Genomic DNA, 43,285 nt, shown 5'->3' with positions numbered 1-43,285 from the left:
TGTAAGCGTAGCGATACGTTGAGCTAACCCATACTAATTACCCGTGAGGCTTAACCATACAACACCCAAGAAGTGTTTCTGGCCTTGTAGCGAATGAGTGAACTACTTACAAATTCAGTGGTAATGACAAGCAACTAGCAAAGTCGTTATTCACGTCAGCTTTCTGGATTAAGATTTTGCCTGGCGGCAATAGCGCAGTGGAACCACCTGACCCCATGCCGAACTCAGAAGTGAAACGCTGTAGCGCCGATGGTAGTGTGGCATTCGCCATGCGAGAGTAGGACACTGCCAGGCACCCAATACAAGAAACCCCGCTCACTCGAGCGGGGTTTTTTATTGCCTGAAATTCAGCACTCACTGGAGGGCAAGCGGGCACTATGGTGCTGTTTCCCGCCGTGTTTTCTGATACTCGCATTCATCATCCCAGCTAATATCGACTTGTTTGTGGCCCGTCTCTGTTCAATATCTATTCGAAAGCCTGCATTCTGGATATAAAAAGCACAGAATGTGATGCTTCTACCTTTCTTGTCATGCCTGCTCTGGTTTAATTCCCGGGTCCACATCGATGGACCAAGGAATCACAATAATTTGAGGAATGGACACATGTTCAAAAGAACAGTAACGATGATGCTGGCGGCGGGAACCCTGGTATTAGGCGGTTGCGCATCCAATGGTGGTGCAGAGCAGGCGGCGGCGGACAACAGCGACTTCGGCGGCAAGTCCATCTACCTGCGTGGTGAGATGAACGACTGGATGGCCACCGACGAAAGCAAGGTCGTCAAGGTTGCCGACAAGCTCTACATGGCCAAGGGGACGCTCAAGAAAGAGTGGGCTCCTTACAAGTTCAAGTTTGCCGACTCCGGCTGGAGTTGTGGCACCAACTTCGGTTACAAGAGCCCGAGCGATGGCGTTGCCGTGCTCGGCGGGGAACCTGTACCGGTCAATCCGTGCTCCAAGTATGAGGACATGAAGTTCTCGCCCGAGGCGGATGGCGTCTATGAGTTCTATCTGAATATGGCGGGTGAGACACCGAGCGTATACGTCAAGAAACCCTGAGATAGTCTCTCGCTTTAAATCTCTCGGAAATTGAACCGGTTAAATGCCCTGGCCCAGAAATCTGCTGGCCGGGGCATTTTTTTAGGATAGAATCGGCGCCCTTACGACGGATGAATCACAACATATTGTGTTTTAAGTTCTTAAATTTACTACTGGTAGTGTTCTTGTCACGATATTGCCCCATTCACAGGAGGTTGATTGACCATGGCTAAATCCATTCCGGTACTGGAGGGCGTCACCGCCAGCCGCCAGATCCCTCTGCAGGAGACGTCTCTCGAGATCTGGGACAGTAAGTATCGTCTCAAGAGCAAGGATGGCGCCCCCATCGACGGCTCCATCGACGAGACCTACCAGCGTGTCGCTCGCGCGCTGGCTGCGCAGGAGCGCGAACCCGACACCTGGTATGAACCCTTCCTGTGGGCCCTGCGCAATGGTGCCATTCCGGCGGGCCGTATCACCTCCAACGCCGGGGCGTTTGAGCACAAGCCGGCGACCTCCACGATCAACTGCACCGTCTCCGGCACCATTGAGGATTCGATGGACGATATCCTCGGCAAGGTGCACGAGGCGGGGCTGACCCTGAAGGCGGGTTGCGGCATCGGTTACGACTTCTCGACCCTGCGACCGCGCGGAGCCTTCGTCTCGGGAGCGGGGGCCTATACCTCGGGGCCGCTCTCCTTCATGGATATCTACGACAAGATGTGCTTTACCGTCTCCTCTGCCGGTGGCCGTCGTGGCGCCCAGATGGGCACCATGGATATCCGTCACCCCGATGTCGTCGAGTTCATCCAGGCCAAGCGGGAGGATGGTCGCCTGCGTCAATTCAACCTCTCCCTGCTCATCACCGAAGAGTTCGTCAGTGCGGTGAAGGAGGATGCCCCCTGGCAACTGATCTTCCCCTACACCGCCAAGGAGGTGGAGCAGGATGGCATCGCGCTGGATGACCCTGCGAGGGTGGTCTGGGCGGACTGGCCCAACAAGGAGGGTGTGGTGATCAACGAGCTGGGCCAGGTGGCCTGCAAGGTCTACAAGACCCTGCCCGCGCGCAAGCTGTGGAACGTCATCATGACCTCTACCTACGACTATGCGGAGCCCGGTTTCATCCTGATCGACAAGGTGAACCAGATGAACAACAACTGGTTCTGCGAAGAGATCCGTGCCACCAACCCTTGCGGTGAACAGCCTCTGCCGCCCTATGGGGCCTGCCTGCTGGGCTCGGTCAACCTGACCACCTTCGTGCGCGATCCCTTCACCGAGCAGGCCGCCTTCGACTAGCCCGCGTTTCGCAAGGTGGTGGCCATCTTCACCCGCATGCTCGACAACGTGGTGGAGATAAACCAGCTGCCGCTGGCCAAGCAGCGCGAGGAGATCACCGCCAAGCGTCGCCACGGCATGGGCTTCCTGGGGCTGGGCTCGACCCTCACCATGCTGCGCATCAAGTACGGCTCTGCGGCCTCCGTCGCCTTCACCGAACAGGTCTCCCAGGAGCTGGCGATGACCGGCTGGCAGGAGTCTCTGCGTCTGGCGAAGGAGAAGGGGCCGGCCCCCATCATGGAGCAGGAGTTCGAAGTCACCGGCAAGATGCTGCGTCTGCGCCCCGAAATGGCGGCAGATGGCATCAAGCTCGGCGACAAGGTGAAGGGCAAGGTGTTGCATGCCCGCTACAGCCGCTACATGCAGCAGGTGGCCGAGGTGGATCCCGCTCTGGTGGCCGAGCTGGCTGAGGTGGGTGGACGCTTCACCCATCACAGCAGCATAGCGCCGACCGGTACCATCTCCCTGTCGCTCGCCAACAACGCCAGCAACGGCATCGAGCCGAGCTTTGCCCACCACTACAGCCGCAATGTCATCAAGCCGGGCAAGAAGAGCAAGGAGAGCGTGGATGTCTACTCCTTCGAGCTGCTGGCCTATCGCGAGCTGGTGAACCCGGCCGCCATGCCCTATGCCGAGGAGGAGGGTAGCCGCCTGCCGGATTACTTCATCACCGCGGACGACGTCACGCCGACCGGGCACGTGGATATCCAGGCGGCGGCCCAGCGCTGGATCGACTCCTCCATCTCCAAGACCGCCAACGTGCCGACCGATTTTCCGTTCGAGCAGTTCAAGGATATCTACCTCTATGCCTCGGACTCCGGCCTCAAGGGCTGTACCACCTTCCGCTTCAACCCGGCCGCCTTCCAGGGCGTGCTGGTGAAGGAGAAGGATCTGGAGAACACCAGTTACGAGTTCACCCTGGAAGATGGCACCGTCATCACGGCGAAGGGGAACGAGGAGATCGAATACGATGGCGAGCTGCACACCGCCGCCAACCTCTATGACGCCTTGAAAGAAGGCTATTACGGCAAGTTCTGAGGACGAGACATGGTCAAGAAAATCGACAGAAAAATCGTCGCCTACAAGGTAAAAACCCGGGATGAGCCGCAAGATGCGCCGACGCCCCAGGATGACGTGGTGCACATGCATGAAACCGTGTTGCGCCCGGAGCGGTTGATGGGCACCACCTACAAGCTGAAAACGCCGGAGCATGTCTCCGAGCACTCGCTGTTCATCACCATCAACGACATCATTCTCAACGAGGGCACGGTGCACGAGACCCGGCGCCCGTTCGAGATCTTCATCAACTCCAAGAGCCTGGAGCACTATCAGTGGATAGTGGCGCTGACCCGCATCATCTCGGCGGTGTTTCGCAAGGGAGGGGACGTCACCTTTCTGGTGGAGGAGTTGCGCTCCGTGTTCGATCCCAAGGGGGGGTACTGGAACAAGGGCAAGTACGTGCCCTCTCTCATCGCCGAAATTGGCAACGTGATCGAAACCCATCTCACCGAGATCGGCATGCTCAAGGTGCCCGGGCTGGACGAGCACCAGCAGGCGTTCCTGGCCGAGAAGCAGGCGCAATTGCAGGCACAGCAACAGGCAGAAGAGCAGCCGGCGGGCAGCGGTTTCCCACCCAGTGCCGCGCTCTGCTACAAGTGCCACACCAAGGCGCTGGTGCAAAAGGATGGCTGCATGACCTGTCTCAATTGCGGGGATTCCAAGTGCGGTTGAGGTGCTGATTGCCACCAAAGGCCGGCAACATGCCGGCCTTTTCGTTGCTGATTTTATGTTCGAACGACGCCCATGATGGCAGCGATTTGTTGCGCACCGGTAAATTCGGGCGTAGCGTTGGGGGTAATAAAACTGTCACGGCCGTGTGGTTTCAATGACATCTGAGATTCACACACGTGGCACCTTCAGTGCCAAGGAGGATGCTTATGGACAACACGGACCGAAAGCTGTTTATCCTGGATACCAACGTTCTGCTTCACGAACCCCTCGCCATCTACTCCTTCAAAGAGCACGACGTGCTCATCCCCATGACGGTGCTCGAAGAGCTCGACAACATCAAGGATCGCCAGAAGGACGTCAGCCGTGATGCCCGCATCGCCATCCGTGCCCTGGAAGATGTCTTCCGCGATGCGACTCCGGAGCAGATAGTGCAAGGAGTGGCACTGGCCGGCGAGGCGAGCGGCCGTATCTCCATCTTCAGCGATCACCATCTGCCCCAGGATGCCGAGGTGTTCACCGACAAGGAGGCGGACAACCGCATCATCAACGCCGCCCTCTACCTGCAAAAGCACGAGATGAAGCGTCAGGTGGTGCTGGTCACCAAAGACATCAACATGCGCCTCAAGGCCAAGGGAGCAGGTCTTGCCCATGTGGAGGATTACCGCAGCGACCAGCTCATCGACGACATCCGCCTGCTCGCCAAGGGCTTCCAGGTGGTGCCCGGCAGCTTCTGGGAGCGGGTCGGCGAGTGCGACAGCGAAACCCATGGCCGCGATACGGTCCACGTCATCGATGCCAACCTGCTGGAGGGAGTCCACGTCAACCAGTACCTGCTGGACGAGGAGAACTTCTTTGCCGCGCGGGTACTGAGCCACGACGGCAACAAGATCCGCCTGAAAGATCTCGGCCGCGAGCGGCTGATGTCCCGCAAGGCCTGGGGGGTGCATCCCAAGAACGTCTATCAGGGCATGGCGCTGGATGCCCTGCTGGATCCGCACATCGACCTGGTGATCCTGACCGGCCCGGCGGGCTGCGGCAAGACCCTGCTCGCCATGGCGGCGGCGCTGGAGCTGGTGATCGAGAAGGGGATCTACGAGAAGGTGATCGTCACCCGCAATACCCCGGAAATTGCCGAGAGCATCGGCTTCCTGCCCGGCACCGAGGAGGAGAAGATGATGCCCTGGCTGGCGGCGGTGACCGACACCCTGGAGGTGCTGCACAAGCAGGACGAGAACATGAGCGGGTCGCTCAGCTACATCATGGAGAAGGCCAATATCCAGTTCAAATCGGTCAACTTCATGCGCGGGCGCAGCATCCAGAACACCTTCGTGCTGCTGGACGAGTGCCAGAACCTGACCGCGTCCCAGATCAAGACCATCATCACCCGCTGCGGGGAGGGGACCAAGATCGTCTGCTCCGGCAACCTGGCTCAGATCGACTCCAACTACCTGAGCCCGGTGACCTCGGGTCTGACCTACATCGTCGAGCGGTTCAAGGACTTCGACGGCAGTGCCAACATCTTCCTGAACGGGGTGGTGCGCAGCAGGCTGGCTTCGTTCGCCGAGGAAAATCTCTGATTTGACGGGATCTCTGCATGAGAAAGGGGAAGTCGGACGGCTTCCCCTTTTTTGATCCCGCCTATCTCATGCCTCTCTCGGTCGGCCCAGGTAGCGCAGCAGCCCGGGGTGATCGCTGCTGTGCAGGATATCCGGCTTGCCCTGCAAGGCGATGCGCCCTGCGTCGATGAAAAGCACCTGATCGGCGATGAGCTGGGCATCCTCCGGGTTGTGAGAGACCATCAGCACGGTGATGCCCTGCTCGCAGGCGAGGCGGGCGACCTCCGCCAGCATCTCCCGGCGCAGGGCCGGATCGAGGGCCGAGAAGGGCTCGTCCAGCAGCAGCAGCGGCCTGCCCCGCACCAGGGCGCGGGCCAGCCCCACCCGCTGCTGCTGGCCGCCGGAGAGCTGCTCCGGCAGGCGCGTCAGCATCTCCCCCAGGCCCACCTTGTCAGCGGCCTCCTGCACCTGCCTTTTCTGGGCCGGATTCAAGCGCAGGCCGGGATGCAGGCCGATGGCGATGTTGTCGAACACCGACAGGTGCAGGAAGAGGTTGTGATCCTGGAACAGGGTGGTGACCGGGCGCTCGGCGGGGCCCAGTGACTGCAGATCCTGGCCGTCGAAGGTGAGGGTGCCCGACTCCACCGGCACGAAGCCCGCGATCATGCCGAGCAGGGTGGACTTGCCGGCGCCGCTCGGACCGATGAGGGCGGTGATCTCCCCCTTGGGCAAGGTCGCACTGAAGGTCACCTGCCAGTCGGGATAACTGGTGACCAGTTCCTCAATTACCAGCATGTTTGGCTCCTGAATGTCGTTTTATAGAACAACAAGTAAGAAAAATTGATGAAAGGCAGCGTGAGTGACTGCTCCAAGGGGCGCCCCAGGGGCGTGCCCGGCCGGATCCTGGGGGCAGGGAGGCGGCAATGCCGCCGGGGATCAGTGATCCACATGCCTGCCTCCCAGTCCCCGCTCCACCAGCCAGAATAGGGAGAAGCAGAGGGTGAGCAGCAGCAGGGCGGTGGCGGCCGCCTCGGTCAGCCGGTAGCTGCCGAGCTGCTGATAGAGCAGCCAGGGCAGGGTGGTGAGGGTCTGGCTGCCGAACATGGCGATGGCCCCGAGATCCCCGAGGGACAATATCATCGAGAGCGCCATGGCCAGGGCCAGCGGACGGCGCAGCAGGGGCCACTCCACCAGGCGCAGGCGATGCAGGCCGCGCACCCCCAGGCTGTCCGCCAGCCGATCGTACTGGCGCACCACCAGTTGCATGGGGGCCGAGAGGGTGCGCAGCACATAGGGCAGCGCCATCAGCGCGTTGACCAGCACCACCAGCCAGGGGCCCAGGGCAAAGACGTCGGTGAAAGGCATGAACAGGATGAAGAGGCCGGTGGAGAGCACCACCGCCGGGATCATCAGGATCATGGAGCCGCTGGCCTCCCACAGGGCGGCGGCCCGCCGTTTGCGATCCCGCACCCTCAGATGCCGGCTGGTGAGCAGCAGCCCGGCGCCGAGCAAAGTGGCCAGGGAGCCCGCCGCCAGGGCTATGCCCAGGGACTGCCCCCCTGCCTGCCACAGCCGGGGTGAGCCGAGCGCCGCCAGCAGACCGGGGTTGAACCCGGCGACCACGATGGCCAGCAGGGGCGGCAGGAAGATGGCGAGCCCCATGGTCAGGGCCAGGCCATCCACCAGAGTGCTGCCCTTCTGGTGTCTGTCGGGACGCAGGCAGGGGCGACGGCTGGTGAGGCGACTGGCCGGGGTGGTCTGCAGCTTGTGTTGCAGCAGGAGCAGGGCCAGGGTCAGCAGCAGTTGCACCAGGGCGAGCCCGCCAGCGGTGGCGAGATCGAAGTCGAAGCGCAGCGCCTGGTAGACAGCCACCTCCAGTGTGGTGGACTTGGGGCCGCCCCCGAGCGCCAGCACTGTGGTGAAGCTGGTGAAGCAGAGCATGAAGATGAGGCTGGCGAGCCCCGGCAAGATGCCGCGGATGAGCGGCCACTCCAGCAGCCGGAAGATGTGGGAGGAGCGCATGCCGAGCTGGCTGGCGAGGCGCCAGGAGGACTCGGGGATGCTCTCTATGCTCTGCAGGATGAGGCGGGCGGCCAGGGGCATGTTGAAGAAGACATGGGCCAGCAGGATGCCGAACAGGCCATAGAGGTAGTTGCCGGGATCCAGGCCCAGGCCGTGCAGCAGTTGCGGCAGCCAGCCCTGACGACCGTGCACCGCCACCATGCCGAAGATGGCGATGATGACCGGCAACACCAGGGAGAGGCCGAAGAGCTTGAGCAGCAGGCGGCGTCCGGTGAAACGGCGTCGCGCCAGGGCTCTGGCCACCGGGATGGCAAGCCCCAGGCTCAGCAGGGTGGAGAGCAGTGCCTGCCAGAGGCTGAAACCCAGCACGTGGCGCAGGTAGGGATCGCCTAGCAGGGCGCGGGGGGAGAGGGCCCCCGCCTGCCACAACAGGGCGACCAGCGGCCCAATGGAGAGCAGCAGGATGACCAGGGTGGCTGCACTGCCGGGCAGCCACCAGAGGGAACGACGACCTGAACTCACTGGGTGACGGCTTGCAGCCATTCGCGGATCCACCCCTTGCGGTTGGCGGCCACCTCGTCAGAGCTGAAGGTGAGTGGCTTCGCTACGCTGATCATCTGTTCGAACCCCTTGGGCAGCGCCACGTCTGTCACCGGATACATCCAGTTGCCGCCGGGGATCTCGTTCTGGAAGGCGGGGCTCACCATGAATTGCAGGAACTGGTCAGCCAGTTTGCCCTGTGTGGCGCCCTTGAGCTTGGCCGCCACTTCCACCTGGCGGTAGTGACCCTCCTCGAACGCGGCCGCCCGGTACTGGGGCTTGTTTTCGGCGATCAGGTGATAGGCGGGGGAGGTGGTGTAGGAGAGCACCATGTCCGCCTCGCCGTCGAGGAACATGCCGTAGGCCTCTGACCACCCCTTGGTGACGGTGACCGTCTTTTTGGCAAGCGTGGCCCAGGCGGCAGGGGCCTCATCACCGTAGACCGACTTCATCCAGAGCATCAGCCCCTGACCCGGGGTGGAGGTGCGGGGATCCTGATAGATCACCTTGATATCGGGGCGCGCCACCAGCTCCTTCAGGCTCTTGGGGGGCTGCTTGAGCTTGTTGCTGTCATAGACGAAGGCGAAGTAGCCGTAGTCATAGGGGACAAAGGTGTCATCCTGCCAGCCACCCGGCACCTTGAGGTCATCGAGCCTGGTGGAATGGGGGGCGAACAGGCCGCTCTGTTTGGCCTCGCTGATGAGGGCATCGTCCAGCCCCAGCACCATGTCGGCCTTGCTGTGCTGGCCTTCCAGCCGCAGCCGGTTGAGGATGGCGACGCCATCCTCGAGGGGCACCAGATTGAGGGTGCAGCCGCACTCCTTCTCGAAGGCCTGCTTGATCTTGGGGCCCGGCCCCCATTCGGCGGCGAAGGAGCCGTAGGTGTAGACGGTGAGGGTGTCGGCGGCAAACGCCTGGGCAGAGAGCAGGCTGGTGGCGATCAGCAGCAGGGTCTTCATCAATGGCACTCCTGTGGATATCGGGGTGCTCATCAATGGCACCTCGCGTGTGGTGAGCGCCGGCGGATGAGGGCACAAAAAACGCGCGCCATGCCTCAAATTCCTCCGCCAGCATTATCTGGATCAGGTTCACGGGTATAATCTCAGCGGTAAACCGCACCCCGTTTGAGCAACGCATCGCATTGTATTGGCGTTCCTGGGGGGAGGCCAGCACTATGTTTCACGGGCCGCATCGTGCGAGCCACCACCAAGGAGGAAGTCCCCAGTGATCACCAGCACCAAGGAAAGACGTGCCTTCCAGCGCATGGTCATCAATGCCCCCGTCACCCTGTTCCAGCATCAGCAGGTGCTGGAGGGGATCTGCCGGGATCTCAGCGCCAACGGCATGGGCGTCGAGGTGAACAAGCACGCGTTCGATCTGGCCCAGCCCATCCGGGTGAGCCTGGCGACCAGCAGCAATCTTCTGCCTCCCTTCGAGGCCCAGGCTCGCATCGTGCGGGTGCTGGAGGAAGAAGACGGTCTCCTGCTGGCGCTGGAGTTTCTCTCCCTCACCTGAGACCCGGGCGCCCGTCCTCCTCGAGACAGGCCAGCCATGGGCTGGCCTGTCTCATTTCCCCTCATCCTGCACCGGTTGCACGCTCAACTGGCCGCTGTCGACCAGCGTCTTGCTGGTGGGCGCGAGCTGGCCCATGGGCAGCTGGGCCGGGCCGGTCGGCTCCATCAGGAGGTAGGTCTCCCCCGCCCGGCTCAAGGTGGCCTCCCCCGGTTTGGCTGGCAGGGCCACCCCCAGCAGGACATGTCCCGGCACGAACACCATGGCCTGCTTGAGATCGGGATACCCCTGGGCCAGCAGGGCGGCCATCAGGGTCACCTTGCTGTCGCAATCCCCCCGGTTCTGCTCCAGCACCTGGCGCGGGCTCAGAAACCCCTTGCCAGAGCGGCCCGACTGGCTGTCGAGCAGTTGATAGGGGATGGCCTGGATGAAGTCGAGCATGTAGGCCACCGTCTTCTGGCGCGCCTCGGTCTCGGTGGCCCCTTCCTGCTTGAGCTGCTCCATCAACGGGGCCAGCTCGTCCCGACTCTCCAGGGCGATGCGCACATGATCCTGCTTGATGGCGGGAGCGCCGTCGGGGGCAGTGAAGGGCTGGAAGTAGTGCTGCGTGAGCCAGGCGGCCTCCAGTTTGGCCTGCTCGGGCTTGACCCATTGGGAGGCTTCCCGCGCCTTGTCGGCGTTGCGGCTCTTGATGCTGAGGCTCATGGCGGGGCGAACGAGGGAGAACTGCACCTCGGGGAACGCCAGGGGTGCCTGCTGCAGCAGGCTTTGCAGTACGTCTTCCTGCATCCTAGCTGGACGGTAAGCGATGAGAGGGGGCAGCTTGCCCGCCTCCAGCCGATAGCTGAGCTGCTGCGCCTTGCCCTCTCTGTCCTGCCAGCCGACATTGAGCTGACCGCCACTGTTGGTGAAAGAGGTCTGTCCGCCCAGGGCCGGGAGGCTGAGCAGCAGGCAGAGCAATGAAAGGGCGCCCCTTGCGGACATAGGTGTCTCCTGTCGGACATGCAGAGGTGGCGGGCTTTGTACAGCGACCCGACAATAAAACAGGGAGCCTCGGCTCCCTGTTGATTCTACTCGCTTTCTTGTCGCAGGCTCGTCAAATCCAGCTTGGCTGCTTCGCCTCGAAGGCGCTGATGGCGGCCTCGTGCTGCAGGGTCAGACCGATGGCATCCAGCCCGTTGAGCAGACAGTAGCGACGGAACTCGTCGATTTCGAAGCCGAACGTGAGGCTGCCTGCACGCACCTGGTTGGCCTCCAGATCCACTTCGATCTCGATGCCCGGCTGGGCGGCGACCAGCTGGAACAGGGCGTCGACCTCCTCCTCCTTCAGACGAACCGGCACCATGCCGTTGTTGATGGCGTTGCCGTAGAAGATGTCGGCAAAGCTCGGGGCGATCATGGTCTTGAAGCCGTAGTCCGCCAGCGCCCAGGGGGCGTGCTCGCGACTCGAGCCGCAGCCGAAGTTCTCGCGGGCCAACAGGATGCTGGCACCGGCGAATTGCGGTTTGTTCAGTACGAACTCCGGGTTGGGCTGCTCCCCTGCATCGTCCAGGAAGCGCCAGTCGTGGAACAGGTGCTTGCCAAAGCCGATGCGGTTCACCTTCTGCAGGAACTGCTTGGGAATGATGGCGTCGGTGTCGACGTTGGCGCTGTCGAGGGGAACGACGATCCCTTTATGCTGTTTGAAACCTGTCATCATGTTCTCCTTGTCGTTACAGCGCACGAATGTCGGCGAAGCGGCCGGTGACGGCGGCGGCGGCGGCCATGGCCGGGCTCACCAGGTGGGTGCGGCCGGCACGACCCTGACGCCCCTCGAAGTTGCGGTTGCTGGTGGAGGCGCAGCGCTCCCCCGGTTGCAGCCGGTCGTTGTTCATGGCCAGACACATGGAGCAGCCGGGCAAGCGCCACTCAAAGCCTGCCTCGATGAAGATCTTGTCCAGCCCCTCGGCCTCGGCCTGGGCCTTCACCTGCTCGGAGCCCGGCACCACCAGGGCCTGTACCCCTGCCGCGACCTTGCGACCGCGGGCGATGGCGGCGGCAGCGCGCAGATCCTCGATGCGGCTGTTGGTGCACGAACCGATGAACACCTTGTCGATGGCCACGTCGGAGAGCTTCTGGCCCGGTTGCAGGTCCATGTAGGCGAGGGCCTTGCGGGCGGACTGCTGCTCCACCGGATCGGCGAAGGATTCCGGTGCAGGGATGGGCTCATTGACGGCAATCACCTGGCCCGGGTTGGTGCCCCAGGTCACTTGCGGGGCGATGTCGGCGGCGTCGAGCACCACTTCGGCGTCGAAGTGGGCACCTTCGTCGCTCTTGAGGGTCAGCCAGTAGGCGATGGCCTGTTCCAGCGCCTCCCCCTTGGGAGCGAACTCCTTGCCACGGATGTAGTCGATGGTGGTCTGGTCGGGGGCAATCATGCCCGCTTTGGCGCCGAGCTCGATGGCCATGTTGCACACCGTCATGCGCCCTTCCATGGTGAGCCCCTCGATGGCTTCACCGGCGAACTCCACCACGTAGCCGGTCCCGCCTGCATGACCCACCTTGCCGATGATGGCGAGCACCACGTCTTTGGCGCTGATGCCTGCGGCCAGCTTGCCGTTGACAGAGATACGCATGGTCCTGGCACGGCCCTGTTTCAGGGTCTGGGTGGCCATCACGTGTTCCACTTCGGAGGTGCCGATACCGAATGCGAGCGACCCGAAGGCGCCGTGGGTGGCGGTGTGGGAGTCACCGCAGACGATGGTGGTGCCGGGCAATGTGATACCGAGCTCCGGGCCCATCACGTGGACGATGCCCTGGTACTTGTGGTTCAAGTCATAGAGACGAACCCCGAACGCCTTGCAGTTGGCGGCGAGCGTCTCCATCTGGATGCGTGCCATCTCACCGGAGGCGGCGATGTCCTTGGTGGTGGTGGAGACGTTGTGATCCATGGTGGCCCAGGTCAGATCCGGGCGACGCAGCTGGCGGTTCATGGCGCGCAGGCCGTCGAATGCCTGGGGGCTGGTCACTTCATGCACCAGATGACGGTCGATGTAGATGAGAGGGGTTTCCCCTTCCACTTCCCGCACCACGTGGGCGTCGAACACTTTCTGATAGAGGGTCTTGGACATTGCTCGGTTTCCTTGTTATCGATGCCGTGGGATCAGATGCGCGCGGCGATCTGGCTGCCCATGTCGGCCGTGCTCTGCACCGGGTGCGTGGCGCTGGCCTGATGCAGGTCGGCGGTGAAATAGCCTTCTGCCAGGGTCTGGGCCACGGCCTGCTCGATGGCCTGGGCGGCGGCTTCCTGGCCGAGACTGTAACGCAGCATCAGGGCGGCGGAGAGGATCTGGGCGATGGGATTCGCAATCCCCTTGCCGGCGATATCGGGGGCCGAGCCACCGGCCGGCTCGAACAGGCCGAAGCCGGATTCGTTAAGGCTGGCGGAGGGGAGCAGGCCCATGGAGCCAGTGATCATGGCGCACTCGTCGGAGAGGATGTCACCGAACAGGTTGGAGCAGAGCAGCACGTCGAACTGGGACGGATCCTTGATGAGCTGCATGGTGGCGTTGTCGATGTACATGTGGTTCACGGCTACGTCCGGGTAGGACTTGGCGACCTCGGTCACCACCTCGCGCCACAGGATGGAGGAGGCGAGCACGTTGGCCTTGTCGATGGAGGTGACCCTGGCCTTGCGCACCCGGGCCGATTCAAACGCTATCTTGGCGATGCGCTCGATCTCGAAGCGGTGGTACACCTCGGTGTCGAAGGCCTTCTCGGTGGCGCCTTCCCCTTCACGCCCCTTGGGCTGGCCGAAATAGATGCCGCCGGTCAGCTCGCGCACGCAGGCGATGTCGAAGCCGCGATCGGAGATGTCGGCACGCAGCGGGGAGAACTGCTCCAGACCGGTGTAGATGCGGGCCGGGCGCAGGTTGCAGAACAGTTTGAAGTGGGCACGCAGGGGCAGCAGGGCACCGCGCTCCGGCTGATCGTTGGGCGGCAGGTGCTCCCACTTGGGGCCACCCACCGATCCGAACAGCACCGCATCGGCCGCTTCGCAGCCTTTGATCGTGCTCTGGGGCAGCGGTGTGCCGTGGTTGTCGATGGCGATGCCGCCGACGTCGTGACGGTCATAGTCGAGGGAGAAGCCGAATTTGGTCTGCACCTTTTCCAGTACCTTGATGGCCTCAGCCATCACTTCCGGGCCAATGCCGTCACCCGGCAATACTGCGATCCGATAACTGCTCATACTCTCTCCGTCTTGATAGTGTGATTCCGTTTCATCCGGGAGGCCGGTCCGGGCCACTGCCCTGGCCCCGGTCCTCCCCATGTCATGCTGTCATCTTGTCCGGCGGCGGGCTCAGACGGTTTCCGATTTGATGGTGTGGTTGCGCTCCATCTGCTCGGCCACCTGGTCCGCGCGCCAGATGCTGTTGATCACGTGGACCAGGGCCTGGGCCGAGGATTCGATGATGTCGGTGGCCAGCCCCATGCCGTGGAACTTGCGCCCCTTGTACTCGGCGACGATGTCCACCTGGCCGAGGGCGTTCTTGCCCTCGCCCTTGCCCTTGAGTTCGTATTTATCGATGCGGATCTCGTAGCCGGTGATGCGGTTGATGCACTGGTAGACCGCATCCACCGGGCCGTTGCCGGTGGCGGCCTCGCACACCAGATCCTGGCCTACCTTGAGCTTGACTGAGGCGGTGGCGAGCACCGAGCTGCCGCTCTGCACGCCAAGGTACTCCAGCTTGAAGTGCTCGGGTTCCTCATGGATCTGGCTGAAGAAGGCGAGGGCCTCCAGGTCGTAGTCGAACACCTGGCCCTTCTTGTCGGCCAGGGTGAGGAACTTGGCGTAGAGATCGTCGAGGTCGTAGCTGCTCTCGGCGTAGCCCATGGACTCCATCCGGTGCTTGATGACGTGGCGGCCGGAGCGGGAGGTCATGTTGAGGTTGTTCTGGGTGAGACCGATGCTCTCTGGGGTGATGATTTCATAGGTGTTCTTCGCCTTGAGCACGCCATCCTGATGGATGCCTGAGCTGTGGGAGAAGGCGTTGGCGCCGACGATGGCCTTGTTGGGCTGCACCGGCATGTTGCAGATTTGACTGACGAGGGTGCTGGTGCGGTGGATCTCGCAGTGGCGGATGTTGGTGTGTACCCCGAGCAGGTCGGCGCGGGTCTTCAGGATCATCGCGACCTCTTCCAGAGAGCAGTTGCCAGCACGCTCGCCGATGCCGTTGATGGTGCACTCGATCTGGCGGGCCCCCATCTGCACGGCACTGATGGAGTTGGCCACCGAGAGGCCCAGATCGTCGTGGCAGTGCACCGAGATGATGGCCTTGTCGATGTTGGGTACCCGGTTGAACAGGGTATGGATGATGCCGGAGAATTCGGTCGGCACCGTGTAGCCCACGGTGTCAGGAATGTTGATGGTGCGGGCGCCGGCCTTGATGGCGGCTTCCACCATGCGGCAGAGGTTGTCTATCGGGGTGCGGCCCGCATCTTCGCAGGAGAACTCCACGTCATCGGTGTAGCGTAAGGCGTGCTTGATGGCGCCGACCCCCATCTCCAGCACGTCTTCGAAGCTCTTTTTCAGCTTGCTCTCCACGTGGATGGAGGAAGTGGAGATGAAGGTATGGATGCGAAACGCCTCTGCCACTTTCAAGGCTTCGCCGGCGGCATCGATGTCTTTTTGCAGGGCGCGAGCCAGGGCGCAGACCCGGCTGTTCTTGATGTGGCGGGCGATGGTCTGAACCGATTGAAAATCGCCGGGAGAGGAGACGGGGAAACCCACTTCCATGATATCGACACCGAGCCGCTCCAGCGCCTGGGCGATCTGCAGCTTCTCCTTGACCGTCAAGCTGGCCGACAGCGCCTGCTCACCATCACGCAAGGTGGTGTCGAATATGATGACCCGATCTGACATGTGACTTCCCTCTTCCTAAGTTCGCTGCGTGCATCCTGCATGGCATAAAAAAACCCGTGCGGGGTGCACGGGTTTCTGTAAATTCCGGCTATGCCTTAGCCCGGCTACAAGGATCCCGCGCGAGGAGTCGCGATTAGGGAGAGCAGTAGTAGCGGAGCGGCAATACGCATGATGTCTCAATCCTTCCAGTCGATAACGCTACTACCAATAACGAGATTTTTATGCTGTGTCAACCGGAATGGACAGGTTCAATTCACTGGTTTATTTAATCGGATTGTAAAGGAGTGCAAATTCTCTTGTCCCATATTCGGTTCATGCCTGATTATCTGGTCATTCCTGCTGTACTCGATCACCCGCACAATCAGATCGACTTATCAGCCCTTGCTGAATTATCTGAGGTATTCCATGGAAAAACGCAGACCTGGCCGTCCAGTCGGACGTTCCGACATTCGTGACAAGCTGCTTGCCGCCGCACGCGAACGTTTTCTCAACACCCCCTACAGCAAGGTGACGACCCGCGAGATTGCCGAGCTGGCAGGCTCCAATCTGGCGATGATCCACTACTACTTCGGCAGCAAGGAAGGCCTCTACAAGGCGGTGCTGGGGGATGTGGCCGAGCCCCTTGAGCAAGCCTGGCACGACGAGAGCAGCAACCGCAGCCTGACCGATCTGCTCAATACCTACTATCAGGTGATGGCGCCCAACAGCGAGCTGACCTCCGCCATCTCCAGCGCATTGTCCACTGAAAAGAGCCCGGGGCGTGATTTTGTGCTGAGCCGCCTGCTGGATCGCCAACTTCCCCAGTTCGATGCCCTGCTCGAATCCATGCGCTCCAACGGCCAGCTGGCGGACAACCTGGACCCCGAGATGCTGAAGATCTCCTTCCTCAGCATGATGTGGCAGCCGTTCGTGATGAAGGATCTCTACGAGCAGGTGTTTGGTCTGACGGTGGACGAGCACTTCATGAGCCGCCTCGCGGCCCACAACTGCCGCCTGATGGAAAACGGCCTGCGCGGTGCCCTGAACTGACTTTTTCGGGATGACGGATGAAAAAGGGCCCCTGGGCCCTTTTTTTCATCAATCTGTTATCTGGGCGTCAACGAAGTGTCATGCCGCCCTCCTAGTCTGCACTCAGGATGCAAGGGAGGGCCGTGATGAACAAGATCCAGCAATGGGACCTGCGGGTGTGCCGTGTCTGCCTGCTTCATCCCTACAACCAGCCGCAGGCCAGAATAAGCCGGCTTGTCTCCCGTACCGGTGACGGCCCCCTCTATGCCGTGGCGGCCTGCCTGCTCTGGTGGCAGGGGAGCGCCGGGCAGGAGGCGGTCAGGGTGGCGCTCTGGGCGTTTGCCCTCGAGTTGCCGCTCTACCTGCTGCTCAAGAATGCCCTCAAACGCCAGCGCCCGGCAGGGCTGCCTGTCTTCATCACCCCGTCGGATCGCTACAGCCTGCCCTCTGGCCATACTGCGGCCGCCTTTCTGATGGCGACCGTAGTGGCCGCCAGTTTCCCGCTCTGGGCACCGCTGCTGTTTGTCTGGGCCGCGCTGGTGGGGGCGTCCCGCCTGCTGCTCGGGGTGCATTATCTGAGTGATCTGGTGGCCGGGGCGCTGCTTGGCGGCGGTTGCGCCCTCTGGGCGCTGGGTTGGAGCCAAGGATGAGGATACTGTTCGGCGTTCAGGGGACCGGCAACGGCCACATCAGTCGTAGCCGGACCCTGGCGCGCGCATTGAAGAGCAGGGGCGTGGCGGTGGACTATCTGTTCAGCGGGCGCGCCGCCGACGGCTACTTCGAGATGGGGGAGTTCGGGGATTATCGCACCTTCCCCGGTATCACTTTCGCCAGCCATCAGGGGCGCATCTCGGGCTGGCGCACCCTCAAGGGACTCTCTCCCCTGCGTTTCTGGCAAGATCTGCGTGCCCTCGATTGTCGCGAGTACGATCTGGTCATCAGCGACTTCGAGCCGCTCAGTGCCCATGCTGCTCGCCGCTGGGGCAAACCCAGCCTCACCATCAGCCATCAGGCGAGCTTCGACTGGCCGATCCCGCGCTGGGGGGAGAGCGGCTTCAACCGTCAGCTGATGCGCCATTTTGCGCCGGTACGCCAGTCCCTGGGGCTGCACTGGTTCCATTTCGGCCAGCCCCTGCTGCCTCCCATCGTCGATCCCCTTGAGCCGGTGCCGGACAACCAGCAGATCCTGGTCTATCTGCCATTCGAGCAGACAGAGACGATCGCGGCCCTGTTGTCGCGTTTCAGCACGCAGTCGTTCATCTGCTTCCATCCCGAGGTGCGCAAGCGTAGCGAGTGGCGCAACATCCGCTTTGAACCTCAGGCCAGAGAGGGGTTCAAGCTGGCGCTGGCCGGTTGTCGCGGGGTCATCAGCAATGCGGGATTCGAGCTTGCCTCCGAGGCGCTCTCCCTTGGCAAGAAGCTGCTGGTCAAACCCCTGGGTGGCCAGTTCGAGCAGTTGACCAACGGCAGGACCCTGGAACTGATGGGGCTGGCCCAGTTGATGGACAGCCTGGATGCCAATGCGGTGCGAAGCTGGCTGGAGGCCCCTTCTCCTGGCAGGGTACGCTATCCCGATGTGGCAGGAGAGCTGGCCGACTGGTTGCTGGCCGGGGCAGGGGAGGAGGTGGGGGCGCTCTCCCGCCGCCTCTGGGGCAGGACTCTCTTTCCGGAGGAGGTGTGTGACAGCCTGGGGGAGCTTGCCAGCCGTACCGGCCAGGAGCGTCCCTGGTTATCCCAACTCAGCGCCTTTGACTAAACTGAGTCGATCCCACCACGGAGAGGACGGATACCATGCGCTTTACCAATGAAAACGGCGACACCATGACTCTGGCAGACAATCTCACCCTGCATGAGCTGCTCGACATGGGTGTCAGCATTTCGGTCTGCGAAGAGACGGATCCGGATCAGCAGATCTGGCTGGCAGAACCCGAAGACGAGCAGTGAAACCAGCCAGTTTTTGACGGCCCACCCCCTCGGGGTGGGCCGTTTATTTTGTTCCTCACCGACGCGGGCAGCATGATCCGCTGGTTGTTCCCCCCAGGGCCCCTCTTTGTTGCCCGTCTGGTGGCCAAGTCACTGAATGTTAATAGCTGTTTGAAATTTATGACTGTTATGGCCAGACAAAGCCGTGGACAAGCGTTCACGGGCGGGTTAAGTTGGTTTTTCACCCGCTTTTCGGGTGAATGATGGAAAACCCCTATTTTTCTACTATCGACGGCTCCGAACTCGCCTGATCTGCCTGCAGACAACAACAAGACTCGGATCGGCGCTGCCGGGAAGCAGCGGACTGTCGATAGCTTTCGCTTAACGGAGCAAAGCCTGGAGGGCTTTATCATGGAGATGTTATCAGGCGCCCAGATGGTGGTTAGAGCGCTGGAAGATCAGGGAGTGGAACACGTTTTCGGCTACCCTGGTGGCTCAGTGCTCGACATCTATGACGCTCTCTTCGAAAACGGCAAGATGGAGCATGTCCTGGTGCGGCACGAGCAGGCCGCAGTGCACATGGCGGACGGTTACGCCCGCTCCACCGGCAAGGTGGGCACTGTGCTGGTGACCTCGGGTCCCGGCGCCACCAACTGCATCACGGGGATCGCCACCGCCTACATGGATTCCATTCCCCTGGTGATCCTGTCCGGCCAGGTGCCGACCAGCATGATCGGGGAGGATGCGTTCCAGGAGACCGACATGATCGGCATCTCCCGCCCGGTGGTGAAGCACAGCTTCCTGTGCAAGAAAGCCAGCGACATTCCCGAGGCCATCAAGAAGGCCTATTACATTGCCGCCAGTGGCCGCCCGGGGCCCGTGGTGGTGGATCTGCCCAAAGACGTGCAGAATCCGAAAGAGAAGTTCCCCTATCAGTATCCCGAGTCCGTTTCCCTGCGCTCCTACAATCCGACCAAGGCGGGACACAAGGGCCAGATCAAGCGGGCTGCCAAGCTGCTGACCGAGGCGAGCCGCCCGGTCATGTACGTGGGTGGCGGCGCCATCAACGCCAATGCGGATCACCTGGTGACCAAGCTGGCGGAGCTGCTGAACCTGCCGGTGACCACCACGCTCATGGGGCTGGGCGCCTTCTCCGGTACCCATCCGCAGTTCATCGGCATGCTCGGCATGCACGGCACCTTCGAAGCGAACAAGAGCATGCACAACGCGGATCTCATCTTCGCCGTGGGTGCCCGCTTCGATGACCGCGTGACCAACAACGTGGCCAAGTTCTGCCCCAACGCCACCATAGTCCACATCGACATCGACCCCACCTCCATCTCCAAGACGGTACAGGCCCACGTGCCCATCGTCGGCTCGGTGGAAACCGTGCTGGAACAGATGCTGGAAGTGCTCCGCGAATGCGGCTTTGACAACGACAAGCAGGCGCTGGCGGACTGGTGGGAGCAGATCAACCAGTGGCGCTCCCGCAACTGCCTGGCCTACGAGACCCATCCCACGCTGATCAAGCCGCAGCAGGTCATCGAGACTCTCTACAAGGTGACCAAGGGGGAGGCCTTCGTCGCCTCCGACGTCGGCCAGCACCAGATGTTTGCCGCCCTCTACTACCCGTTTGCCAAACCGCGCCAGTGGATCAACTCCGGCGGTCTCGGCACCATGGGCTTTGGCATTCCCGCCGCCATGGGGGCCCAGTTTGCCAACCCGGAAGCCGTGGTTTGCTGCGTCACCGGCGACGGCTCGGTGCAGATGAACATCCAGGAGCTCTCCACCTGCATGCAGTACGGGGTGCCCATCAAGATCATCTCCATCAACAACCGTGCGCTGGGCATGGTAAAGCAGTGGCAGAAGATGTTCTACGGTGGCCGCCACAGCCACTCCTACATGGAATCCCTGCCTGACTTCGTCAAGCTGGCGGAAGCCTATGGCCACGTCGGCATCGCGGTGAGCGATCCGGCGGAGCTGGAGAGCGCCATGGAGAAGGCCTTTGCCATGAAGGACAGACTGGTGTTCATGGACATCTCGGTCGATCCGGACGAGCACGTCTATCCGATGCAGATCAAATTTGGCGCCATGGACGAGATGTGGCTGAGCAAGACGGAGAGAACCTGATGAGACATATAATTTCCGTTCTGCTGGAGAACGAATCCGGCGCCCTGAGCCGTGTGGTAGGCCTCTTCTCCCAGCGCGGCTACAACATCGAGACCCTGACGGTGGCCCCCACCGAGGATCCCACCCTGTCCCGCATGACCATCGTCACCATGGGGGATGAACGGGTGCTGGAGCAGATCCAGAAGCAGCTGCACAAGCTGGTGGACGTGCTCAAGGTGTGTGACCTGAGCGAAGGGGAGCACATCGAGCGGGAGATCGCGCTGGTCAAGGCGCGCGCCGCCGGTGGTGCCCGTGACGAACTGAAGCGGCTGGCGGACATCTTCCGTGGCCAGATCGTCGACGTCACCCCCGAGCTCTACACGGTGCAGCTCGTCGGGACCAGCGAAAAGCTGGACGCCTTCATCAAGACGGCTGCCCAGACCAACGAGATCATCGAAGTGGTGCGCTCCGGTGTCTGTGGCATCTCCCGGGCGGACAAATCCCTGCGTCCCTGATGTGGCCGGATGTGAAAATAGCTGTTCAAGGGCTCTTCGGAGCCCTTTTTCGTGTCTGGAAGCGTTGCGGGCAAGTGGGGGCGCCGGTAGGGATGCTGGCCACAGCATCAGGAGGTTATCGAGGGGGTGAAAGAGAAGGGGGAAGGGAGGGGCTTCACCTGTCATTTTCTTTCAAATGATCGGTAAACTATCCACAAAAGCTGTGGAAAACTCTGTAGATTAGCGGTGTGTCTGGCGTTAGTCGCATGATCTTAAAGGGATATTTCAATTTGATCCTGGCTGGATCGCATTTGTGCAATCCCCTGGCGAGGGTGTGAGCGTTTGCTTATCCCTCGAGCCTTGCCAAGGACGGAACGCGGATCTGTCCGTGGATCCGGACGGGATCCCGACCTGATCTAGCGGATCAACATTTCTGGGCGCGAGCCATAAAAAAACCCGCCTCTCGGCGGGTTTTTCATTGCATCGGACTGCGGGTCGATTACTCAGCCTGGGCTGCCTGGATGCCGGTCAGGGCGATGGTGTAGACGATGTCGTCCACCAGGGCGCCACGGGAGAGGTCGTTGACCGGCTTGCGCATGCCTTGCAGCATGGGGCCGATGGAGACCAGCTCGGCGGAGCGCTGTACCGCCTTGTAGGTGGTGTTGCCGGTGTTCAGATCCGGGAAGACGAACACGGTGGCCTTGCCGGCAACCGGGGAGTTCGGTGCCTTGGACTTGGCGACGTTCTCCATGATGGCCGCATCGTACTGCAGCGGGCCGTCGATGATGAGGTCGGGACGCTTGGCCTTGGCCAGCTCGGTCGCTTCACGCACTTTCTCCACATCCGCGCCGGCGCCGGAGGTGCCGGTGGAGTAGGAGATCATGGCCACGCGCGGCTCGATACCGAAGGCGGCGGCGGAGTCGGCGGACTGGATGGCGATCTCGGCCAGCTGCTCGGCAGTGGGATCCGGGTTGATCGCGCAGTCACCGTAGACCAGCACCTGGTCCGGCAGCAGCATGAAGAAGATGGAGGAGATCAGGGAAGAGCCCGGGGCGGTCTTGATGATCTGCATCGGCGGACGGATGGTGTTGGCAGTGGTGTGCACGGCGCCGGATACCAGACCGTCGACCTCGTTGCGCTCCAGCATCATGGTACCCAGTACCACGTTGTCTTCCAGCTGCTCGCGGGCAACCACTTCGGTCATGCCCTTGTTCTTGCGCAGCTCGACCAGACGGGCCACGTAACGCTCGCGCACGGCAACGGGATCGATGATCTCGACGCGGTCGGTCAGGATCACGCCCTGCTGTTCAGCGACGCGGCGGATCTCGTCCGGGTTGCCCAGCAGCACCGGACGGGCGATACCGCGCTCGGCACAGATGGCGGCCGCCTTGATGGTGCGCGGCTCTTCCCCTTCCGGCAGCACGACGCGCTTGTTGGCCTGACGGGCCAGCTCGGTCAGCTGGTAGCGGAAGGCCGGCGGGCTCAGGCGACGGGAGCGGGTGGACTTGGCGGAGAGAGACTCGATCCAGTGCTTGTCGATGTGACCAGCAACGTAGTCCTGCACCAGCTCGATACGCTCGCGGTCATCTTCCGGGATGTCGACGTTGAAGTTCTGCAGGCTGACGGCGGTCTGCCAGGTGTTGGTGCCGGTGATCATGATCGGCAGACCGGTGGCCATGGCCTGTTGGCACAGTGCCATCACCTGGGGTTCCGGGTGGTAGTTGCCGGTCAGCAGCAGGGCACCCAGCTTGACGCCGTTCATGGCGGACAGGCAGGCGGAGACGATGACGTCGGAGCGGTCGCCGGAGGTCACCAGCAGGCTGCCCGGACGGAAGTGCTCGATCATGTTGTGGATGGAGCGGGCGCAGAAGGTCACGGTCTGCAGGCGGCGGCTTTCCAGCTCACCCTTGTTGATGATCTTGGCGGCAAGGTGCTTGGCGAGATCCTTGGCGCGCGGGGCGATCAGCTGGGTGTTCCAGGGGATGCAGCCGAGGATGCGCAGCGGGCTCTTGCCGAAGACCTGCAGCACTTCCAGGTTGTGGCCGGTATCGGCGCCGTGGTGATGCGCTTCGAACATCTCGGTCAGGTCGGGACGGGTTACGCCGTGCTCGTCAACCGGGGCACCCACCTTGTTGATGACGCAGCCCACGATGCGCGGGTTGTTGACGCCACCGAAGTTGGAGCAGGCCAGCTCGATGCGCTCTTTGAGCTTCTGGCTGGAGTCGTTGCCCGGATGGGTCACGAACACCATGTCGGCGTCCAGCGCCTTGGCGACGTCGTAGTTCAGCTTGTTGGCAAAGGGTTGCTTGTCGGTCGGAACCAGGCCCTCGATCACCACCACTTCGGCACCGCTGGTCTTCACGTGCTCTTCGAAGCGGGCCACGATCTCTTCCAGCAGGATGTCGGTGTTGCTGGAGGTGATCATGTTCTCGGCGTAGGAGAGGGCGAACGGCTCGGGCGGGTTGATGTTGGCAGCGGCGCGGATCACTGCGGTGGAGCGCTCGGTACCGGTTTCACCCGGACGCGGCTGGGCGACCGGTTTGAAGAAGCTGACATTGACACCGTGACGTTCCATGGCGCGAACGACGCCAAGACTCACGGAGGTTACGCCGACACCAGTGCCGACCGGGATGAGCATAATAGTGCGTGCCACTTATTACCCCTTGTTCATTTTTTGGGATCAGGAAAAGGCCGCCCTGGGGCGGCCTTGCTCTACAGCTAATTTATGCGCCGACCAGTTCCAGCGCGTCGTGGGCGATGACCCACTCTTCGTTGGTCGGGATAACCAGGGCCTTGGTGGAACCAGCCTTGGTGATCTCGCCGCCCTTGCCGAAGCGAGCCTTCAGGTTGGCGTCGTGGTCGACGTCAAAGCCCAGCAGGCCCAGCTTGTTCAGGGTGATCTCACGGATCGGGGCGGAGTTCTCGCCGATGCCGCCGGTGAAGACCACGGCATCCAGACGACCGTCCATGGCGGCGGCGTAGGCACCGATGTACTTGGCCAGACGGTAGCAGTACACGTCCATGGCGCGCTTGGCTTCTTCCTTGCTGTCGTAGTTGTCTTCAACGAAACGGCAGTCGGAGGTGACTTCGGTCAGACCCTGCAGGCCGGATTCCTTGGTCAGCATGGTGTTGATCTCGGCAACGCTCATGCCCAGCTTGTCGTGCAGGAAGAAGATGATGGCCGGATCGATGTCACCGGAACGGGTACCCATCACCAGGCCTTCCAGCGGGGTCAGGCCCATGGAGGTGTCAACGGACAGGCCGTTCTTGATGGCGCAGACGGAGCCGCCGTTGCCCAGGTGGCAGTTGATGATGTTGAGCTCTTCCACCGGCTTGTTCAGCTGCTTGGCCGCTTCCAGGCTGATGTAGTAGTGGCTGGTGCCGTGGGCGCCGTAGCGACGGATGCCGTTCTCTTTGTAGAGCTTGTACGGCAGGGCGTACAGGAAGGCTTCTTCCGGCATGGTCTGGTGGAAGGCGGTGTCGAACACGGCGACATTCTTCTCGGCCAGTTCCGGGAAGACCTTCAGGGCGGCACGGATACCGATCAGGTGAGCCGGGTTGTGCAGCGGTGCGTAAGGAATGGCGGCTTCGATGCCGGTAATGACGTCATCACAGATGCGAACGGAGGAGGTGAAACGCTCGCCGCCGTGTACCACGCGGTGGCCGATGGCGATCAGGTTCTTGGACAGTTCCGGGTTGAGCGGCAGGATCTTGTGAACGATGAAGTCCAGCGCTTCCTGGTGAGCGGCACCGGCACCCAGATCAGCGTTGCCTTTCTCGCCGTTCAGCTTCCACTTGATGCGGGCGTCGTCGAGGTTGAAGCATTCGGCCAGGCCGGACAGCAGGTCATCACCGGTGGTTGCGTCAATGACAGCAAACTTCAGGGACGAGCTGCCACAGTTAAGAACAAGAACCAGCTTACTCATGAATAAATCCTATCGCAGATTGGGTTGGGTTGGAGGATGCGCCGGACGCGGTGCGTCCAAAAACTATCAACTTATCCTTATGAGGGTTGGCAATCTGTTGCTTGCCCCTTGTATAGTGATACAAGACCCGAAATTCAGACGTCCCTGACTGGTCAGTGGCCGTGCCCCAGCGTAAAAATGGGCGTACAAAGGATAACCTGATTGTTGAAAAATAACAAAGTCATCCTCAACCTTTGTTATTGCCTCTCAAATATTGTCGAGGTTTTGCCGTTAATGCGTTCGAAAAGAGCTCGGAGGTAGCATGAGCATGAACATTTTTGGAACTAAATTACAGCAAGGCCGTCATTATATGACTCTTTGGCCGCGCCGTCCCGAGCTTAATTCCATGTTCCCGGAGAATCGGGTGATCAGGGCCACCGAATTCGCCCTCAAGGTGATCCCGGCACTGGCGGTGCTCAGCGTCATGGTGCAGTTCCAGTTTGGCGAGCTTCATTACTGGCCCTCTGTGATGGCGTCCGTGCTCTTCCTGCTCAGCCTGCCGCTGCAAGGGTACTATTGGCTCGGCCAGCGCGCCGATACCCGGCTGCCCCCCTCCCTCGCCACCTGGTATCGGGAGATAAACGGCAAGATGAACGAGCAGGGCGGTCAACGTCAGCTGGTGGCCCGTCCCCGCTACGAAGAGCTGGCCGATACCCTCAACGCCGCCTTCAAGCAGCTGGACAAATCCTTCCTCTACGAATGACTTTCCGAAGTCAGACTGACGACAAAGGCGCCCTCAGGCGCCTTTTTCACATTCAGGCGGCCAGCACCTTGCTGATCTCCTGGATGGAGAGCTTGTACTGACGGGGGCACTGACGCCAGACCGCCAGCATGCGCTGGTACTTGTCCCGCATGGCGATGTCGCTGGAGAGCTCGTCGCAGGGGCAGGGCAGTTCGGGGAAGCGCTTGTCCACTTCCAACAGGAAGCAGACGTAATCCGCCAGTTCCCGCTCCTGGCTGCGGCTGTAGCCGTTGAAGGCAAGGCGGCTCTCGTTGACATCGGCCCGGGCGCTGGCATCCAGGTTGCCCCAGGAGATGGCCAGTGCATGGTGCAGCTCCAGGGTGTCCAGCACCTCCTGGCAGGTGGCAAGATCCAGATGGCCGAAGCTCTTCTCCAGCTCGAGGATCTGCAGGCAGTAGCCGCGCTCGACGATGGTGCTGGCACGCTGGTAAAACGCCGCCTTTTCCGGATTGAGTTTGGCCAGGATCTCGTACTGGTTGCTCAGGATCAGGCGTTCGGTGTGGCTCATGTTCATGGGCTGTCTCGCTGGAAAATGAATCTGGGGTCACGTTAACCCATATCCAGGATGAATTTTTTGATCTGAGAGGGGAGGTTGGCGAGAAAAGGCGGGAGGAGGCGCTCTGGTGAGCCGCCAGAGAGTGGGGGCTGATGCCGTGGTGAAACGAGCAGGGCCCGCCATGGCGAGCCCTGCAACAATGCCGCTGGTGGCTTACCCCTTGACGAGGTCGAGCACCACCTGATGGTGATCGCCGGTCTTGAACTTGTCGAAGCGATGGGCAACCTTGCCCTCTTCGTCGATGAGGAAGCTCAGGCGATGGATGCCGTCATACTCCTTGCCCATGAACTTCTTCGGGCCCCAGACGCCAAAGGCATCGGCCACCGCGTGATCCTCATCGGCCAGCAGGCGGAAGTTGAGGTTGTCGCGCTCCTCGAACTTTTTCAGGCGCTTGGCGCTGTCCGGGCTGATGCCGAGCACCACCACATTGAGGGCAGTCAGCTCGCTATTGACGTCGCGCAGACCGCAGGCCTGGGTGGTGCAACCCGGGGTCATCGCCTTGGGGTAGAAATAGATCAGCACCTTCTTGCCGCGCAGGTCGGCGAGGCGAACCTGATTGCCGTCCTGATCGGAGAGGGAGAAATCGGGGGCCTGGGTACCAGCTTCTAGTGGTGACATGGGGTCTCCTCGGATAAACGCCGTCAGGCGTACTTGTGATTGACGATGAATTCGAACGACTCGGCGCCCAGTCCACGACAGAAATCGGCGAAGGCTGTCTTCGAGCCAGGCTCTTCTCCCTGCTTGGAGAGATTCAACTGAAAGTTCGCCTTGAGCAGGTTGAAGGGCTGCTGTTCCAGGGTGATGGTCTGCATGGCCTGGATGTCCCAGCCGTGATCGCTGAAGAACTGGGTGCACTGACTTACGATGCCCGGCTGATCCCGGATCAGCACCTCTGCGCTGGCGCTGATGTCATATTGCAGGGAGTGGTGGCGCTCGGTGCGTTTCATCATGGTGATGAGATCCCACTCCTGGCTGCGCAGTGGGAGGCTGATTTCCAGTTGCATCAGGCTGTTCCAGTCACCGGACAGGAGCATGATGAAGGTGAATTCGTTGCCGAAGATGCCAAGACGGCTGTCGACAATGTTGCAACCGCAGCCACTGACGTGACGGGTCACCTCATTGACGATGCCAGGCCTGTCCGTGCCGATGGCCGTTACGACCAGGTAGTGAGTCATAAATCGTCTCTCGTCCATTATTGAGAATGCGTTGACCGCGGGTGCCGGCACTCTGCCGTGAGGCCTCTTGTGCGCTCGTGCATTCATACGTTTTGTGCCGGATGGTAACACGGCTTGTCCCGTGCCTCCCTTGTTTTTCAAAAGGGGCAGCTTTACCATTACGCCCCTGAAAATCGGGAGAATTATCCATGTTACGCGGTAGTATTGTTGCGCTCGTTACCCCCATGCTGCCCTCGGGCGACATCGATTGGGTCAGTCTGGCAGCGCTGGTGGAATATCATGTGGATGCCGGGACCAGCGCCATCGTCGCCGTGGGAACCACGGGAGAGTCGGTCACCCTGAGCGAGCAGGAACATATCGCCGTGGTTGAGAAGACGGTGGAATACGCCGCCGGACGCATTCCCGTCATCGCGGGCTGCGGCTCCAACAATACTGCTCATGCCATCGCCCTCTCCCGGCGTTTCGCCACCATGGGCGTGGTGGCGGGTCTCTCGGTTACCCCCTATTACAACAAACCCACCCAGGAAGGCCTCTATCGTCACTATTGTGCGATCGCCGAGGCTAGTGGTCTGCCTCAAATTCTCTATAATGTGCCCGGTCGCACCTGCTGTGACCTCAAACCCGAGACGGTGGCCCGTCTGGCCAAGGTGCCCGGCATCATAGGTTTGAAAGAAGCGACTGGCGATCTTGGCCGTACCCCGCTGCTGCGCGAACTGTGCGGGCCGGATTTTGCGCTTTATAGTGGCGATGACGCCAGCGGATGTGATTTTATGCTGCAAGGGGGCGATGGTGTCATTTCGGTCACCACCAATATTGCGGCGCCCCAGATGGCCGACATGTGTCGTGCTGCCCTGGCCGGTGATGCCGGGCAGGCTCATGACATCAACAATCGATTGATGCCGTTGCATCAGACTCTGTTCTGTGAACCGAGTCCCATCCCGGTGAAATGGGCCTGTGCCCGGCTGGGATTGATGGCGACGGCGACCTTGCGTCTGCCCCTGACCGATCTCACCCCCGAGGGGGAAGCGGCGATGGCGCGAGCACTGACGACTGCGGAGTTGATGGCGAGTGTTTAAAGCAAATGGAAAGGGAAATGCAGTGCGCCTGGTACTGAGTGTCGCGACGGTGGCCGTGCTGGCTGCCTGCAGCTCACCCCAGGAACGCAAAATGGCCAACCGTGGCTTCGAGTATGAAGAGAGCCGCCTCGAAGGCCGCGCCTTCCTTGTGCCCGCCGGGTTGAGTACCCCCGCCTTTAACAGCAATTTCGACATTCCGGCCCTGCCCGAGAGCAGCCGTGAGGGCGCCCTCGGGGCCAAGGTGGACGTGCGTCCGCCCGCCCAGTTGCTCACCGTGGTGCCCGGCAGCCAGGTGGTGGCCAATGCCAGCGAGCCAACCGTCGCCTTCTATGCCCTCAGCACCTCCCAGAGCGTGGAGCGCGATACCTGGGCCTTCCTGATGAACTTCCTGGCCGAACACAAGGTCACCACCGAGAAGCTGGACCAGCAGGACGGCGTCTTGCAGACCGGCTGGTTTGACAACTCAGCGGTGCTCGATGGCTGGGCGGAAGATGACGATGACTTCAAGATCCGTCAGCGTTACCAGTTCACCCTGCGCAACGATGTGCAGCGCCACGCCATCAAGATGTCGGTACGGGTGCTGGATCACGAAGAGACCATCGACGGCGAGACCAGCACTGTGCTGACGCCGGCGGACGCCCAGCGTTATGCCACCCGCGCCCTGAACCAGTTTTCCCTCTATTACGACAAGCAGCTCAAGGCCCGTGAACAGCACAAGTCCAGCGATGGCATGGGGCTGGAGCTGGGTCTGGACAACAACGAGCTGAGCGCCTGGATTGCCGAAGGGTCGTTTGACCAGGTGTGGCGCCGCCTCAATCAGGTGCTGCCTGCCTATGGTTTCACCATCAAGGACACCCAGCAGTCCCTGGGCTGGATCGACGTGGAGTACGACGAGCCGGACAGCGAGTTCTGGAAGGCCAAGGGAGCGGAGCCCTTCAAGCTCGAGGAAGACAAGTATCGCTTCCAGCTCGGCGAGATGACGGGCGGCAAGACCTCCATCACCCTGTTCGACAAGGACAAGAAGCCTGTCGCATCCGGTGTCATCTCCCAGATGTACATCAGCCTGTCCGAGGCCTTTGCCAAGGGCTTGGCCGATCAGGGGGCGAAGTAAGCATGAAAACAGGGGCCTCGCGCCCCTGTTTTGTTATGTCCGGGTTGCCGCAGGGCCAGCGTGCCGAGCCGGTTGCCCCGGGCCTGAGTACCTGATGATGTGAATCCCCCACAGACAGGGGTCTGGTGCCCCTGCCTAACTAGTCCCACAACAGGAAGTGTTATTAGCCATGAGTCTTGCAGATCAAGTATTGGCGGTGAACGACGATTTGCCGATCCGTACCGATAAACCTGTCCATTCCGGCAAAGTGCGCAGCGTCTACTGGTTGACCCCGGCAGACAGTGCCCGGCTCATTCGGGAGAAAGGCTATGATGTGCCGGCCGATACGCCCCTGGCCCTCATGGTGATCAGTGATCGCATCTCGGCTTTCGACTGCATCTGGCAAGGGGTGGACGGTCTGAACGGCGTGCCGGGCAAGGGTGCGGCGCTCAATGCCATCTCCAGCCACTGGTTCAAGCTGTTCAAGGAGCAGGGGCTGGCGGACAGCCACATCCTGGACATCCCGCACCCCTTCGTCTGGATCGTGCAAAAAGCCCGTCCCGTGATGATCGAGGCCATTGCCCGCCAGTACATCACCGGCTCCATGTGGCGTGCCTACAAGGATGGTGAGCGGGAATTCTGCGGCATCACCCTGCCGGAAGGGCTCAAGAAGGATCAGAAGCTGCCCGAGATCCTCATCACCCCGTCCACCAAGGGGATCCTCAAGGGGCTGGATGGCGTGCCGGAAGCGGACGACGTCAACGTCTCCCGCGGCGACATCGAGCGCCACCATCAGGCCTTCGGCTTCCGCTCCCCGGCGGACATCGACCGCTACGAGGCGCTGCTCAAAGAGGGCTTCAACGTCATCAGCGAGGCGCTGGCTGCCCTGGATCAGGTCTTCGTCGACACCAAGTTCGAGTTCGGTTACGTGACCGATGCCGCCGGTCGCGAGAAGCTCATCTACATGGATGAAGTGGGCACCCCCGACAGCTCCCGCATCTGGGACGGCGCAGCCCTTCGCGGCGGCGAGATCATCGAGAAGTCCAAAGAGGGCTTCCGCCAGTGGCTGCTGAACCACTTCCCGGATCCGGACATCCTGCTCAACAAGAACCGCATGCCCGAGCGCTTCGCCCTAGCCCGGGACAACAAGCTGCCCACCGAGGTGATGATGGATATCTCCCGCACCTATGTGGGGATCGCCGAGAAGATCATCGGTCAGCCGCTGGTACGCAGTGCCAATCCGAAGCAGGAGATCATCGAGGTACTGCGGGAGCAGTACGGCCTGATCGACTGAGGCCGACCGCTTTTTTTGCCGCAGGCGAACAAACGTTTGCTGGTGGCAGGGGAGGCGCTTGCAACGCAGATGACAAAACGGGCCCCATGACGGGGCCCGTTTTCATTGGGTTGTCCGGAGCGCTCAGCCATTGACCCGGAAGATCTGGCCGGTCTGTACCCCCAGTACCGATTTCTTGTAGGCCTGGGCCACCCGGGCGGCGGGTACCGGCACGAAGCCCGGGAAGAAGTCGGCATACTTGCTCATGGACTCTTCCAGCACGGTGGGGCTGACCACGTTGATGCGAATGCCCCTTGGCAGCTCGCAGGCGGCACCTTTCACGAAGTGCTCGATGGCACCGTTGATGGTGGTGGCGCTCACCCCCCAGTGGATGGGCTCCTCGCTCAGAATGCCGCTGATGAGGGTGATGGAGCCACGGTCACTCAGGTGGGCAATGGCGGCCCGGGTCAGGTTGATCTGGCCCATCAGCTTGCTCTGAAGCCCCACCTGCCACTGCTCGTCCGTCATCTCGGTCAGGGCATTGAAGGCGACGCTGCCGCTGGCGACCACCAGGGCATCGAAGGATCCAATCTGCTCGAAGAGCGCCCGGATGGAGTCGGGGTCGCGCATGTCCACTCTGGCATCCCCCTGGCTGTGACCTACCCGGATCACCTGGTGATCCTGGGCAAGCAGTTCGCTGACGGCGGCGCCAATGGTGCCGGAGGCACCCACAATCACAATCTTCATATCTATCGCTCCTGGTTGAGATGAGTTGATGATAGCGGGATAAAAAGGGAGAAAAAGCGCTTATGATGAACCCATTGTTTCCATATTGGTGCTAATGATGGATATCACCCACCTGGCCAGTTTCTATGAAGTGGTGCAACGAGGCAGTTTCTCCGCCGCTGCCGATGCCCTGGGGGTGAGCAAGGGGATGCTGAGTCGCCATGTCAGCGCCCTGGAGTCCGCCCTCAATGCCCAACTGCTCCAGCGCACGACCCGCAGACTCAGCCTGACCGAGGCGGGGCGGGTGCTTCACCAGCAGGCCGGCGAGATCTTCGCCCTGGCCCGGGAGGCGGAGGAGGGGATCCGCGCCCTGACCGAGGAGGACAGCGGCCGCCTGCGCTTCACCTGCCCGGTCAGCACGGGGGACCGCATGGTGAGCGAGCTGCTCGCCCGTTTTGCCGAGCTCTGCCCCGGCGTCCAGGTCGAGCTCAACTTCACCAATGCCATGATCGACATGAGCCAGGGGGAGAATGACATCGCCCTGCGGGCCATGGAGCTGATCCCCGACAACCTGGTGGCCCTGCCGCTCGGCAGGCTCAAGGATGTGGTGGTGGCAAGCCCCGCCCTGCTGGCCCGGGAGGGGATCCCCGCCACTCCCTATGAGCTGGGGGGGCGCTCCTGCCTGCTGCAGGGCCACAACCCGGACTGGGAGCAGTGGCACTTTCGCCAGGGGGAGGAGGAGGCGCACATCCTGGTGCAGGGGCGAGTGCGGGCCAACCACTACAGCACCCTGCTGCAACTGGCCCGGGCGGGCATGGGCTTTGCCAAGTGCCCGTTGATGCTGGTGGAGGCCAGCCTGGCCCGAGGGGAGCTGGTGGCCGTGCTGACGGAGTGGCAGACCGGCCTGCACCCGATCCATGTGCTGCACGCCCAGCAGCGCCGGGTGCCGCGCAAGATCCGGCTGTTCAAGCAGGTGCTGGCCCAGTGGTTTGCCGAGCGGCCCCATTATCTGCTGGGGTGAGCCTGCATCCCGTTATTTTTCTGTCATCTGGGGCTGCTACCCTGCGCCCTTCATCGCGAAAGGAGAGTCAGGGAATGAAGCGTCATCAGGGTTGGGCAGGGGTTGCGCTGCTGTGCTGCGGCGGTGTGCAGGCCGAGGTCAGGGTCGAGGTGCCCCGGGATTTCCAGATCCTGGCGGTGAGCGCAGGCAAGGTGCAGGACGAGCAGCACGCCGTGCTGGCCGACGGGGAGCAGCAACTGCTGGTGCGTTACGAGGGGGTGATCCCGAGTCGCAACAGCAGCGACAACGATCGCCAGGTTCGCTCCGAGCCCCAGGTGCTTCGCTATAAGGCCCGCGGGCAGTCGGTGCGCCTGCAGGCTCCCGTGCCTGCGGACGAGGCCGGGATGGAACGCTACGCCAGGGCCCCTGTCCTGGGCCTGGTGGCGGGGGGGCAGCCCCTCGAGGTGCGCCAGGATACGCTGATGGTGCAGGGGATGCAGATCGGCATGGACTGGCATGCCAGGCTGATGGAGTACAACCGTGGCGAGGGGCCTGCCGTGCTCGCCGGTGCGGCGGATGTGACTGCGGCCGCCGTGGCGACGCCCCGGGCCTCCTCCGTGCCGGCCAGCGCCCTGGAAGGGCAGTTGCAACAGCTTTTCCTGCAGGCGGACCCCGCGCTTCGCAAGCGCTTCATCGGTTGGGCCGTGCCGCGCCTTTAAGTTTGCTCCCCGTTGCAGTAACGTGGGCACATCTTTGATTCCCGATGTGCACATGTTGATCAGCGAGGCCCCCATGTTTGAATTGCACCCCCGCCTTCAGGCGGATACCCGGATACTCGGGGATCTGCCCCTGTGCCGCGTCCTGCTGGCCAAAGACAGCCAGTATCCCTGGCTGATTCTGGTGCCCCGGGTCGCCAACCTGCGGGAGATCCATCATCTGGCCCCCGAGCAGCAACAGCAGTTGATGCAGGAGTCCTGCGCCGTCGCCACCCTGATGGAGCGGGCACTCGGCCCGGACAAGATCAACGTGGCGGCCCTCGGCAATCTGGTGCCTCAGCTGCACCTGCACCACGTGGCCCGCTTCAGCTCGGATGCGGCCTGGCCCGGCCCCATCTGGGGTGCCTGTCCCGCCATTCCCTATGAGGAGCAGGCCTTGCAAGGGGCGGCTGCCAGTTGGCAAGCCCGTCTGGCTACCCTGGATGGATTTCAGCCATTTCTGACTGATAATCCAGTCAAGTGAGAGGTGGCTCGCGCTTTGGGCACCGGGATCACGCAATCTGTTAGCGTATCGCGTCGGTGCATGGTGACATGGGCGACACGAGTGACAGCCCCATTATTTCGATCAGCAGGAAGGTTCCATGATAGTGACAAGATCCGAGGATGATGCCGTATTGACCACAGAGGACGTACTGCTGAGCCTGTGCAATTCGGTGACGAGCGTATTGAGTGCGGCGACCCAGACCCAGGTGCGCTTCTCCGGCATGGTGCAGCGGATCAGCAAGACCTGCCTCAAGCCTGACATCGGCTGTTTCGTGCTGTTTGACGGCGGCTTCTCCGGGCTGGTGGTGATCAACTTCTCCGCCGCCGCGGCCATGGAGCTCTACCAGAGCTACATGCTGAGCATGGGGCTCTCCAAGGAGGATCTTGCCATCTCCCACACCTCGGACGAGGTGAGCAACGTCATGGGCGAGCTGATGAACCAGATTGTCGGCAGCTTCACCACCAAGGTGGGGCGCGAGCTGCAGACCCACATCACCCAGAACCAGCCCAAGATGCTGGCGCTCAACAAGCAGGTGATGCTGAGCGTCGACACCAACCTCGACAATCCCGAGACCCGCCGGGTGACCTTCTTCACCGCCAGCAACAACATCTTCTATCTGGAGCTGGCCATGGACAAGACGGAGTTTATCCGGATCCATGATGGCGGCGTGCAGGAGGAGGTGGATCCCGACGAGCTGATCGCCCAGGCCAAGCAGTCAGCCAAACCGGCACCGGCGGCCGCGCCGGCGAGCAACGAGCACGACGATCTGCTGGATTCCCTCGGCATCTGATGGTCGAGGGTTGTGCAAATGAAGAGGCCACCCCGGGGGTGGCCTCCTTGCTTGGGGCGGGTCAGAAGTTGTAAAGCAGCCCGGTACTGAAGCGAAGCGCCTCGGCATCGTAGAAGTCGATGTCGGAGTCGGCGCTGGAGTAGGCCGCGGTGAAGGTGGCGGCAAGGGGTTTGATGCCGAACAGGTTGTGCCAGAAGAAGGTGCCATTGAGGGCGAACTCGCTGGCATCGGCGCGCTGGCCGAACAGGGGATTCGCCTCGTCATACTTGCGCTTGCCGGCGTAGAGGTTGCTCACGATGGACCACTGGGAGGCACGCTTGGCATAGGTCAGCTGCAGACCGGTGTTCTTGAAGCTCTCCGCACTCCCGTCCAGGCGGGCCTCCTTGTAGAGGAAGGCGGGCTCCAGCAGCTGGTCGCCGCCGAAGTGGTACTGGTAGGAGACAGCCAGGTCGTGGACCTTGCCGTTGCGGCTCAGCATGGAGGCGTAGTGGGTGCCGTGGGTCAGGTCATATTGCTGGCCGCTGCGCTCCTCGTCGAGCTCCACTTCCCGGCTGGTCAGGGTGGCGTAGACGTTGCTGCCCCAGATCCTGTCCCAGGCAAAGCGCACCCCTTTCGAGGTGAGATCGGTGGCGCTGCGGTCCACGCCGGTGGCGAAGGGATCGCTCCACACTTCCACCGGCATGAGGTTGAACACCAGGGAGGTGGCGACGATACCCTTGTCACCCATCTCCTGGCGCAGACCGAGTTGCTGGGTAAACTCGAAGCGCACCGCGTCCTGGATGAGGTTGCCGAGGAAGACCTGGGTGCGGGTATCGGCGAAGGTGTAGCGGATATCGGCATTGAGCAGCGGGCTCAGACCGCTTTCGCGGCCGGGGGAGCCCAGATCATCGATACGGCTGTTGCTGTCGTCACCGGCATAGAAGTTGGACTTGTGGCTGCCGGCATTGACTCCGCCCAGCAGAAAACCGGACCAGCCGGTCTGGCGGGGGATCTCCCCCAGATCGGCGTGGGCGGTGGTGGCGACCAGCAGGCCAAGGCTCAACAGAACATGATTTCGCATCGGGTATGCTCCTGACATAACGAATGAGAAGGGTGACAGTGCGCCCCGGTATCCCGGTGGGACCGGTGCTGACTGAGGCATGGCAGGCATGCTACCCCAGCCGGAGTGTGACGTTAATCAATAATTGAATACGCGACGGACAAGAGTTCATGGCGCCGTACTGGTATCCTGTTTGCGCAAGAAAAGGGGAGAAAACAACGAGATGAAGCAGATCAAATCCTGGGCGCAATATTACGTCGACCTGATGACCAAGCTGGGACTGGTGCGCTTCAGCATGTTCCTGGCCACCGCCATCATAGTGCTGGCCGTTTCGATCCAGATGGGGGTGACCCTGTTTTTGCGCGGCACCGTGGACATCGTCGACCTGGTGCGCTCTGTCTTCTTCGGCCTGCTGGTGACCCCCTGGGCCGTCTATTTTCTCTCCATCGTGGTGGATCAGCTGGAGGACTCCCGCCAACGGCTGACCCGGATGGTGCGCAAGTTGCAAGACATGCGCGAGCGGGATCTCGAGCTCAACAGCCAGTTGCAGGAGAACATCAGCCGGCTCAACGCCCAGATCGCCGAGACCAACCGGGCCGAGACCCTGCGCCAGCAAGCCATCGAGGATCTCGAAAACGAAGTGTTCCAGCGGGAGAAGGCCCAGCTGCATCTGGGGGAGCGTACCGCCCTCTTGCGCTCCTTCATCGACTGCTCCCCCGATCTGGTCTATTACCGCAACGAGGACGAGCAGTTCTCCGGTTGCAACCGCGCCATGGAGGAGCTCACCGGCAAGGTGGAGGCGGAACTCATCGGCCTGACCCCGTTCGATGTCTACAAGCACGACATCGCCAGCAAGGTGGTGGAGACCGACAAGCAGGTCTTCGCCCAGAACGAGCCGCTTACCTATGAGCAGTGGCTGGAGTATCCCGATGGCCGCAAGGCCTATTTCGAGCTGCGCAAGGTGCCCTTCTTCGACCGCTTCGGCAAGCGACTCGGCCTGCTCGGCTTTGGTCGCGACATCACCGAGCGCAAGCAGTACCAGGACAAGCTGGAGAAGGCGAGTCGGGACAAGACCACCTTCATCTCCACCATCAGCCACGAGCTGCGCACCCCGCTCAATGGCATCGTGGGCCTGAGCCGGATGCTGATGGATACGCCCCTCGATGCCAGACAGCAGCAGCAGCTCAAGACCATCCACCTGAGCGCGGTGACGCTCGGCAACATCTTCAACGACATCATCGATCTGGACAAGCTCGACCGTCGTCGGCTGGAGATTGCGCCGGCTCCGCTGGATTTACCCGCCTTCCTCGACGAGCTGGAGACGCTGTCGCGCATCCAGGCGGAGCAGAAGGGGCTCTACCTGCACTTCGACCGGGACGGCGATATGCCCCAGTTCGTGATGGCGGACGGCACCCGGCTGCGTCAGGTGCTGTGGAACCTGGTGGGCAATGCGGTCAAGTTCACCGATGAAGGGGGCGTCACCATACGCTGTCTCGCCCACGCCGCTGATGAACCGGGCAAGCTGGCGCTGCACTTCGAGGTGGAAGACACCGGGGTGGGCATTCCCCGTGCCCAGCAGGAGAAGATCTTCGCCATGTACTATCAGGTGCAGGGCAAGAAGCACGCCACCGGCACCGGCATCGGCCTTGCGGTCTCCCGCCAGCTGGTGCAGGCCATGGGCGGTCAACTCTATGTGGACAGCGACCCGGGCGAAGGCGCCTGCTTCACCGCCGAGCTGGAGGTGGACTGCGTCGAGCCCAGGGCCGCGGCCCCGGAGCCAGAGATGCCCTCCCTCGACATCCTGCTGGTGGAGGATGTGGAGCTGAACGTCACCGTGGCCTGCGCCCTGCTGAACAAGCTCGGCCATCAGGTCAAGGTGGCGCGGGATGGTGCAGAGGCGCTGGCCATGGCCAACCCGGATGATTTCGACTTGATCCTGCTCGACATCCAGCTGCCGGACATGACGGGGTTCGATGTGGCGGAGCAACTGCTCGCGCGCTACGGCGACAGCTTGCCCCCCATGGTGGCGCTCACCGCCAACGCCACCGGCGATCGCCAGTACTACCGGGATCACGGCATGCAGGATGTGATCAACAAGCCGCTGGGCTCCAAGGCGGTGCGGGAGGTGATAGGCCACCTGTTTGCGGATCTTGCCGGGGACGAGGCGGACGAGCAGGACGATGTCCACCATCAGGATGCCCTGCTGGATCTGCCCTTCCTCACCGATTACGCCAGCACGGTCGGCAAGCCGGTGCTGCTCTCCAGCGTCGAGCTGTTCGAGAAGATGATGCCGGATTACATGGCGGTGCTCGACTCCAACATGATTGCCAGGGATCAGGCCGGTGTGGTGGAGGAGGCCCACAAGATCAAGGGGGCGGCGGGCTCCATCGGCCTGCGCCGGTTGCAGCAGACGGCCCAGCTCATCCAGAGCCCGGAACACCCCGCCTGGTGGGAGAACGTGGAGGACTGGATTGAAACCCTGCGCCGGGAATACCCGGGTGACATCGCCCGCCTGCGGCGCTGGCTGCTCTCGTAGACACGACGCCTCAGGCAAGGAGCCACGACATGTATGACCGTTTGATCCCCCCCGAGCGCATTCACCCCTGGGGAGACGAAGACCTGCTGGAGGCGACGGAGCAGGACCGCACCCGCATCGTGCAGGCGGCGCCGGTGCGCCGCCTGCAGCAGAAGACCCAGGTCTTCCCGCTCGATGTGAAAGCCTCGGTGCGCAGCCGCCTCACCCATTCGTTGGAGGTACAAGAGACCGGTCGCCAGATCAGTCGCCGCATCCTGGCGGCGTTGCCAGCCGGAGTGGTGTGCGAGGGGGCCTTCATCAATCTGGTGGAGATGTCCTGCCTGTTGCACGATGTCGGCAACCCGCCGTTTGGCCATTTCGGCGAGCAGGTGATGAGTCAGTGGCTTGCCCAGGAGCTGGACGGCCTCTTCGCCCGTGCCCACGACCAGTTGCCGAGCCCCCAGTGGGCAACCCTTCGCCAGGATCTGCTGGTGTTTGACGGCAATGCCCAGAGCCTGCGACTGGTGCACAGCCTCCATGAGCTGAACCTCACCCTGGGGCAACTGGCGGCGCTGTGCAAATACCCGCAGCAGCCCCTGCCGGGCCTGCACCATCCACAGGGCTATGGTCAGCACCACGGCTGGACCAGCAAGCGCGGCATCTTCTTCAGCGAACAACCCCTCTATCGTGCCCTCGGCCAGAGCCTGGGGCTGGCCGAGGGGTGCCGTCATCCGCTGGTCTACATCATGGAGGCGGCGGACGACATCTCTTACTGCATCGCCGATCTCGAGGATGCGGTGGACAGGCGCATCCTCACCCAGAGCGAGCTGCTGGCAGCCCTGCGCGAGGCGGACGAGGGCGGTTACATGGCCGATCTGCTCGATGAGGCGCTTGCCTCCGGTCGGGGGTTCTTCCCCCATTTTCGCCAGCATCTGACCCGGGATCTGGTGGCGCTGGCCGCCCATACCTATGTGGCCGAGCACGATCAGATCCTGAGCGGGGCCTATCCCCAGGCGCTGCTGCACGGTCAGGCTCCGGCAGCCCGGGTACTCGATACCCTCAAGCGGGTGGCTCGCGAGCTGGTGTTCATGCGCCCGGAGGTGGAGGCGCTGGAGCTGGAAGGCTATGCCGCCCTGCGCGGGGTGCTCTCCACCTACGCCTGCCTGCTGGCCCTGCCCGCCAGCCAGTTCGAGCGGCTGCTCGCCGGCAACGGCGGGAGCGAGCTCTTCTTTGCCCGGCGGCTGTTCCACCGCCTCTCTGCCCGCCACCTCAAGGCGTACCGGCTGGCGGTGGCGAGCCGGGATCCCCGTTTCGAAAAGGAGAGCGAGCAGGAGTGGTACTACCGGGTGCGGCTGCTGCTCGATTATGTGAGCGGCATGACGGATACCTATGCGCTGGAGGAGTTTCGGTTGTTGTCAGGGATTTGACTGAACCTCTTTTTGACCGCATTCCACCCATATGGGTGGGAGAGATATTGCGTAAAATTCGGTGTTTTTTTACACTGCGGCAACTTGTTCAACTTTCACACGGTAAGGAGACGACCATGCAACATTCCATGTTCAACGTTGCGTTCGATCGCTGCTCTGGCAGCGCGAAGACTCGTGCTCTTTATTTGCCGCGTGGAGGGGACAGGTAACACCTGCTTTTCTCATCACCCGCGGTTGTCCCGCAGGGTGATCACCTCTCTCCGGGGGAACCGCACGTTCAACTGGAGAATATTATGTCTATCGAACTCGCCCTGCTGCGCCACGTAGAGACCCTGGTTCAAAAAAGGATCACCCGGCTGGAGCGTCGCGTCAGTTACCTGCATCTTTCACCTGCCCTGCTCAAAGACATCGGTCTGGAAGGGCAAAATGTGCAGATCGCCCACATCCGTGAGCGGGAGTTTCAAACCGGTTTCCGGCTCGGGAACCGAATAACCTGATGGGAGGGGGCCTGGCCCCCGACCTGGTGGATGGCAGGCCTGGGCCTGCCATTTTTCTTTCCTGATGAGCATTGTCTCAATTTAGTTGTCGCACATTGCGCCAAACACTCTATGACCCCCCTCCGTTTCGTATGGGAGTTGATAATGTTCCGCCGCTGCTGTCGTCTCATCCTGCTATGTGGTCTGGCTTTCTGGAGCCTGATGGTTGCGGCTGCGCCGGCGCAACTGGACCAGAGCAACTTCACCCTGGACGAACTGCACTGGCTTGCCACCCATGATGAACTGGTCGTCGGCATGCCTTCGGCGGCCTGGCCACCCTATGTCTATACCGATGGGCGCGGCAACTTCACCGGCCCCCTGGATGAATTCGCCTCCCAGATTGCAGCCAGGCTGGGGGTGAGCCTTCGCTACCGTGCCTATGCCAACAATGCGGCGGTCCAGCAGGCCTTGCTGGATGGCAAGGTCGACATGTTGATCGGGGTGGCACCGAGCCCGACCCGCACCCTGCAGATGCAATTTACCTCCGAGCTGATGGCACTGCCCCGGGCCGTGCTGTTGACGGGGGGGCGGGAGAGCCTCTCTCTGGAAGAGGCCTATGGGGTGCGCTGGGTCTGCGTCTTCGGTGTCAGCGCCTGCGATGAGCTGCTGCGCCTGGGGATCTCGAACCTGATCACGGCCGACAGCCGGGACGAGGCGATCTTCATGCTCAAGGAGGGCAAGGCGGATGCCTACCTGGCCGAGCTGCCCATGCTGAACAGGCTGCAAGCCATGGCGGGCATGGCGCTGGCCAGGATCGACTGGATGAGGGATACCTCCCTCGCCATGGTCGTGGCGCCCAGGAATGATGTCTTGCAGGGATTGCTGGAGCGGGCCCTCGAGGACATCTCTCCCTTGGAGCGTCGCGCCATTCTGGAGGCGGGGGACATCCTCGACTATGCCCTGGTGAAAAGGAGCAGGGAGATCGTCTTCAATCCGCAGGAGTAGGCGTGGTTGCAAGCACATCCGGTCATCCGCTACGGGGTTGCCCCGGATTGGCCCGGGATGAGCGAGGTGGACGACAGGGGGCGGCTCAAGGGGCTCATTGCCGATCTGCTGACACTGATGAGCCAGCGTGCCGGGCTTCAGTTCACCCTGGTGCCGACCCGGAGCTGGGCCCAGAGCATGGCGCTCTTCCAGGATCGCAAGCTGGATCTCATCCCGGCCATGACTCCCACCGCGGAGCGTCAGCAGTTTGCCCGCTTTACCCCCAACTACGCGTCGATCAACCGGGTGGTCGTGGCGAGGCAGGGGATGGCCGAGCTCACCGCCGCCAGGGCACTGAAAGGGCACAGGGTGGGCATGGTAGGGGGCTCGGTGGAGCAGGTCTTGCTGAACGAGGTGGGGGCCATCGCCGTGCCGGTGGCCAGCGATGCCGAATTGCTGCCCCTGCTGGACCAGCAGAAGGTCGACTATGTGCTGATGAGCACCACCACCCTGGAGCAGTCGCTGCAAAAGGGATTCAGCGACCGCTACCAGGTGGTCTTCTCCGGCAGCGACCTGCGGGTACCCATCGCCATGGCGACCCAGTTGCAGGACCCCATGCTGCAGCAGATCCTCACCAAGGTGCTGATCGCCATTCCCCCCGACGAGCTCTCCGCCCTGGAGAAAAAGTGGCTCTCCCTGACCATACAGACGGGACTGGATCCGAAGACGGTGCTGCTCTGGTCCTCCCTTGGCGGCGGCATCTTCCTGCTCTGCCTCTTGCTGTTCATGGGCTGGAACCGGACGTTGCGCCGCCAGATCAGCCAGCGGCGGGAGGCCGAGCGGCGGCTCGAGGAGCAGCTGGTGTTTGTCCAGATGATGCTGGATGCCCTGCCCAACCAGGTGGTGCTGACCAACGAGCGCTATGAAGTGGCAATGACGAACCGGGCGTATCGGCAGATGTTTCTCGGCGGGGAGAACCTGACGGGCTCCTATGAGCGGTTGCTCCAGGATCGATTGCCCGAGTCGATCCGCGCCAGGGTGATGGAGGAGGATGCCAGCGTCTGGGAGAGCGGAGAGGAGCTTCATGGCCGGGGCGAGATCCGGTTTGATGACGATCGCCTGCACCAGATGATCTACACCAAGCGGCTCTTTGCGGGGCCCGATGACAAGCGGCTCGGGATCCTGACAGTGCTGACCGACGTGACCGAGCTGGAGCAGGCGCGGTTTGCGGCCCAGGAGGCGCAGACCCGGCTGACCCAGATCACCGACAGCATGCCGGGTCTGGTCTATCAGTATCACTGGCTTGGGCCGGGCAAGGGGCACTTCCTCTACACCTCGCAAGGGGTCAGGGAGATGGTGGGGGGCGAAGAGGACCTGGTCGGCATGGCGGTCACCGGTGCCTCCATCCTGGGGCTGACAGGCAAGGCGCACCAGGACTTCGTGGCCACGGTGGATCGTCATGCCCTGAGCATGCAGCCGCTGGATCTCGAGGTGGAGATCCGGCGCCAGGGGGAGGCGGGCTATTTGCAGATCCGTGGTCATTTCGTTCACCAGGAGGGGCTTGAAGGGGTCATATTGAACGGCGTGGTGCAGGACATCACCAAGCTCAAGCGCCAGGAGCTGGAGCTGCGTCAGGCTAGGCGGGTGGCGGAGGAGGCGACCCAGGCGCGCAGCCGCTTCCTCGCCACCATGAGTCATGAGCTTCGCACTCCCATCTCCGGCATGCACGGCATGCTGGAGCTGCTGCAAATGAGCCCGCTGGACGACGATCAGCGCTACATGTTGCGCAATATCTCGACCTCCACCAACCATCTGCTCTATCTGGTGAACGACATCCTGGACTTCTCCAAGATGGAAGCCGGGCAGTTGCAACTGCACCCCCATCACTGCCGCCTGACCTCGGTGATTTGCGATGTCATCCGGGGACATGCGGCCCTGGCCTATGGCAAGGGACTCATTGTGACGCTGCGGTGGGGGAAGACGGTGCCGGATCTGGCCTGCATCGACGGGATCAGGGTGGGGCA

At 62.0% G+C, this 43,285-nt stretch carries 36 protein-coding genes, 1 rRNA gene, 2 pseudogenes and 1 riboswitch (1 of these 40 only partly in view); of the genes and pseudogenes, 24 read left to right on the top strand and 15 right to left on the bottom strand.

The window, feature by feature from the left end; all coding sequences use genetic code 11:
* The first annotated feature begins 179 nt into the window (after positions 1 to 179).
* The 5 genes and pseudogenes from rrf to PG896_RS00680 all read left to right on the top strand — a co-directional run bounded on the left by rrf (position 180) and on the right by PG896_RS00680 (position 5,678).
* A 5S ribosomal RNA gene (gene rrf / locus PG896_RS00700) occupies positions 180 to 294 on the top strand.
* Positions 295 to 603: 309 nt separating this feature from the next.
* Entirely contained in the window at positions 604 to 1,056 is a 453-nt protein-coding gene (locus PG896_RS00695) for a pullulanase (RefSeq protein ID WP_029313820.1), read from the top strand.
* Positions 1,057 to 1,260: 204 nt separating this feature from the next.
* Positions 1,261 to 3,408: pseudogene (locus PG896_RS00690) on the top strand (adenosylcobalamin-dependent ribonucleoside-diphosphate reductase).
* A gap of 9 nt (positions 3,409 to 3,417) precedes the next feature.
* A complete protein-coding gene (locus tag PG896_RS00685) occupies positions 3,418 to 4,101 on the top strand; it encodes a TSCPD domain-containing protein (RefSeq protein WP_010673144.1) in 684 nt (227 codons plus the stop codon).
* A 206-nt stretch (positions 4,102 to 4,307) separates the two neighbouring features.
* Positions 4,308 to 5,678, top strand: a complete 1,371-nt coding sequence (locus PG896_RS00680; protein ID WP_010673145.1) for a PhoH family protein — start codon at positions 4,308 to 4,310, stop codon at positions 5,676 to 5,678.
* 66 nt (positions 5,679 to 5,744) lie between these two features.
* On the opposite strand, the gene thiQ is transcribed toward PG896_RS00680, so the two are convergent.
* From thiQ to thiB, 3 genes are all read right to left on the bottom strand, one after another.
* Positions 5,745 to 6,452, bottom strand: a complete 708-nt coding sequence (gene thiQ, locus PG896_RS00675; RefSeq protein ID WP_161470225.1) for a thiamine ABC transporter ATP-binding protein — start codon at positions 6,450 to 6,452, stop codon at positions 5,745 to 5,747.
* 141 nt (positions 6,453 to 6,593) lie between these two features.
* Complete coding sequence (gene thiP, locus PG896_RS00670) at positions 6,594 to 8,222, bottom strand: thiamine/thiamine pyrophosphate ABC transporter permease (RefSeq protein ID WP_182956941.1); 1,629 nt, start codon at positions 8,220 to 8,222, stop codon at positions 6,594 to 6,596.
* On the bottom strand, positions 8,198 to 9,178 hold the full coding sequence (thiB, locus tag PG896_RS00665) for a thiamine ABC transporter substrate binding subunit (RefSeq protein ID WP_161470224.1): 981 nt from the start codon (positions 9,176 to 9,178) through the stop codon (positions 8,198 to 8,200). The genes thiP and thiB overlap by 25 nt, the downstream gene beginning before the upstream one ends.
* 83 nt (positions 9,179 to 9,261) lie before the next feature.
* Positions 9,262 to 9,352, bottom strand: a riboswitch (TPP riboswitch).
* A 91-nt stretch (positions 9,353 to 9,443) separates the two neighbouring features.
* Here thiB and PG896_RS00660 point away from each other — a divergent pair.
* Positions 9,444 to 9,734, top strand: coding sequence for a PilZ domain-containing protein (locus PG896_RS00660; protein ID WP_103857803.1), 291 nt, complete (start codon positions 9,444 to 9,446; stop codon positions 9,732 to 9,734).
* A 51-nt stretch (positions 9,735 to 9,785) separates the two neighbouring features.
* Here the strand turns inward: PG896_RS00660 and PG896_RS00655 are convergent, their stop codons facing one another.
* The 5 genes from PG896_RS00655 to leuA form a co-directional block, all read right to left on the bottom strand.
* On the bottom strand, positions 9,786 to 10,715 hold the full coding sequence (locus PG896_RS00655; protein ID WP_161470223.1) for a transglutaminase domain-containing protein: 930 nt from the start codon (positions 10,713 to 10,715) through the stop codon (positions 9,786 to 9,788).
* Positions 10,716 to 10,827: 112 nt separating this feature from the next.
* Positions 10,828 to 11,427, bottom strand: a complete 600-nt coding sequence (leuD, locus tag PG896_RS00650) for a 3-isopropylmalate dehydratase small subunit (RefSeq protein ID WP_039041180.1) — start codon at positions 11,425 to 11,427, stop codon at positions 10,828 to 10,830.
* 16 nt (positions 11,428 to 11,443) lie between these two features.
* Positions 11,444 to 12,841 (bottom strand): 3-isopropylmalate dehydratase large subunit, encoded by a 1,398-nt coding sequence (leuC, locus tag PG896_RS00645; protein WP_041211113.1) that lies wholly within the window; start codon positions 12,839 to 12,841, stop codon positions 11,444 to 11,446.
* Between the two features lie 32 nt (positions 12,842 to 12,873).
* Entirely contained in the window at positions 12,874 to 13,959 is a 1,086-nt protein-coding gene (gene leuB / locus PG896_RS00640; RefSeq protein ID WP_161470222.1) for a 3-isopropylmalate dehydrogenase, read from the bottom strand.
* A gap of 111 nt (positions 13,960 to 14,070) precedes the next feature.
* Positions 14,071 to 15,633 carry a 2-isopropylmalate synthase gene (gene leuA / locus PG896_RS00635; protein WP_201872925.1) on the bottom strand — a complete coding sequence of 521 codons (1,563 nt, stop codon included), beginning with the start codon at positions 15,631 to 15,633 and terminating at the stop codon, positions 14,071 to 14,073.
* Between the two features lie 405 nt (positions 15,634 to 16,038).
* On the opposite strand from leuA, the gene PG896_RS00630 reads away from it, so the two are divergent.
* From PG896_RS00630 to ilvN, 6 genes are all read left to right on the top strand, one after another.
* Positions 16,039 to 16,662, top strand: a complete 624-nt coding sequence (locus PG896_RS00630) for a TetR/AcrR family transcriptional regulator (RefSeq protein WP_010673155.1) — start codon at positions 16,039 to 16,041, stop codon at positions 16,660 to 16,662.
* Positions 16,663 to 16,787: 125 nt separating this feature from the next.
* Complete coding sequence (locus PG896_RS00625) at positions 16,788 to 17,291, top strand: phosphatase PAP2 family protein (protein WP_010673156.1); 504 nt, start codon at positions 16,788 to 16,790, stop codon at positions 17,289 to 17,291.
* Positions 17,288 to 18,397, top strand: a complete 1,110-nt coding sequence (locus PG896_RS00620) for an MJ1255/VC2487 family glycosyltransferase (RefSeq protein WP_029313827.1) — start codon at positions 17,288 to 17,290, stop codon at positions 18,395 to 18,397. The genes PG896_RS00625 and PG896_RS00620 overlap by 4 nt, the downstream gene beginning before the upstream one ends.
* A 35-nt stretch (positions 18,398 to 18,432) precedes the next feature.
* Positions 18,433 to 18,585, top strand: a complete 153-nt coding sequence (locus PG896_RS00615) for a hypothetical protein (protein ID WP_010673158.1) — start codon at positions 18,433 to 18,435, stop codon at positions 18,583 to 18,585.
* Between the two features lie 390 nt (positions 18,586 to 18,975).
* Positions 18,976 to 20,694, top strand: a complete 1,719-nt coding sequence (locus tag PG896_RS00610) for an acetolactate synthase 3 large subunit (RefSeq protein WP_069651846.1) — start codon at positions 18,976 to 18,978, stop codon at positions 20,692 to 20,694.
* Positions 20,694 to 21,188: an acetolactate synthase small subunit gene (ilvN, locus tag PG896_RS00605; RefSeq protein ID WP_010673160.1), complete on the top strand. Its 495-nt coding sequence runs from the start codon at positions 20,694 to 20,696 to the stop codon at positions 21,186 to 21,188. Before PG896_RS00610 ends, ilvN begins: the two co-directional genes overlap by 1 nt.
* Before the next feature lie 478 nt (positions 21,189 to 21,666).
* On the opposite strand, the gene pta is transcribed toward ilvN, so the two are convergent.
* On the bottom strand, positions 21,667 to 23,820 hold the full coding sequence (gene pta / locus PG896_RS00600; RefSeq protein WP_041211116.1) for a phosphate acetyltransferase: 2,154 nt from the start codon (positions 23,818 to 23,820) through the stop codon (positions 21,667 to 21,669).
* A gap of 70 nt (positions 23,821 to 23,890) precedes the next feature.
* Positions 23,891 to 25,093, bottom strand: a complete 1,203-nt coding sequence (locus tag PG896_RS00595) for an acetate kinase (RefSeq protein WP_270825064.1) — start codon at positions 25,091 to 25,093, stop codon at positions 23,891 to 23,893.
* 301 nt (positions 25,094 to 25,394) lie between these two features.
* Here PG896_RS00595 and yfbV point away from each other — a divergent pair, with 301 nt between their 5' ends.
* Entirely contained in the window at positions 25,395 to 25,835 is a 441-nt protein-coding gene (gene yfbV / locus PG896_RS00590; RefSeq protein WP_039040944.1) for a terminus macrodomain insulation protein YfbV, read from the top strand.
* Positions 25,836 to 25,887: 52 nt separating this feature from the next.
* Here the strand turns inward: yfbV and PG896_RS00585 are convergent, their stop codons facing one another.
* The 3 genes from PG896_RS00585 to PG896_RS00575 form a co-directional block, all read right to left on the bottom strand.
* Positions 25,888 to 26,388 (bottom strand): YfbU family protein, encoded by a 501-nt coding sequence (locus tag PG896_RS00585; RefSeq protein WP_039040945.1) that lies wholly within the window; start codon positions 26,386 to 26,388, stop codon positions 25,888 to 25,890.
* 195 nt (positions 26,389 to 26,583) lie between these two features.
* Complete coding sequence (gene bcp / locus PG896_RS00580) at positions 26,584 to 27,048, bottom strand: thioredoxin-dependent thiol peroxidase (protein WP_102948890.1); 465 nt, start codon at positions 27,046 to 27,048, stop codon at positions 26,584 to 26,586.
* 23 nt (positions 27,049 to 27,071) lie between these two features.
* Complete coding sequence (locus tag PG896_RS00575; protein ID WP_010673166.1) at positions 27,072 to 27,605, bottom strand: glycine cleavage system protein R; 534 nt, start codon at positions 27,603 to 27,605, stop codon at positions 27,072 to 27,074.
* A gap of 188 nt (positions 27,606 to 27,793) precedes the next feature.
* Here PG896_RS00575 and dapA point away from each other — a divergent pair, with 188 nt between their 5' ends.
* The 3 genes from dapA to PG896_RS00560 all read left to right on the top strand — a co-directional run bounded on the left by dapA (position 27,794) and on the right by PG896_RS00560 (position 31,065).
* A complete protein-coding gene (gene dapA / locus PG896_RS00570; RefSeq protein ID WP_029313831.1) occupies positions 27,794 to 28,681 on the top strand; it encodes a 4-hydroxy-tetrahydrodipicolinate synthase in 888 nt (295 codons plus the stop codon).
* Positions 28,674 to 29,792, top strand: a complete 1,119-nt coding sequence (gene bamC / locus PG896_RS00565; protein WP_029313833.1) for an outer membrane protein assembly factor BamC — start codon at positions 28,674 to 28,676, stop codon at positions 29,790 to 29,792. The genes dapA and bamC overlap by 8 nt, the downstream gene beginning before the upstream one ends.
* Positions 29,793 to 29,961: 169 nt before the next feature.
* Positions 29,962 to 31,065, top strand: coding sequence for a phosphoribosylaminoimidazolesuccinocarboxamide synthase (locus PG896_RS00560; RefSeq protein WP_039040947.1), 1,104 nt, complete (start codon positions 29,962 to 29,964; stop codon positions 31,063 to 31,065).
* A 123-nt stretch (positions 31,066 to 31,188) separates the two neighbouring features.
* Here PG896_RS00560 and PG896_RS00555 read toward each other — a convergent pair whose 3' ends face one another.
* Positions 31,189 to 31,791 (bottom strand): short chain dehydrogenase, encoded by a 603-nt coding sequence (locus tag PG896_RS00555; protein ID WP_270835295.1) that lies wholly within the window; start codon positions 31,789 to 31,791, stop codon positions 31,189 to 31,191.
* 97 nt (positions 31,792 to 31,888) lie between these two features.
* Here PG896_RS00555 and PG896_RS00550 point away from each other — a divergent pair, with 97 nt between their 5' ends.
* From PG896_RS00550 to PG896_RS00535, 4 genes are all read left to right on the top strand, one after another.
* Positions 31,889 to 32,791: a LysR family transcriptional regulator gene (locus tag PG896_RS00550; protein WP_042016837.1), complete on the top strand. Its 903-nt coding sequence runs from the start codon at positions 31,889 to 31,891 to the stop codon at positions 32,789 to 32,791.
* A 74-nt stretch (positions 32,792 to 32,865) separates the two neighbouring features.
* Positions 32,866 to 33,489, top strand: coding sequence for a DUF2057 domain-containing protein (locus PG896_RS00545; protein ID WP_102948888.1), 624 nt, complete (start codon positions 32,866 to 32,868; stop codon positions 33,487 to 33,489).
* A gap of 73 nt (positions 33,490 to 33,562) precedes the next feature.
* Complete coding sequence (locus tag PG896_RS00540; RefSeq protein WP_201872396.1) at positions 33,563 to 34,009, top strand: HIT domain-containing protein; 447 nt, start codon at positions 33,563 to 33,565, stop codon at positions 34,007 to 34,009.
* Positions 34,010 to 34,127: 118 nt separating this feature from the next.
* Complete coding sequence (locus PG896_RS00535; RefSeq protein WP_029313837.1) at positions 34,128 to 34,820, top strand: DUF3334 family protein; 693 nt, start codon at positions 34,128 to 34,130, stop codon at positions 34,818 to 34,820.
* A gap of 61 nt (positions 34,821 to 34,881) precedes the next feature.
* Here PG896_RS00535 and PG896_RS00530 read toward each other — a convergent pair whose 3' ends face one another.
* Positions 34,882 to 35,880: a DUF2860 family protein gene (locus PG896_RS00530; RefSeq protein WP_270835294.1), complete on the bottom strand. Its 999-nt coding sequence runs from the start codon at positions 35,878 to 35,880 to the stop codon at positions 34,882 to 34,884.
* 202 nt (positions 35,881 to 36,082) lie between these two features.
* On the opposite strand from PG896_RS00530, the gene arcB reads away from it, so the two are divergent.
* The 4 genes and pseudogenes from arcB to PG896_RS00505 all read left to right on the top strand — a co-directional run.
* A complete protein-coding gene (arcB, locus tag PG896_RS00525; protein WP_045523789.1) occupies positions 36,083 to 38,395 on the top strand; it encodes an aerobic respiration two-component sensor histidine kinase ArcB in 2,313 nt (770 codons plus the stop codon).
* A gap of 29 nt (positions 38,396 to 38,424) precedes the next feature.
* On the top strand, positions 38,425 to 39,801 hold the full coding sequence (gene dgt / locus PG896_RS00520) for a dGTPase (RefSeq protein WP_043152541.1): 1,377 nt from the start codon (positions 38,425 to 38,427) through the stop codon (positions 39,799 to 39,801).
* Between the two features lie 293 nt (positions 39,802 to 40,094).
* Positions 40,095 to 40,298 carry a hypothetical protein gene (locus PG896_RS00515; protein WP_080768051.1) on the top strand — a complete coding sequence of 68 codons (204 nt, stop codon included), beginning with the start codon at positions 40,095 to 40,097 and terminating at the stop codon, positions 40,296 to 40,298.
* 144 nt (positions 40,299 to 40,442) lie between these two features.
* A pseudogene (locus tag PG896_RS00505) lies at positions 40,443 to 43,285 on the top strand (transporter substrate-binding domain-containing protein) (it continues 1,432 nt past the right edge of the window).

The organism is Aeromonas sp. QDB30, from assembly GCF_027707645.1.
Lineage (GTDB): Bacteria > Pseudomonadota > Gammaproteobacteria > Enterobacterales > Aeromonadaceae > Aeromonas > Aeromonas caviae.
This window is presented reverse-complemented; position numbering and strand designations above follow the sequence as displayed.

Bases quoted from the DNA above. Each gene is read 5' to 3' on its own strand.
- PG896_RS00620 (WP_029313827.1), top strand. From the start codon at position 17,288: ATGAGGATACTGTTCGGCGTTCAGGGGACCGGCAACGGCCACATCAGT.
- PG896_RS00555 (WP_270835295.1), bottom strand. From the start codon at position 31,791: ATGAAGATTGTGATTGTGGGTGCCTCCGGCACCATTGGCGCCGCCGTC.
- dapA (WP_029313831.1), top strand. From the start codon at position 27,794: ATGTTACGCGGTAGTATTGTTGCGCTCGTTACCCCCATGCTGCCCTCG.
- PG896_RS00575 (WP_010673166.1), bottom strand. From the start codon at position 27,605: ATGACTCACTACCTGGTCGTAACGGCCATCGGCACGGACAGGCCTGGC.
- thiB (WP_161470224.1), bottom strand. From the start codon at position 9,178: ATGAAGACCCTGCTGCTGATCGCCACCAGCCTGCTCTCTGCCCAGGCG.
- PG896_RS00680 (WP_010673145.1), top strand. From the start codon at position 4,308: ATGGACAACACGGACCGAAAGCTGTTTATCCTGGATACCAACGTTCTG.
- thiP (WP_182956941.1), bottom strand. From the start codon at position 8,222: ATGGCTGCAAGCCGTCACCCAGTGAGTTCAGGTCGTCGTTCCCTCTGG.
- leuD (WP_039041180.1), bottom strand. From the start codon at position 11,427: ATGACAGGTTTCAAACAGCATAAAGGGATCGTCGTTCCCCTCGACAGC.
- PG896_RS00685 (WP_010673144.1), top strand. From the start codon at position 3,418: ATGGTCAAGAAAATCGACAGAAAAATCGTCGCCTACAAGGTAAAAACC.
- PG896_RS00630 (WP_010673155.1), top strand. From the start codon at position 16,039: ATGGAAAAACGCAGACCTGGCCGTCCAGTCGGACGTTCCGACATTCGT.
- leuA (WP_201872925.1), bottom strand. From the start codon at position 15,633: ATGTCAGATCGGGTCATCATATTCGACACCACCTTGCGTGATGGTGAG.
- PG896_RS00560 (WP_039040947.1), top strand. From the start codon at position 29,962: ATGAGTCTTGCAGATCAAGTATTGGCGGTGAACGACGATTTGCCGATC.
- PG896_RS00610 (WP_069651846.1), top strand. From the start codon at position 18,976: ATGGAGATGTTATCAGGCGCCCAGATGGTGGTTAGAGCGCTGGAAGAT.
- PG896_RS00535 (WP_029313837.1), top strand. From the start codon at position 34,128: ATGATAGTGACAAGATCCGAGGATGATGCCGTATTGACCACAGAGGAC.
- arcB (WP_045523789.1), top strand. From the start codon at position 36,083: ATGAAGCAGATCAAATCCTGGGCGCAATATTACGTCGACCTGATGACC.
- PG896_RS00530 (WP_270835294.1), bottom strand. From the start codon at position 35,880: ATGCGAAATCATGTTCTGTTGAGCCTTGGCCTGCTGGTCGCCACCACC.
- leuB (WP_161470222.1), bottom strand. From the start codon at position 13,959: ATGAGCAGTTATCGGATCGCAGTATTGCCGGGTGACGGCATTGGCCCG.
- PG896_RS00615 (WP_010673158.1), top strand. From the start codon at position 18,433: ATGCGCTTTACCAATGAAAACGGCGACACCATGACTCTGGCAGACAAT.
- bcp (WP_102948890.1), bottom strand. From the start codon at position 27,048: ATGTCACCACTAGAAGCTGGTACCCAGGCCCCCGATTTCTCCCTCTCC.
- PG896_RS00540 (WP_201872396.1), top strand. From the start codon at position 33,563: ATGTTTGAATTGCACCCCCGCCTTCAGGCGGATACCCGGATACTCGGG.
- PG896_RS00585 (WP_039040945.1), bottom strand. From the start codon at position 26,388: ATGAACATGAGCCACACCGAACGCCTGATCCTGAGCAACCAGTACGAG.
- PG896_RS00695 (WP_029313820.1), top strand. From the start codon at position 604: ATGTTCAAAAGAACAGTAACGATGATGCTGGCGGCGGGAACCCTGGTA.
- dgt (WP_043152541.1), top strand. From the start codon at position 38,425: ATGTATGACCGTTTGATCCCCCCCGAGCGCATTCACCCCTGGGGAGAC.
- leuC (WP_041211113.1), bottom strand. From the start codon at position 12,841: ATGTCCAAGACCCTCTATCAGAAAGTGTTCGACGCCCACGTGGTGCGG.
- PG896_RS00625 (WP_010673156.1), top strand. From the start codon at position 16,788: ATGAACAAGATCCAGCAATGGGACCTGCGGGTGTGCCGTGTCTGCCTG.
- PG896_RS00655 (WP_161470223.1), bottom strand. From the start codon at position 10,715: ATGTCCGCAAGGGGCGCCCTTTCATTGCTCTGCCTGCTGCTCAGCCTC.
- PG896_RS00515 (WP_080768051.1), top strand. From the start codon at position 40,095: ATGTCTATCGAACTCGCCCTGCTGCGCCACGTAGAGACCCTGGTTCAA.
- PG896_RS00550 (WP_042016837.1), top strand. From the start codon at position 31,889: ATGGATATCACCCACCTGGCCAGTTTCTATGAAGTGGTGCAACGAGGC.
- ilvN (WP_010673160.1), top strand. From the start codon at position 20,694: ATGAGACATATAATTTCCGTTCTGCTGGAGAACGAATCCGGCGCCCTG.
- PG896_RS00595 (WP_270825064.1), bottom strand. From the start codon at position 25,093: ATGAGTAAGCTGGTTCTTGTTCTTAACTGTGGCAGCTCGTCCCTGAAG.
- PG896_RS00545 (WP_102948888.1), top strand. From the start codon at position 32,866: ATGAAGCGTCATCAGGGTTGGGCAGGGGTTGCGCTGCTGTGCTGCGGC.
- yfbV (WP_039040944.1), top strand. From the start codon at position 25,395: ATGAGCATGAACATTTTTGGAACTAAATTACAGCAAGGCCGTCATTAT.
- thiQ (WP_161470225.1), bottom strand. From the start codon at position 6,452: ATGCTGGTAATTGAGGAACTGGTCACCAGTTATCCCGACTGGCAGGTG.